Genomic DNA, 57,671 nt, shown 5'->3' on the forward strand with positions numbered 1-57,671 from the left:
AGCGCGCTTCCAAATCGCGCCGTAGCGAGCGGGACGCTCGGGTGGTCGGCCCGTTACCCCATCTACGCGCCTCACCTCCTGAACTGATCCAGGAACAGCTTCAGCGAATCGTGCGGCGTCTCCACGTCCAGGATGACCCAGCCGTCCGCCCCCTTCACCACGATGAAGTTCATCGTCACGCGCCGGCCCTGGTTGTCGAAGCTCGCCGCGACATAGGTCTTGTCGAACTGCTTGCGCAGAATCGAGATTGCCACCGGCCCGAGCTTCCAGCGCGGGCTCTGCACCAGGAAGTCGTAGGGCTCGCGCCGCGGCGCCGTCCAGGCCCGGGCGAGGCTCGGGTCGAAGAACTGCCGCGCGGCCTCGGGCGTTCGCGGCAGGCCCGCCGACAGCTCCGGCGACCCCCGGCCGTAATGCGCATAGACGTTGCGCACCAGCGATTCCGGTGTGCCGAAGCCGGCGGCGGCCGGGATGGCGCTGCCGAGCAGGATCAGGACGGAGAGCGGGGCACGCATCGGCAGCTCGCATTTCGGATGGACAGGGTTTATCTACCGCGCAAACCACGGATCCTGTGTAATCTTCCCCCGTGAGAGGGCCGGAATTCCCATGCGTGAATTGTTTGACGAAGTCGCCGGCCGGTCGCCGCTCGATCCGCAGGAATCGGCGCGCCAGGCGATGCGCGCGCCGCTGCGCAAGCGCTTCTACAAGGAGGCCGGTATTGCCGCGGCCGATGGCGGCTTCCATGTGACGCTCGACGGACGGCCGATCCGCACGCCCTCGGGCCGGCTCGTCGTCGTCCCCGTCAAGGAGCTCGCGGAAGCCGTCGCCGCGGAATGGCAGGCCCAAGGCGAGAGCATCGATCCCACCAAGATGCCGCTGACGCGGTTCGCCAACAGCGTGGTGCAGTCGGTGGTGGATCGCGTCGAGGACGTGCGCGAGGACATCGCCAAATACCTCCAGTCCGATCTGCTGTTCTATCGCGCGGCAAACCCGGAAGCGCTGGTGGCCCGCGAGGCCGAGCATTGGGACCCCGTGCTGGACTGGGTGCGCGACAATCTCGGCGCGCATTTCATTCTGTCCGAGGGCGTCATGCATGTCAGCCAGCCCGACGCTGCCGTGCAGGCGGCGCGGAGCGCGCTGCCGACGGGCCCCTGGACGGTCGCCGCTGCCCATGTGGTCACGACCTTGACCGGCTCGGCGCTGCTGGCGCTGGCGCTGGTGCACGGCGTGCGCGATGCCGGCCAGGTCTGGGCGGCCGCCCATGTCGACGAGGACTGGAACGTGGCGCAATGGGGGGCCGACGAGGAGGCGATGAGCCGCCGCGCCGCCAAGCAGATCGACTATCAGGCCGCTGTTCGCATCCTCCAGGAGCTCGGCGCGTCGCACTGAGGCCGGTTAACGCCGGGTTTAGGGCGAGCGGCTAGGCTGTGCGCGTAACCCGAGTACGCGCATGGTCCAGAGTGTCACCCCGCCGCCTTCCGTGAGCGCCGTCCGCGGCGTCGGCAATTCGCCGTCCGGAACCACGGTGGCGGGAGCGACCACGCTGCAGGCCGGTGCGCTGCTCAGTGCCAGGGTGCAGCAGGTGCTCGCCGAGAATCTGGTCCAGATCGCGATCGGAAACCTGTCGATGGAGCTCGCCAGCGAGCTGCCGCTGCAGGCCGGCCAGTCCGTGCAGGTCGCGGTGTCGCAGACCGCGCAGGGCCTGCAGCTCGCGATCGTCGGGCAGGGCAGCGGCGCCGCGACCGGCACGAGCGGCACCCCGACACCCGCTGCCACCGTCGTCGACGTCACCGGCCGCCTCGCGCCGACGCTGGCGCCGCCTCCCGATCCGCTCAGCGGTCTCGAGCGGCTCGCGGTGTCGATCGCCAGCGAGGAGGCGGCGACCCGCCAGGGCAGCCAGGGGCCGTTGTTCGCCGATCTCCAGGCCGTGGCCGACTCGCCGACTCTTCCGCCGGCGCTGCGTGCGGCCGTTGCGCAGGTGCTGGCGCAGCAGACGCTGCTGTCGCCGGAGCTGACGGCGCAGGACGTGCAGAGCGCGGTGCGCAATTCCGGCCTGTTCCTGGAATCCTCACTGGCGAGCGGCAGCGCCGGTGCCGGGGGGCCCGACCTCAAGGCGGCGCTGATCGTGCTGCGCCAGACGCTGGCGTCGGTGCTGCAGACCGTCGATCCCGGCGCCACCGGATCGACGACGCCGTCGCCCGGCGCCTCCTACGCCTCGGCGCTGTCGGAAGCCGGCCGCGCCGCCGCCGCGCAGCAACAGAATGCGGCGCCCACGCTGGTGCCGGATATCGACATCGAGCTGCCCCCGCAGCCCTGGGCCACCGGCATGGGCCGGGCCGACGTCACGTCGGCCGGCCTCACCGGCTCGGCCCTGATCGAGACCTTGACGGGCGCCAAGGCGCAGTCGCTGACCCCCGGCGCGGTGCTGGCCGTTCTGCAGGAGGCGCAGCAGCAGATCCCGCGCGCCGCCGGCCTTCTTCCCGGACGCAACACCAATGGCCGCGGCGACGCCGTCGTCCGCACCAACACGCCGCCCCCGCCATTCCGTGGCGGCGCGCCGGTGCCGCAGCACGTGGCGACGCCGACGCTCGGTTCCGACATGCCGCTGCCGGCAATCGCGCACCGGCTGCTCGACGAGACCGATCAGGCGCTGTCGCGGCAGACGCTGCTGCAGGTCGCCTCGCTCCCGGATCGCCCGGATGCCTCGACCGCGCGTGCCGATTCCACGTTGCCGCGCTGGAATTTCGAGATTCCCTTCGCCACCCCGCAGGGCACGGCGATGGCGCAGTTCGAGATCTCGCGCGACGGCGGCACGCAGGCGCCCGATGCCGCCAAGCGGGTCTGGCGCGCGCGCTTCTCGCTCGACGTCGAGCCGGCCGGTCCCGTGCATGCACTGATCTCGTTCAGCGCCGAGCGGACCTCCGTGCGGATGTGGGCCGAGCGCCCGGTCACCGCCGCGCGGCTGCGCGCGGGCCTGTCCGATCTCGGCCAGGCGCTCAGCCGCGCCGAGCTGTCGCCGGGCGATCTCGTGGTGCAGGACGGCGCGCCGCCGGCGGTGATGCCGCCGAAGGCCGGCCATTTCCTGGATCGCGCGCTATGAGCATCGACGTGAAGGCCGCCAGCAAGACCCAGCTCGCCGTCGCGCTGCATTACGACAAGGGCCAGGGCGCGCCGCGCGTCGTCGCCAAGGGCAAGGGCACGATCGGCGCCAAGATCATCGAGGTTGCCAAGGCGCACGACATCCCGATCGAGGAGAACGAGGTGCTGGCCGGCGCGCTCTCCAATGTCGAGCTCGGCGACGAGATTCCCGAGGAGCTCTACAAGGCCGTCGCCGAGGTGCTGGTGTTCGTACTCAATTTGTCGCGGCCGATGCGCTGAGCGCGCCGCATTGTGATCTCCGTCATGCCTCGATGGTCATCGCCCTGTGATAGGCAGGGGTGGAATCGACGGAGAGATGACGCGATGCCCATCATGAGCCGCCGCCATGCGCTCGGCCTGCTGGCCGGCGCAAGCCTGTTGCCCGCGCGCGCCTTCGCGCATGTGGCGCCGCCGCGCAACGAGATCCGCGGCGCGCTCGCCGAGCGCTTCACCGAGGCAGCCACCAAGGGCACGTTCCTCGCCTACAAGGTGGAGGAGTATCTCATCATCGCCAGCGACACCGAGCGCTCGGGCGAGGCGAGGCTGCCCGCCTCGACGTTCAAGATCGCCAATTCGCTGATCGCGCTTGAGACCGGCGTCGTCGCCGACCCCGACAAGGACGTGTTCAAATGGGACGGCGTCACGAGATCGATCGAGGCCTGGAATAAGGACCATACGCTGCGCAGCGCGATCGCAGTGTCGGCCGTGCCGGTCTTTCAGGAGATCGCGCGGCGCATCGGTCCTGAACGGATGCAGAAATATCTCGAGGAATTGGACTACGGCAATCACGACATCGGCGGCAGCATCGATCAGTTCTGGCTGTCCGGTGCGCTTCGCATCGATCCCGTCGAGCAGGTCGATTTCATCGACCGCCTGCGGCGCGGCGCATTGCCGGTGGCCAAGCGCAGCCAGGATCTGACGCGCGACATCATCCCCGTCACCAAGGTCGGCGACGCCGTCATCCACTACAAATCGGGATTGCTCGGCAAGGAGCAGGGCGCGCTCGGCTGGATGGTCGGCTGGGTCGACAAGGGTGACCAGCCGACCGTGTTCGCGCTCAACATGGATTGCCCCGAGCCACGTCACGTCGAAGCGCGCATGACGGTGGCCCAGGCGTGCCTGAAGGACATCGGCGCGCTTTGAACGGAGTGTCGCTTCGCTCATCCGGGCGGCGAACGTCGCGGCAACCTGAGTGCTTATCTGCGCGCCAGCTCCAGGTCGACGCCCCTGATGTCAGTGCCCGCCGGGCGAATCGACACCGTCTGCCGCTTGCCGCTGGTCGTCAGCGCCAGGCCGGCCGAGAAGGTCTGGCCGCGCGCCTGGGCCTCGATGCGGTTGCCAACGGCGCGGCCCTCGATGGTGCCCGACGCGTTGTGGCTCGCCTCGCTCCATTGGCCGGAAATCTCGCCGCCGCGATAGGCGACGTCGCTGGAGAGATCGATGTTGTAGCTGTCGCTGGCGCAGCGGATGTTGAGGCGCAACTGCTCTCCGGCACCGCCGACGTCGTAAGCCGCCCGGCAGCGCAGCCGCTCCTGGTTGCCGTCGGACAGGTTGATCACTCCGCCGCCGGTCCAGGAGCCCTCCAGCGCCCGGAACGGCGAGGCGGGCGCGCCATGGGCTGCGCCGCCCAGCGCGAGGGCGGTGAGCAAAGTGGGGATTGCAAGGCGAGAGGCGCGCATCATCGGGCTCCGTTTCATCGTCGAAAAGCGAGCGACAACGCAGCAACACACGATCCGTTCGATCCGTCACCTCAATAATTGATCCAAATCGTTCTATTTTTGCTCACGACAACTTGAGCAGCGCCCGCAGAAAATCCGTCACAGCCTGTCGCGCTGCCTCGGCGGTGGCCGGATTGCCGCCGACATGCGGGTCCAGCTCGACACAGGCATCCTGATAGGTGAACGGCTGCTGCGTGTCGGCGTTCATCAGCACACCGCCTTCGCCTTCCTTGATGCGGCAGTTGCGCACGGTCTGCGCCTTGGTTGCGACGGCAAGCATATTGGCACCGAGCAGGCCGAGATCGAAGCCGTGAGGCGAGTCCGGATATTCGGTCAGCTCGACGTCACGCCCGGCGGCCTTCAGCCGTTCGACATAGGCCTTGCACGTTCGCACCGGATTGTAGTCGTCCGGTCCGCCGTGGAAGATCCGGATCGGGCGCGCTGCGACGTCGGTATCGCCGAGATAGGTCGTTGCGCAGTCCGGATAGAACGGAATGTAGGCCGCGAACTGCACCCCCGAATGATTCCAGCGCTTGTGGAAGCGCTCGAGGCTGGCATAGAGCGCCGCTTGTCCACCGCGCGAAAAACCCATCAGCACGATCCGTTCCGGATCGACGCGCGGGTGCTTCGCAAGCACGTCGAGCGAGCGGTAGATGTCCATGATCAGGTTGAGCCGGCCGAGCTGGGCCTGGTTGGTGCTGGTGGTGGTGATGCCGCGCCCGGTGAAGCCGTCGATCGCAAAGGTCGAAATCCCCATCGCGTTGAAGGTACGGCTCCAGGCCGCGATGTTGGCGCCGACGCCGCCCGAGCCATGCATCAAGACGACCACCGGCAGCCTCCCGCTGCCCTGCGCGATCCGCAATTCGCCGACCACGGTGACCGGCTTGCCGCCGTCGTCGCCGGACAGGAATTGCCGGTCGGACAAGGTGAGCGAAGGAATAGGATACATCTCGACCCGGGCCGGCACGTCCTTCCAGATGCCCTGCGCCTGCGCGTTGCCCGTGAGCGCGACGCCGACAATCGCAAGGCCCGCTACGGCCGCAGCGGCGACCGCGCGAAGGGAGCGCCGGCCGGCACGGCGCGTTGCGCGACTGAGACCGGCGTACTCACACGCGGTCAAGACCATACGCGCCGCTTCCACGTGTCGCTTCATGATGGTCCTCCCGGCTCGCTGCTTGTTGCGCGGCGTTGGAGCCGAGTAGAACGAGTGGGCGCGAGGCTGTCAAACGAGCGCACGGGCTGCGCCAGCGGACAGCGGTGGACAACGCATCGAGCAGGCCTTTGGTGCGTCGCGAGAGGTCGGCCGGGCTCCGACGAGATCCAGGCATCCATTGCGCTGCTGCAACGCGTGGGGCTTTGGAGGAGACGGCAGCACGAGCAACGGACGAGTCCGCCGTGTCGTCGCGAGGCGCCAGCAGGGCCATCGGCGCTTGTTGCAGAATGATTTCGGGCCTTTTCGATCCGCTCGCGAGCACGAGAGGTGCGCGGCGCAAGAAGGGCGGTCAGCAATGGGCCGCGCCGTCAGTGGCGGACTGATGAGCTTCGTCGTGCCTGACATCGTAAATCATCCGTTAGCGGCTCGCTCCGATCGTGACGGTATTCGAGACCATCGAATCCCGGGGACAACCCGGCGCACTGCTGGTCGCGCTTGTTTCCAAGACAATGACGGACACCGGCATCCGAAATCATGTCGTGCAGCACTGATCCGTATTCCACCGGTGGTCGTTTCACGTTCAGGGACTATGTGTTGTTCGGATCGACAGCGTCAAAACGAAGCACGCGACAATGCGCGCAGGCGTGGTCGCATCGGCCGGGGCGAAGCATCCCTGCGTCGTTGTCGCAGTCGCCGTTTTGTTGAGGAAAGTAGGTGGCTGTGAGCTATCAACTCACCTATGTAAGCGCCGCACGAAAATTCGTCGGCTCGCGATCGTGGTATACGGCGCGCCAAGTTTGTGAGCGACGACCTGGACGGCAGGACCACGCGATCGGAGTGGTCTGACGGCCGTCGGGAAGTTACGCGCGCCGGCGACGTTATTAGATGGGCTCCATGTTGAAAGAGCAGTTGATCCGTTCCGTCGGCGCGACGATCTGCGCCGTCTCCGTCATCACGCTTGCGGCGTGCAGCGACCAAGGTGGCGCGGCTGCGCCGCATGTGTCCGGTGCTCCCGAGGTTGGTGTCGTCAACCTCGTATCCGCGCCCGTCACGCTGACGAAGGATCTGCCGGGCCGGATCACCTCGATGCGGATCGCGGAGGTACGCCCGCGCGTCAGCGGAATCGTGATCGAGCGCAGCTTTCAGCAGGGCGCCATGGTCGAAGCCGGCGCGGTGCTCTACCGGATCGATCCGGCTCCGTTCGAGGTCGAGTTGGAGAAGGCGCGCGCAGCGCTCGCCAAGGCCGAAGCTGTGCTCTACCAGGCGGACCGCCAGGAGGATCGCCTGAAGAACCTCTTGAAGGGCGAGGCGACCACCCAGGCGCAGTACGAGCTGGCCGTTGCGGCGGAGCGACAGGCCTTGGCCGACGTCGCCGCGCAGAAGGCTGCGGTGGCCCAGGCGCAGCTCAATCTCGACTGGGCGACGGTGCGGGCGCCGATCTCTGGCCGTATCGGCCGCGCTCTGGTAACCGAAGGCGCGCTGGTCAATCCCAACGAGACGACGCATCTTGCGACGATCCAGCAGCTCGATCCGGTCTATGCCGACTTCACCCAGTCCGTGGACGAGTTGAACCAGCTGCGGCGCGATCTCGCAGAAGGTCGCCTCAAGAGCGTGTCGCGCGAGGCGGCGCGGGTCCGCCTGCTGTTCGATGACGGCTCGATGTACAAGCATCCAGGACGGCTGTTGTTCTCTGACGTCAGCGTCGATCCGGGCACTGCGAAGGTCACTCTGCGCGGCGAGTTTCCCAATCCGGAGGGCGAACTGCTTCCGGGCATGTATGTCCGCGTTCAGATCGAGGAGGCGATCGATGCCGCGGGCATCGTCGTGCCCAGCCAGGCGGTGCAGCGGACGACGGCCGGCGGCAGTGCCGTCTATGTCGTCAACAATGAGGGGCGCGCCAATCTGCAGCCGGTGCGGCTCGGGCGTGCGCTCAATGGCGGCATGCTGATCGAGGACGGTCTCAAGCCGGGCTGGCGGATCGTGGTCGACGGCTTCCAGAAGTTCGGGCCCGGCAGCGCGGTCACGCCGGTGCCGTGGAAAGCCTCCGGATCCGACAAGCCGTCCGCTCCGAACTGAACGCCGCTACGGCCCGGAGACCATCCGTCATGTCACGCTTCTTCATCGCACGTCCGATCTTTGCCTGGGTCGTGGCGATCTTCATCTGTCTCGGCGGCATCCTCTCGATTCCGTTTCTGCCCGTCGCGCAATACCCGATCATCGCGCCGCCCTCGATCTCGATCTCGACCGCTTATCCCGGCGCATCGACCGAGAACCTCTATTACAGCGTCACGCGCCTGATCGAGGAGGAGCTGAACGGCGCCTCCGGAATTCTGAACTACGAATCGACCAGCGACACCACCGGCGAGGTCGAGATCATCGCCCAGTTCAAGCCGGGCACCGACATCGAGCTCGCCGCCGTCGACGTCCAGAACCGCATCAAGCGCATCGAGCCGCGCCTGCCCGAGGCGGTGCGCAAGCAGGGCATCGTCATTCTCGAGGCCTCGAGCGCCATCCTTCAATTCGTCACGCTGACCTCGACCGACGGCAGCCTCGACGAGATAGGTCTCGGCGACGTCGCGACGCGCTACGTTCTCCCGGAGCTGCGCCGGCTGCCGGGCGTCGGCCGCGCCCGCCTGTTTGCGACCGAGCGCGCGATGCGCATCTGGCTCGATCCCGACAAGCTGCTCGGGCTCGGCCTGACCGCGCAGGACGTCGACGCCGCCATCGCGGCGCAGAATTCGCAAGTCGCCTCAGGCATTCTCGGCGTGCCGCCGTCACCGTCGAGCCAGCGCACCCAGAACATGGTGCTGGTCAAGGGACAGCTGGAATCGCCGGAGGAGTTCGGCAACATCGTGCTGCGCGCCAACCTCAACGGCTCCACCGTGAAGCTGTCCGACGTGGCGAAGATCGAGGTCGGCGGCCTGACCTACGCCTTCTCGTCCTGGCTCGACGGCAAGCCGGCTGCCGCCGTTGCCGTGCAGCTGGCGCCGACCGGCAATGCGCTCGCGACCGCCAAGGCGGTCAAGACGCGGATGGCCGAGCTCGCGGGCTTCTTCCCGCCCGGAGTCAAATACGAGGTCTCCTACGACATCACCCCGGTCATCGCTGCCTCGGTCAAGAAGGTGCTGATGACCCTGGGCGAAGCGGTGATCCTCGTCTTCCTGGTGATGTTCCTGTTCCTGCAGAACATCCGCTACACGCTGATCCCGACCATTGTGGTGCCGATCGCGCTGCTCGGCACCTGCGCCGTGCTGCTCAGCCTCGGCTTCTCCATCAATGTGCTGACGATGTTCGGCATGGTGCTCGCGATCGGCATCCTGGTCGACGACGCGATCGTCGTCGTCGAGAACGTCGAGCGCATCATGGCGGAGGAGGGGCTGCCGCCTGTTGAGGCGACCGTCAAGGCGATGGAGCAGATCACCGGCGCCGTCATCGGCATCACCCTGGTGCTGATGGCGGTGTTCGTGCCGATGGCCTTTTTTCCCGGCTCGGTCGGCATCATGTATCAGCAGTTCTCCGCCTCGATGGTGGTGTCGATCGGCTTCTCCGCGTTCCTGGCGCTGTCCCTGACGCCGGCGCTGTGCGCGACCCTGCTCAAGCCGATCGAGAAGGGCCATGGCCACGCCAAGGGCGGCTTCTTCGGCTGGTTCAACCGCTGGTTCGGGCGGGTGACGGAGCGCTACACCGGCGCGACGCGCTGGGTCGTGGCGCGCGGCGGCCGCTTCATGATCATCTACGTGCTGCTGCTGGCCGGGCTCGGCTATTCGTTGTGGCGGCTGCCCGGCGGCTTCCTGCCGGTCGACGACCAGGGCTTCGTGATGGTCGACGTGCTGACGCCGGCCGACGCCAGCACCAACCGCACGCTCGATGTGATCAAGACAGTCGAGAAGAAGCTCGCCGAGACGCCCGGCATCGACACGGTATCGTTCATCGCCGGCTTCAGCTTCTATGGACAGGGCTCCAACACGGCTCAGGCCTTCGTCACCTTGAAGGACTGGTCGGAGCGCGGCCGCAACGAGAGCGCCGATGCCTTGATCGCGCGGCTCAATCCGGAGCTGGCGAAGATCAGGGATGCCGAGGTGTCGGTGCTGGCGCCGCCGCCGATCGACAATCTCGGCAACACCTCGGGCTTCAGCTTCCGTTTGCAGGATCGCTCGCAGCGCGGCTACGACGCCCTGATGGCGGCGAAGGACCAGTTGTTCGCGGCCGCCGCCGCTTCGCCGGTGCTCGGCAAGCTCAGCGTCGAAGGCTTGCCGCCGGCGCCGCTGGTTCGGCTCGAGATCGACCGCGCCAAGGCCGCCGCGCTCGGCGTGACCTTTGCCGCGATCAACGGCGCGTTGTCGACCAGCCTCGGCTCGAACTACATCAACGACTTCCTGAACCTCGGGCGCATGCAGCGCGTCATCGTTCAGGCCAATGACGACAAGCGGACCAAGCCCGAGCATCTACTCACCTATAGCGTGCGCAACAATGCCGGCGAGATGGTGCCGTTCTCGTCGTTCTCGCGCATCGCCTGGTCGGTCGGGCCGACGCAAGTGGTGGGCTTCGACGGCTATCCGTCGGTGCGCATCACCGGCAATCCGAAGCCCGGCTATACCTCGGGCGACGCGATCGCCGAGATGGAGCGGCTGATGGGCACCTTGCCGAAGGGATTCGGCTACGCCTGGACCGGGCAGTCGCTGCAGGAGAAGCTCGCCGGATCGCAAGCCGTCTTCCTGCTCGGCCTGTCGATCCTGTTCGTCTTCCTGTGCCTTGCCGCGTTGTATGAAAGCTGGGCGATCCCGTTTGCCGTGATGCTCGCGGTGCCGCTCGGACTGATCGGATCGGTCGCAGCGGCCTGGCTGCGCGGACTGCCGAACGACGTCTATTTCACGGTGGGCGTCATCACCATCATCGGCCTGTCGGCCAAGAACGCCATTCTCATCATCGAGTTCGCCAAGGACCTGAGGGCCCGTGGCACGCCGCTGATCGAGGCGACGGTGACGGCCTGCGAGCTCCGCTTCCGGCCGATCATCATGACGTCGCTGGCCTTCATCCTCGGCGTCGTGCCGCTGGTGATCGCGACCGGCGCGAGCGGCGCGAGCCAGCAGGCGCTCGGCACCGGCGTGCTCGGCGGCATGATCACGGCGACCTTCCTCGCCGTGTTCTGGGTGCCGGTGTTCTTCGTGATGGTGATCCGCTTCTTCACCCGCGACAAGGCGGCGGCCGTACCGACCGCCAAGGAGCAACTGCCCTCCGCGGCGCACTAAGGCCATCGCCGATGGAAGCCGCTTGTCCGGCAACCTCCAATGTCGTCCCGGCGAACGCCGGGACCCATAACCAAAAATCGTGGTGTGTGGCAGACTCGTAGCTTAGCGCTTCCGCTACGATGCCGGCCGGCTGGATCCCGGTCGACGCGGGCCCTTCAACGTTGACCGGCTTTCCGCCCCGCGACGCCAGATGTCGCGGTTGCGCCTAGAAACCGGCTCGAACATTACATTATGATGCTTGCTGATCACGCAGTGAGAAATCAAGGGCGTCCGATGCAACGGCGGGATCTGCTGACAGGGCTGCTCGCCGGCGCGCTGGGCGCGACCATTCCATGGAAGGCGCAAGCCGTGACACCGGACGACATTGCGCGGGAGTATCAGCGCCAGGCCATGGCGCAATTTCCGCTCAAGCTGATCGAAACCACGGGCGACAATGCACTGGCAAAATGGCAGGAGCTAAAGGCGGCCGGGCAGGGCACGCCGGTCGTGCTCGGCGGCGAGGACGAGCACCAGTCCCTGGGCAATCTGCTGATGCCGTTCGCGCCGAACGGACCCTATGTCCCGCCGCTTCGGCCGGTCGAGGACATCCTGCGCGACGCCGATTTGATCAAGTTTCCAGACGATTTCATCCAGCGCAGCAAGGACGGCAACGACGCCGCGATTAGGCAGTTCAAGGAGATGCTGGCGGCAAAGCCGGACATGCCCTTGCCGACGATGACCGAGAGCAAGGACGGACAGCTGCGCACATTGACACGGGACGAGACCATCGCCGCGATGCTCGGCTCTGGCCGCGAGCCGCCGCTCGGCGATTGGCCCGACACGACCGATGCGATGAACGGCCTGTCGGTGGTCATGGATTATCGCACCGGACAGCCGCTGCAGAAGGTCATCATCGGTCTGGCGGCGACCGACGACTGGACGACTGTTCCGGCCATTCTGCGCTGGGGCCATTGGAATGGTTGCCCGAAGCCGGAAGAGCACGTCGCCGCGTTCAGGAATTGGCGCGACCGCTACGGCGCCGAGCTCGTCGCCATCACCTCGGACGTCGTCAATCTGCGCGTCGCGCGGCGGCCGCAGACCCGCGACGAAGCGCTCGCGCTGGCGCGGGAGCACTATGTCTATTGTCCTGATAATATCGACCAGGGCGTCGGCACCTTCAACGCACTCGCCGCCGCCTTGATGAACAGCGACTGGTGGTACTTCTGGTGGGATTGAAGATTGGCTGGTCGGCGCTCGTGACCGGCATCGGGTGACGCCCCTCACGATAACTATGAGTTGTTGATCCAGGTATCTCGGCTCCTGTCCGCCCGACGGGCAATCCGCGCATCTCTGCCATGCGTCAACTGCCCGGCGTGCCAGTTTGTCGCGGACTCATCACTTGTGTCGTCGGGCAAATCACATCCACATTTCCGCGCATCCGGGCCCGCCAAGAGGGACGTTTCGCGATCGTCACGAACGTCGGGTCCGAGATGCGGTGGGCGCGTCGGTCTGCAGCCTGGTTTCGGCCGGGCGGACGAACAGAACGCTGCGACGGTGAAATCGTGTGGTCCTGGCCTCCCGGTGCCGAGGTCAAGCGGACGGGGATGATGACCCGTTCGCGATGGGGGCAATCAAGCCGGTCCCCAAGGAGAGCACGTATAAGCCGCTCAACCATCGCGCAGGGAAGGCCGGGATGTCCCAGCCGAACCTGTGGTTCCTGCCCCGTGCATTTTTCTCTGCACGGGGGCCATGGGGGCGGCAGGCTCCCGGCCTTCCCTGCGCCTCTTCCTGTCAGGAAGAGGACGAACGGATGCAAAAGCCCGGGCGTCGTCGCCGCGGGATCGCGATGGCTTGCCTTCGATGTTTGACACCGGTGAAGTTGCGTCATGAGACGGGATGCGCCGACTCGCGCCTTGCGCTAAGTCGATACGGCGCGTGCGAGGCGCGCGCAGATGGAAGGCAGCAGATTGCGATGGAGCGCGCCCGGATCGCCATTCTCGGCAGCTCGGTGCCCAGCTTCGAGCTGGCCGACGTGCTGATCGCCGCTGGCTGCACGGTTTGCGCCGTCGTGCCGCCGCGCGGGACGCTCGGCAGCGGCGTGGAGCGGCGCGCCGCCGCGCGGCAGCTGCCGCTGGTCGATGTCGGGCCGTCGATCAACGATCCCGCGACGGTGGCGAAGCTGCGAGGGCTCGGCGCCGACCTGTTCGTGAACTGGGGTCATCCCGAGCGCTTTGCCGAGGAGCTGCTCGCGCTGCCGCGGCTCGGCGCCCTCAACCTGCATCCCGGTGAGATCCCCGGCGCGCGCGGCCTCGAGCCGGTGTTCGCGGCGATCCTCGAAGGCTGGCCCGCGATCACCCAGACGGCGCATCTGATGAGCGCTGCGTTCGACGACGGGCCGATCATCCGCACCCGCCGCATCGCGATCGATGACGCGCCGTATCGCGACGTCGTCGAGGAGCGGCTGCGCGACGGCGCGGTCGGCTTCTATCAGGGCGCAGTGCAGGCGGTGCTCGCCGGCGAGCGCGGGGCGCCGGGAACGGGGCCGCGGCGCTATTTCGGGAAGCTGAAGCCGGATGACGACGTGCTGGGCTGGCAAGAGCCGCAGGAGGCCGTGCTGCGGCGTCTGCGCGCGCTGAGCCCGTTCAAGCCCGCGCGGTGTTTCGTCGCCGGCCACGATGAGCCGCTGCTGATCTGGCGGGCCGAGCCGAGCGGCCACGCCGCCGCGGATGCGCCGGCGGGGTGCGTGATGGCGGCGCATGACGGTGAACTGCTGGTCGCCGCCGCCGACGGGCTCGTTCGCATCACGGAGCATGAGCGTCCGCCGGCGCTGCCATTGGCCAGTCTGGTCGGCGCGCAGCTGACGGGTGATCAGCGCTGAGGACGCAGCCGGCTCGCCAGCCTCGAGCGCTTGCGCGCGCGCAGGATGCGATAGGACAGGCGGCCTTCGGTCATCGCGACCTGCATCTGCGAGCCGGGCCGGGCCATCACGAGGTCGAGCACGCGCGCGTCGGACTGCTCGGTGGCACCGCAGGCCTCCGCAGGCGACACGGTGCCGAAGCCCTCGAGCTGCGAGTCGCCTTCGGCCGCGCGAGCCAGCATCACATTCGGCGTGATGTCGCGATCGCTGAGCACGTCGAGCCCGCAGGCGCTCAGCTCGGCGCGCCGCGCCGTCACCTCGTCGCGGTCGAACACGTCGGTGTACAGGAACGCGCCGCCCGGCCGCAGCACGCGCGCCACCTCGGCATAGAAGCGCGCGATATGGGGGTAGCAATGCGAGCTCTCAACATTGGTGACCACGTCGAAGCTCTGGTCGGGAAACGGCAGCTGCTCGGCATCGCCTTCGAGAAAGCGGCTGCGCGGCGCGTCGACGGTGCGGCGGCAGAATGCGATGTTCTCTGGCGTGAGATCGAGGCCGGTGACCTCGCGGGGTTGGAAGTAGCTCAGCAGCGTGTGCACCGTGCCGCCGCGGCCGCAGCCGACGTCGAGCACATCGCGGCCGGCGAGCTCGGTGTCGCCGACCAGCTCCAGGATCAGCCGCACCGAGCTGGCATTGACCGCATCGGGCCGCGGCAGGATGCGGGCCTCGTCCTGGCCGGACGGCAGGTAGCCCCAGTTCATGAACAGGCTGACCTCGCCGAACGGCAGGCTGTCGACGCGCCGGTTCCAATAGCCGTAGAATCGCTGAATGCGCGACTTGAAGGCCTCGGGCGCGGCGGCCTTGTCGGGCAGGTCATAGACGTCGTCATCGGACATCGGCTCGCCTCGTTACAGCTCGATGCAGTCGGCAACCTTGCGCAGCCGCAGGATGCGATATTCGAAGCGGCCGTCCTCGATGTGATCGAAGAACTCCGAGCCTTCGGGAGCAAGGAAGTAGCTCATCAAAGCGGCGCGCGTCGGGTCGGCGGCGCCGGGTTCCTCCGCGTTGAAGGCACGCAGCTGCACCTGCGCGGCCTCGCGCCTTGCAGCCAGCACGTTGGCGGTGATGTCGCGATCAGCCTCGATCACGAAGCCGTTGGCGGCGAGGAAATCGCGGGCATGCCCGAACTGGCCAGGCTGCAGCAGGTCGGTGTAGGCGAAATGGCCGCCGTGCCTGAGCACGCGATTGACCTCGCGGTAGAAGCGGTCGATGTCCGGATAGGCGTTGGAGGATTCGATGTTGGTGACCAGATCGAAGCTGCCGTCGCCGAAGGCGAGGTCCTCGGCATCGCCCTGGAAGAAGCGCAGGCGCGGATCGCCGTGCGTCTGCTTGCAATGGGCGATGCTGCGTGGATTGAGATCGACGCCGGTGAGGCTGCGCGGCGCGCAGCGCGCGGCGAGCGTCGCCAGCGTGCCGCCGCGGCCGCAGCCGACGTCGAGCACGTCCAGTCCGTCGACGCTGATCGGCCCGAGCAGCTCCAGCACCAGCCGCACGGCATGGCGGTCGAGCATCGCTGCCGGCAGGCTGCCGCTCCAGTCGTCCGGGCGGCCCTCGACCGGCAGGTAGCCCCAGTTGAAGAACTGCACATAGCCGTCGAGGCTGCTGTCGGAGAGGTAGGTGTTGAGCCCGTTGTAGAAGTCGATCACGCGCGACTTCAATTCGGCCGGCGCCACGCCCAGCCGTTCGCCGAGACCCGGCGCGGCGTCTGGTCCGAGCTGATCGTGAGGGCTGCTCATCGCAAACTCCGCCTGCGGTCGACCAGCGCGTGGCGGCGGCGCTCGGCGCGGTCCCCGACCTCGGGACTGTCGGCCGCAATGGCCGCCTCGTGGGTGGCGAGCTTGGCCTGGTCGGCAATCGTGGTGGCGCGGAACAGGTCGATCAGCGCGAGGTCGCGGCCGAAATGGCTGTTGATGCGATGGAGCAGCCGGACCAGCAGCAGCGAATGGCCACCGGCGTCGAAGAAGTTGGTGGCGCGGTCGATGCGATCGCGTTGCAGCAGCTCCTGCCACATTCCATGAACGGCGCGCTCGGCATCGCCGGCAGGTGCAGCCGCTTCGCTCTGCTCCGGCGTGGACGCGATGGGCGGCAGCGCGCGGCGGTCGATCTTGCCGGTGCGGGCCAGCGGCATCCGCTCGAGCACCGCGATCTGGCCGGGGATCATGTAGTCCGGCAGCAGCCGGGACAGATGCAGCTTCAGCTCGGGGCCGATGCTGCGGCCGAGCGCGGTCTGCAGGGGATCGTTGGAGAGCTCGGCCCACGGCTTCGTCGTCCGCGCGGCCTCCAGCGGAGAGACGGGGCGAACGCCGCCGCGAGGATAAAGCAGCAGGTCGAACACGCCATCGCCGGCGCGCTCGGACAGCGCGAAGTCGACCGCGAAGCCGGCGGCGGCCGCGGCCTCGGCGAGCTGCTCGGGATGCGGGGCCTCGGCCGGCGGCGCGACCTCTGGGTCGATGCCGGCAAGCAGCCGCAGATCCTCGCTCAGCCGGCCATCGGGCACGCCGGTGATGCAGAGCGCGGGATGCGCCCGCGCGGCGCCGATCATCGCCGCGACCGGATCGGCGGCATCGAGGGCCGTCCAGGCGATGCTGGCTGCGGAGCCCGGATGAGGCGGGGCGGCAGTGTCGATCACCACTTCGTAGCGGTACTTGGTCAGCTCATTCACGGCCATGCCGCGCTTCGCGGCGAGCCGAACCGCGGCGCCGTGCTCGGCGGCGATGCGGGTGAAGTAGGCGGGATCGAGCACCAGCTCCTTGTCGAAGCGGATGCGGTTGGCGGCGCGCGCGAGAATGGCAGGGCCGCCGAGCGCGTGCTGCCGGGCCTCCACGGAGACCGCGAACAGGCGTTGCAGCGGCAGCGATCTGATGTCGCCGAGATAGATCCGCCCTGATGGCGCAAGGCATTCGAACGCGCCGTCGAGGACACGGCGCAGATAGTCACGACCCGGGAAGTACTGAATGATGGAGTTGAGAATGACGAGATCGAAACTGCGTGGCGGAACACCGTCGAAATTGTCGGCCTCGCGCTGCTCGATCGTGACATGGGTCCAGCCGCTTTGGCGCGCCAGCTCACGCGTGCCGGCAACGGCCGGCGGGGAGAAGTCGGTGCCGCGATAGGTCTCCACCCGATCGGCGAGGCCGCGCAGCAGCAGCCCGGTGCCGCAGCCGATCTCCAGCACGCGGCGTGGCCCCAAGGCCAGCAGCGCCTCCGTCGTCCTTGCCTGCCATTCGCGCATCTCGGCCACCGCGATCGGCCGGCCGGTGTAGCTGTCGTGCCAGCCGGCGAGATCGGCATCCGGCGCATCAGCTGCGGGGCCGTAGGTGATCTCGTACAGCTCGCGCCAGTCGGACACGAAGGCCTGCCCGTGCTGCTGGTGCTGGGCAGTCGCAACGTCGGGCTTCAAGGTGACGTAGGCGTCGAGAAACTTGTCCTCGTCCTTGGTCCGCACCACGACCGCAGCCTCAGCGACGGCGGGATGGCGCGCGAGCGCGAGCTCGATCTCCTCGATCTCGATGCGATGGCCGCGGATCTTGACCTGGTTGTCGCGCCGACCGACGAACTCGATGGTGTCGTTCGGATCGAGCCGCACGAGATCGCCGCTGCGGTAGAGCCTGACGCCGTCGAGCGCGGTGACGAAGCGGGCGTCCGTCGCGGCGGTGTCGCCGAGATAGCCCTTGGCGAGGCCGCTGCCGCCGATGCAGAGCTCGCCGGGCATGCCGGCCGGCACCGGCTTCAGATCGGCGTCGAGGATGCGGCAGATCACGCCGGGCAGCGGCCGCCCGATCGGCACCGTGGCGGCGCGATCGGTGAGCTGGCCGACCGGATGGAAGGTCGCGAAGGTCGTGGTCTCCGTCGGGCCGTAGACATGGAGCAGGCGGGCCGGCGGACCGGCCGCGAGCACGCTGCGGACATGGTCGGCATTGACGGCCTCGCCGCCGAACAGCACGAGCCGCAGCGGCGCGAAGGCGGCCGGCTTCAACTGAGCGACCTGGTTGAACAGCGCGGTGGTCAGGAACATGACCGAGACGGCGCGTGCCTGCAGATTGCACGCGAGCGCATGGGGATCGAGCAGGGTCTGCTTGTCGACCATCACGACGCAGCCGCCATTGAGCAGCGCGCCCCAGATCTCGAAGGTGGCGGCATCGAAGGACAGCGGCGCGGCCTGGGCGATGCGATCGTTCGCCGTGAGCGCCGCGTAGTCGGTGTCGAGCACGAGATTGGCGACCGCACCCTGCGGCACGAGGATGGCCTTGGGCGTGCCGGTCGATCCGGAGGTGAAGTTGACATAGGCCGGGCTGTCGGCGCCGATCAGCTGCGGCGCGGGCAGCGCTGCACGGGCATGCTCGCCCACTTCGTTCGCGACGACGATGCGGAGCGCGCCATCGATCCGCATCAGGACGTTGCACATCGGGCTGGTCGTGACGACATGGCGAACGCCGGCCTGACGCAGCATCAGTGCAAGCCGCGCCTCGGGGAGCGTGGGATCGAGCGGCAGATAGGCTCCGCCGGCGCGGATCACGGCGAGCAGCATGACGACGGCCTCGACCGAGCGCTCGGCGACAACGCCGACGATGTCGCCGTTCTGGACACCAGCGGCAACGAGCCGTTCGCCGAGCGCGCGGCTGGCCGCCTCGAGCGCGGCATGGCTCAGCGTGCGGCCGTCGATGCTCTCGATCGCGATGCGCTGACCATGCGCGGCCGCAACGGCCTCGAAGCGGGCCGCCAGACCGGTGTCGCCACCGGGCAGCGCACGCGGCCGCTCCAGGACATGCTGCTGCGTCCGCAGCTCGGAGGGCGAGGCGACGACCAGCGACGGCAAGGGTTTATCCGGCGCATCCAGCGCCGCGGTCAGCAGGGTTACGAACTGAGCTGCCAGTCGACCGGCCGTTGCCTCTGTGAACAGATCGCTGGCGTAGACCAGCAGGCCTGCGATGGCGCCGTCGCGTTCGAACAAATGCGTCTCGATGTCGAACCGCGTGGTGTGGATGTCGACGACGAACGGAGCTGCCTCGACGTCGGGAACGACGAGGCGGTCATCGGTCGCATTCTGGAGCGCGAATGCGACCTGCACCAGCGGATTGCGCGCGGGATCACGGTCGGGCTGCAGGCGTTCCACGAGCTGCTCGAACGGCAGGTCCTGGTTCTGATAGGCCTCCAGCGCGATGCTGCGCACGCGCGACACCAGCGCTTCCAGCGAAGGCGCATCGGAGAGGTCGAGCCGCAGCGCCAGCGTGTTGACGAAGAAGCCGATCAGCTCCTCGGTCTCGTGATGGTGGCGATTGGCGATCGGGCTGGCCACCGCAAAGTCATCCTGCGCGGCGGCGCGTCCGATGACGGCGCCGTAGACCGCGAGCAGCACCATGAACGGCGTGGCGTTGCAGCGCTCGGACAGCGCTTTCAGGCGCGCCGTGGTCGTCGCGTCGATCATGATCGGCACGATGTCGCCGCGATAGGACTGCCGGGCTGGACGTCGGTGGTCGAGCGGCAGGCGCAGCTCGGGCAGATCAGCGAGGCGGGCCGACCAGGTCTCGAGCTGCTCGCGTGCGCGTGTGCCGGAGAACCAGTCACGCTGCCACGCGGCGAAATCGGCGTAGCGCAGCGGCAGCGGACGCAAGGTGGCGCCGCTCATGAGCAGCGACAGCTCGCGCGCCAGCACCGTCAGCGACCAGCCGTCGCACGCGATATGGTGCATGACCAGCGCCAGCACGGCGCGGTCGGGCGCCGTCAGGATCAAGGTGGCGCGCAGCAGAGGGGGCTGTGTCAGATCGAAAGGTTCGAGCGCTGCGGCGGCGACCACAGCGCGTGCCCGTGTGAGCGCATCGGGCCGGCCGCGCAGATCCACTGTGCGCAGCGGACAGGGCATCGGCGCCAGCGGCTCCTGCCAGGACTGGCCGCCGCTTTCGCCGATGCGGCTGCGCAACGGCTCGTGGCGAGCGACGATGCGATCGAGCGCGGCCTGCAGCCTGGGGACATCGAGCGGCCCGTCGAGCTGATAGGCAACCGGCACGTTGTAGCCTGCCGTGCCTGGATCGAGCCGCTCCAGGAACCAGAGCCGCTGTTGCGCAAAGGACAGCGGCGCGGCACCCGTGCCGGCCCTGCCGGCGATGACCTCGCGGGTGTCTGGAGCAGCGGGCGTACCTTCGGCGATGGCCGCGGCAAGGAGGCGCGGCGTCGGCTGCTCGAACAGCAGCCGCAGCGGCGCGACGAGGCCGCGGCGCTGCGACAATTGCGCAAGGACGCGAGTCGCAAGCAGGGAATGGCCGCCATTCTCGAAGAAGTCGCTGTCGCGTCCGATCGGCCGCGCCAGCAGCTGCGACCAGATCGCGATGATCTCGCTTTCGAGATCGTCAGCGGAGTCGGCATGGGTATCGGGCACCGCCGCGGGCCTCATCAGCCGCAGGGCCGCGCGATCGATCTTGCCATGCTCGCTGACGGGCATGCGCCCGATCCGAGTGATCCGCGCCGGGATCATGTAATCCGGCAGCTCCTGGCGCAGCCAGCGCAGCACCGCCGAGGTTTCGTGAGCTGCGTCCGAAAGTGTGACGAAGGCTTCGAGCGACTTGTCCTCATAGTCGCCCTGGACGATCACCGCAGCCTCGGCGACGGCGGGATGGCGCGCGAGCGCGAGCTCGATCTCCTCGATCTCGATGCGATGGCCGCGGATCTTGACCTGGTTGTCGCGCCGGCCGACGAACTCGATGGTGTCGTTCGGATCGAGCCGCACGAGATCGCCGCTGCGGTACAGCCTGACGCCGTCGGGCGCGGTGACGAAGCGGGCGTCCGTCGCGGCCGGATCGCCGAGATAGCCCGTGGCGAGGCCGCTGCCGCCAATGCAGAGCTCGCCGGGCATGCCGGCCGGCACCGGCTTCAGATCGGTGTCGAGGATACGGCAGATCACGCCGGGCAGCGGCCGTCCGATCGGTACCGTGGCGGCGCGCTCGGTGAGCTGGCCGACCGGATGGAAGGTCGCGAAGGTCGTGGTCTCCGTCGGGCCGTAGACATGGAGCAGGCGGGCCGGCGGACCGGCGGCAAGCACGCGGCGGACATGGTCGGCATTGACGGCCTCGCCGCCGAACAGAACGAGCCGCAGCGGCGCGAAGGCGGCCGGCTTCAACTGAGCGACCTGGTTGAACAGCGCGGTGGTCAGGAACATGACCGAGACGGCGCGCGCCTGCAGATCGCGGGCGAGCGCATCGGGATCGAGCAGGGTCTGCTTGTCGACCATCACGACGCAGCTGCCATTGAGCAGCGCCCCCCAGATCTCGAAGGTGGCGGCATCGAAGGACAGCGGCGCGGCCTGGGCGATGCGATCGTCCGCCGTGAGCGCCGCGTAGTCGGTGTCGAGCACGAGGTTGGCGACGGCGCGCTGCGGCACCAGGATGGCCTTGGGCGTGCCGGTCGATCCGGAGGTGAAGTTGACATAGGCCGGGCTGTCGGCGCCGATCAGCTGCGGCGCGGGCAGCGCTGCACGGGCATGCTCGCCCATTTCGTTCGCGACGACGATGCGGAGCGCGCCATCGATCCGCATCAGGACGTTGCACATCGGGCTGGTCGTGACGACATGGCGAACGCCGGCCTGACGCAGCATCAGCGCAAGCCGCGCCTCGGGGAGCGTGGGATCGAGCGGCAGATAGGCGCCGCCGGCGCGGATCACGGCGAGCAGCATGACGACGGCCTCGACCGAGCGCTCGGCGACAACGCCGACGATGTCGCCGTTCTGGACACCAGCGGCAACGAGCCGTTCGCCGAGCGCGCGGCTGGCCGCCTCGAGCGCGGCATAGCTCAGCGTGCGGCCGTCGCTGCTCTCGATCGCGATGCGCTGCCCATGGGCGGCCGCAATGGTCTCGAAGCGAGCCGCAAGACCCGTGTCGCCACCGGGCGGCGCACGCGGCCGCTCCAGGACGTGCTGCTGCGTCCGCAGGTCGGAGGGCGAGTCCAGCGGCAGATCGGCGACGAGGCTGTCGGGCTCAGCAATGCACGCGTCGAGCAGGTGCACATAGCGGCGCAGCCATCGTGCCGCGCCATCGCGCGTGAAACTGTCGCTGCGCGCCGTAAGCATCAGACGCAGGCCACCGGGCTCGCCCGCATCCGCCCCGATCAGCGCGAGTTCGCTGTCCGGTGCAGGCTCCAGCAGTGCCGATGTGGCGTGGCCGGCGAGTGGCCAGACGTGCAGCTCGAGATCGAAGCGGGTGGTGCCGCGCTCGAAGCCGATGATCCGGACGTCGACATTGTCCAGCCGGAGCGGGGTGTCGGGTGTGGCCTGATAGGCGAAGCTCGTCAGCGCGGGCTCGGCGAGCAGGGCCGAGTGCGAAGGATCAGTCGACGACTCGTCGCCTGCGGCGTCGAGCGCAGCGGCGAGCCCGTCATGCACCTCGCTCAGAAGCTCAGTAAAGCGCATCGACGAGCCGCAGGACGCCGTAACCAGGAGCGTATCGACGTGGAAGCCGATCTGCTCGCCCAATTCGGGATCGCGACGGCCTGCAGCCGGCACGGCGACAATGGACGTGGAACTCGCCGACAGACGCGCGACCAGCAGAGTCTGAACCGCCAGCAGGACGGTTGCGATGCTGGTGCGGCGCTGCCGCGCGACAGCACGGACGCGCGCGTGCAGGCCTGCCGGAAGCCGCGTTGCCAGCGTATGGCCGTCGTGAGGCCGGCCCTGGGGACGAACCGCATCGTGCGGCACCGGCGCCGGGGGCGTGTCGGGGAGTGCTGGCGGCCGGCGGCCCAGCGCAATCGTCGCGGATGGCCCGGATTGTGCCTTTCGTGCCGCAGAGCGCCATGGCTGCCCAGCCAGACGCGCGCGGTAGGCGGCCGCGAGATCGCGGCAGAACAGCGCGTGCGACCAGCCATCGGTGACGATGTGGTGGATGAGGTGGATGAGCAGATGATCATCATCCGCGAAGCGGACCAGAGTGGCGCTCAACAGCGGTGGCTGGTCGAGCGCGATCGGGCGTTGCGAGAGGCGGGAGGCCAGATCGCGCGCAACAATGTCCCGCTCACCGGGCGCGATCTGCGAACGATCGAGCTGAGTGATCCGGAACGGAGATGGCGCTGCGATGAACCGCTCCGGCTCACCGTTGATCTCGCGAAAGCCGGTCCGCAGCGCGTCGTGCCCGGCGACGACGTCGCTGAACGCAGCTTCGAGCGCGCTGGCATCGAGCCGGCCCGACAGGCGGTAGGCGGCGGAGACGTTGTAAGGCGCCTCGTCCGGAGCGAGCCGGTTGGCGAACCACAGTCGTTTCTCGGCGCTCGAAAGACGCGAGACATCGCGCAGATGAGCGATGATGCCGGAGCGATCGGCTGCGATCGCGTCGCGCAGCTCCGCAGTCAGCGCGCCGGGAGCGGCCCGAAACCGCAGCTGATCGCCGTCCAGGAACAGCGCGATGCCGCGGCTCTTCAGGGTGGCGAGAAGCGAGGCTGCGGTCACAGCACGCCGGCCTCAAAGGGGGCGGCCATGTCGGCGAGGCGCCGCGCCACGCCGCGAACGGTCGCATCGGCGTAGAGATCCTGCAGTGTGCCTTCCCAGCCGAGCTGTGTGCGCAACTGCCCAAGGAGGCGCATGGCCAGCAGCGAGTCGCCGCCGAGATCGAAGAAGTCATCGTCGAGGCTTGCCGGCGCAAGCTTGAGGACGGACGTGAACAAGGCGGCGACCGCCGCCTGATCGCGATCGTCGTAGTGAGGTTCGACGCTGCCGCCTGCGGCGGCTGTCAGATGCGCGAGCAATGCATCACGATCGACCTTGCCGTTGGCTGACAGCGGAAATGACGGCACGATCACGATCCGCGCCGGCACCATCGGCGGCGGAAGCTCGGCCTGCAGCCGGGAGCGGAGCTGGGATTCGAGTCCGTTGGACTTGACCGAAGTCGTGACGAAAGCATGGAGTCTGACGTCTCCGGGCGACAGCTCCGCGGCCAGCACGACAGCGCCGCGAACGTCGTCGATGGCCTCGAGATGGCGCGCCACCGCACCTGGCTCGACGCGATGGCCGCGGATCTTGAGCTGCGCGTCGAGGCGATCAAGGAAGATCAACGAGCCGTCGCGCTGCATGCGGACGCTGTCGCCGCTGCGATACATGCGTCCTTGGGGACGGAAAGGATCCGGCCGGAAGCGTTGCTGCGTCAGCTCTGGATCGCCGAGATAGCCGGCGGCGACGGCTTCGCCGCCGATCCAGAGCTCGCCCTCCGTGCCGAGCGCAACCGGCTGCTGATCGGAATCGAGCACGTAGCAGGATGTTCCGGCAATGGGACCGCCGATCGAGAAAGGCTCAGTCGGGCGGGCGTCTGCGGTGAAGCGGGCGGCCGTCGTGTAGACCGCCGTCTCCGTCGGTCCGTAGCAATGCACGATCGCGCGGGCGCCGCCATCGAGCACCCGACACGCGGCTTCGGCGCTGCCGCGTTCGCCGCCGGTCAGGATCTCGACGCCAGCGAGTGCCTCGGGACGATCCTCGGCAATGCGGTTGAACAGGCCGGTCGTGATGAACGTCGTGGTGACGCCATGACGGCGCACCAGCTCGGCGATGCTGTCAGGGGTCGGGGGCGCATCCGGATGCAGCACGATGCGGGCGCCGGCGGCGAGGAAGGGCCAGAGGTCGAACACCGCGGCATCGAAGCTCGGTGGCGAAAGTGCCAACGCGATGCTGCTGCTGTCGATCGCGGTGTAGGCGGGCGCCACCATCAGCCGCGTGACGTTGTCGTGGCGGACCACGACGCCCTTGGGACGGCCGGTCGAGCCCGAGGTGAAGATCACATAGGCCGTATCCGATGCGCATGTGACCGGCGGCACATCAGTCTTGTCGTGAATGTCGCCGGTTCCGATCAGGCGATCGTGCCACTCGGCACCGAGCTGCAGAGGAGATCGGACATCGGCAACGATCAGCGCCGGCTGAGCTGCCGCGAGGACGGTCTCGGTGAAAGACCGGGGATAGTGCGGCGCGATCGGGACGTAGCCGCAGCCGGCATCGAGCACGCCGAGCAGCAGAGCGGGAAGATCGAGGTCGCGGCCGGAAAGCACGGCAATCAGGTCGCCGCGCCGCGCACCGCGCGCGGTCAAGGCGGCCCGGACCCGATCGGCGCGATCGATCAGCTCGGCGTAGGTCATGCAGCCTCTAGCGCCGATCAGTGCCGGTGCTCCCGGCGACCTCGCGGCTGCCGCGCGAACCAGCTCGCCAATGGAGCCACGCTCCGGCGCCGGATGGTCGTGCCGGGCCAACGACAGCTGAGGGTCCACGATCATGCGCAAGCCGCCGATCCCGGCCATGACCTACTCGACGGGAACGCGTTGCGGACGGCGCTCCTTCGGGCCGCTCTCGGCGCGCTGCTCCTCTTTCTCGACCACGGCAAGCAGGCCGCGTAGCAGCTCGGCCTCGCTGCGCAGGATATGCTTGCGCATGATCTGCACGCTCTCGGCGCGTCCGGCCAGTAGCGGCCCGAGCACCTGGTTGATGGCGGCTTGCGCATAGTGCAGCAGCGGCTGCAGGTCGATGCCCTTCAGTCCGAGGGTTGCGGCGTCGACGGTGTCGTCCTTGTCATGGGCCTCAGTCATGGTCGGTCCTTTCAAGAATCCTTGGTGGGGAAGGGGGTGGGACGGGACGGCATTGCGGTCCGCAGCTCGGTCGCCGCAGACACGGTCGGCCTGATCTGCTGGGCCAGCGTGGCCGATTCAGTGGCTGCCGCGGTCGCTGTGGCGATCGCCTGCGCGCGGCTGGTATGAACCGGGCTGATGCCGGCGGATGTGGTCGGCGACGGCGGCGAGCTGGCCGGAGCCGGGGCCGGTGTCGCCGCGGCCGCGCGCGCACGAGTCCCTGGCGGCGGCGCGGACGGCTTGTGCAACTTGCCGATCAGGTTCTCGACCACCGCGAGCTGGCCCTTGTAGAGCTCGGCCTGAGCCTTCAGGGCCTGCTCCAGCAAGGTTCGCATCGCAGAATTGTGTGTGTCGGCGACCTCGCGCAATTCATCTTTCAGGTCTTCCGACGTCTCCAGGGCCCGTTTCAGGAACGGGAAGCTTCCGCGACTGATCATGAATGCGCATCCTTTCTGAATGTGATCTCGAGTGCATCGCCGTTCATCTTTGCGCCCGCGGTCTGCATCGCTACCAGGGCGCGGGGTAGCAGGATGACGCGCTTGAACGTCCCGATCCGGATGAAGAGATCCTCGTTGTCCCTGGAGATCTCCACCTTGTCCTTCGGTGCGAACCGCAGCTGCACCGACAGCCTATGCTCATTGTCGGAGACCTTGGCGAAGCCGAACGGCGCCGTGGCCACACGCACCTCGGCCGGATCGGCATCGCCATAGAGCTGAGCGCCGAACTCCTCCAGCCGTTCGACCCCGACCACCTCGCTCCGCTGAAACGGAATGGTCGCGATCGGCACCGGATCGAAATAGCTATGCACCGTCTCGATCATTGCGGTCTGCCGCTCCACCCAGTGCGAGAAGTAGCCGTCGCCTTTCGGCAGCATGCGATTAACGACGACGGTGTCAATGGCGATCCCGTAGAGGTTGAAGTACATGTAGGCCCGCTGCGTCTCACGGACCACCATCTGGTCGGGTACGGTGACCAGCCGCAGCGAGGTGATGGTGGGGTCGTGCAGCATCGTCTCGACACCCTCGAGCTTCTCGAACAGGCTCTGCAGCGCGGCGAAATAGCCGTCCTCGGGCAGCATCATGGACTCGCCGCCGAATTTCTTGGCAATCGGTCGCAGGACGCTGGCGACGCGGCGGTCGATCTTGAGCCGCTTGCGCACATACCAATCGATCGAGCCGATGATCGAGACGAAGCGGAGCGACTCGCTGGTCGGCGGGCAGTCGACGACGATGACGTCATAGGTGCCCTCGCGGGCATATTGATTGATGTGGAGAAGGGCGATGATGTCCTCCATGCCCGGCATGATCGCAGCCTCCTCGGCGACGATGCCGTCGAGCCCGCCGCCCATCAGCAGGTAGGCGATATACTTGTAGACATCGCCCCAGTTGCGCTGCATCTCCTCCTGGACGTCGATCTCCTGGAAATCGAGGTTGTCGCGCACCTTCACGGCCTGCCCGCGCGCCGTGCTGAACAGCTCCTCGCTCATGTTGAAGCTGTCGGCGAGGCTATGCGCGAGATCGAACGACATCACGATCGTCTTGCGGCCGCTCGCGGCCAGAGCGACTGCTGTCGCCGCGGCGACGGTGGTCTTGCCGACGCCGCCCTTGCCCGAGACCATGATGATGCGCGGCTTGGCGCGCGAAGGTGCAGTCCCCGTCATGAAATGCGCAACTCCGAAGCTGTGGGACCACGCGCGCAGGATGGGTCGCGCAGTCGTTCCGCGATGGCGCGGGCGATCAACGCCACGACGGCCGGCATCGCGTGATGAATGAAGAAGTGGTTACCGTCGAACATCTCACAGGTGAGAGTCTGCGACGTCATGGCCTGCCAGCTCTGAAGCTCGGGCAGGCCGGCAATGGGATCGCTGCGGCCGCCGATGGCCAGGATCGGACAGGCGAGTGCCGGACGAGGACGCCAATCATAGGTCTCGCACAGCTTGAAATCGGCGCGCAGCGCGGGCAGCACGAGCGCCAGCAACTCCGGCTCCTCCAGCAGCACTGCGGGCAGGCCGCCAAGCTCCATGACGGCGGCCAGAAATTCCGCGTCCGCAAGATGAGAAATAACGGGAAACCGGCGCGGCAGGTTGGGCGCGCCATGGCCCGATATGATCACCAGCTCCGGTCCAGGCAGACCGCGGTGCTGCAGCGCCTGCGCAAGCTCATAGGCGAGCATCGCGCCCATACTGTGCCCGAACAGCGCATAGGGGCGGTCGAGCCAGGGCGCGATCGCGGGAACGAGCTGCGCGATCAGCGCCTGCGCATCGTCGATGGCCGGCTCCATGATGCGGCGCTCGCGGCCGGGTAGGTGCACCGGCGAGAACGCAATCGAGCCCGGCAGTCTCGCGGGCCATTCGCCGAAGCTCGCGGCATTGCCGCCGGCGAATGGCAGCGCGAACAGGCGCAGTCGGCGCGTCGTCTCGGGATCGCCGCCGATCCAGGCGCGGCCCGGCGCGCTCCGAGTGCCGGAAGTGGCTGGCATCCCGCTCACGCTCCAGGCTCCAGCGTCGTATCGGGCTGCAGCGCGGGCGTGATCACGTCGCGGCCCTCCGGGCCCGGTGGAACGTCGCCGATCCAGCCCTGGACGTGCAGCCATTGGCAGATCTCGTCGACCGCGGCCTCGACGTCGGTATGGGCAAGCGCGTCCTCGATGACCTTGCGCGTTTGGCCGACGTCGAACGGATGCGGTGCTGCATTGAAATAGGGATCGATGCGCTTGAAATTGGTGCCTAGCAGTTGAGCGCATTGATATTCGATGATGGCACCGCCGCCGCGGATGGCGAGCCGCACCAGCAGCATCGGCTCCTTCGGCGACAGCAGCCATTGGCCATAGCCCCAGTCGGCGATGCCGTCGACGATCTCAGGCTTCACCGACAGCGGCTTGCGGCCACAGCCGACGGAGAGCACGCTGACGCTCTCGACGTCGATCGGCTGACCGGCCGCCCGGCGCTGCTCGAACACGGCCGACACGGCGCACATCGACGGATTGTTGGCAACCAGCCCGCCATCGAGATAGCCGATGTCGCCGCCGGCGATGCTCGCGAAGATCGGGCTGATCACGGGAATGTTGCTGGTGCGCAGAGCGACGTCGACCACGCGCTCGTCGGGCGAATAATCGAGGATGCCGGGAATGTTGTGGAACAGCCGCGGTCGCCATTGGCGTTGCCGCTCTCCGGCGTGCTCGTGATGTAGCTGGAATGCCGGTACGACGACACGGCGCTTGAGGTCGCCCAGCCGCGTGTCGGCACCGAAATAGCTGACCAGGAAATCGATCATGCGTTGGCGGTCGTCGAACGCCTTGGCGCCGACGAAGCCGGCGACGAGGCGGGTCGGCTTGAAGGTGAAGGTGGTGTCGAGGATATGCTCCCAGAACCCGAGTGCGCCCTCGATGCCGTGATCGGGATCCTCATGGGCAGCGAGGAACAGCGCATTCAGTCCGCCGGCAGACGTGCCGGCAATGATGTCGGCGCTGTCGAGAAAATGGCCGCCATGCCGGCCGATGCGGTCCGCCGTGCGTCGCAGCACCTCGGCCGTGACATAGCCGCTGATGCCGCCGTCCATGGCGAGGATGCGCTGATGGGTCATGGCTGCACTCCATCGCGTGTGGCAAGGCCGTTCATGATCGCGTCAGCAAGGGCCGCAACTGATTTGCGTCCGAGCAAGGTCAGATGGGCCGCGCGCACGACGCGGATTTCGGGCGCTCGCGTCAAATGCGGACAGATTGTTTCGACCAGTGGATCGCCAGCAGCGATGGCGCCGTCCGTGCTGGCCCGGACGATCAGCGTCGGTCCGCCATAGGCGCCGGGTGCGTAGTCCAGCCAGGCGCGGCTGAGCGCCGCGAAGCAGGGCCAGCGTCGCATCAGCTCACGGGCGAGGCCGATCACCACCCGCGCGGTGCCGGTGTTGCGGTCGCCGGCGAGCCGCGCCAGATCGGTGATGTCGGCAGGTGATCGCGGGACGCTGCGCAGCAATTCGCGGCCGAGCCCGACGACTAGGGCGCCGATGCGCACCGGACCGCGCGTGGCGCCCCGCCATGGCAGGCCGGCATCGATCAGCACCAGTTGCACGGGCTCGCCCGCGGCCTCCAATTGCCGGGCCATCTCGAAGGCGATGGCGCCGCCGAGCGACCAGCCGCCGATGCGATAAGGACCGCGCGGCGCCACCTGGCGGACGAGCGCGACATAGCTGGCTGCGAGACGCGTGAGGTCGTGCGCCTGCTCGGCCTTCGGCGCCTCGAGGCCGAACACCGGCCAGTCCCGCGGCAACGCGTCGGCCAGCGCGCCGTAGCCCAGCGACGTGCCGATCGCCGGATGGACCAGGAACAGGGGAGCTGCGTTGCCCTCGCGCCGGAACGGCAGCATATGATCCGGCAGGCCGGGTGCATCGTCGTCCCACGCCAGCGTGCGGGCGATCTGCGCGATGCTCGATCCAGCAAACAGGGTCGCCAGAGCCAGCTCGCGGCCGGTCACGCGCTGCAACCGGTCCCGCAACGTCAACAGCAGCAGCGAGTGGCCGCCGAGCGTGAAGAAGTCGGCGTCGCGATCGAGCTCGGCGGCCTGCGCGGCATCGCGCCCGAGCACGCCGGCCACGATGCCTGCGACCTGCATCTCGACCTCGCCGGCTGGCGCCGCGCGGCGCGGCGCCGAGCCGGCTCCGGGCAGAGCCACGAGCGTCGACAGATCGAGCTTTCCGTGGCGTGTACGCGGCATCGCCGGCACGGCGACGATGCGGTCCGGAACCATGTAGCCGGGGAGGCGCTGGCGGAGAAACTCCGCAAGCTCAGCGCCATCGAGCTTTGCGGACTCACGCGGGGCGGCGAAGGCGACGAGACATCCATCACGCATCGTCACGGCGGCCTCTGTGACATCCGGATGCCGTGCGAGCGCAGCCTCGATCTCGGCCGGCTCGATGCGGTAACCGCGCAATTTCAACTGCTGGTCGGTTCGGCCAAGAAAGGCTATTTGTCCATCGAGCTGGAGACGACCGCGATCGCCGGTGAGATAGAAGCGCTCGCCGGGCGCAAGCCGCAGGTCGGTGCGGAAACGCGCCGCCGTCGCTTGGGCATCGCCGAGATAGCCGCGCGCAAGGCCGACGCCGCCGATCGCAATCTCGCCCGCAATGCCGCTCGGCAGCGCCGCGCCCTTGGCGTCGACCACCGCCACCCGATGACCGCGGATCGGCCGGCCGATCGTCGGTGCCGCATCGCTCTCGACGCGCGCGATGGTGCTCCAGACCGTCGTTTCGGTCGGGCCGTAGGCGTTGAACAGCTGCACGGCGTTCGCCCACGCGCCGAGGCCGGCAGGACAGGTCTCGCCCGCGACCACGACCGCGGCAAGGGACGGATGATCGGCGGGGCGCAGATGGCTGAGCAGCGTTGGCGGCAGCGTGACATGCGTCGCGCTGCCGTCGCGGATGCGTGCGGTGACGGAGAGCCGGTCGACCGTGTCACCCTGGTCGGGCAGCAGCAGGGTGGCGCCATGGCCCAGGGCCATCACGACCTCGAAGATGAAGGCATCGAAGCTGATTGCGGCGAACTGCAGCACGCGCGCCGTCCGGCCATCAGGGATGATGTCGTCGGCTTGCGCATCGGCGAGGTTGGAGAGACCGCCATGCTCGACCATGACACCTTTCGGGCGCCCGGTGCTACCTGAGGTGTAGATGAGATAGGCGAGCTGGTTCGTACCCGGCAGGGGCAGCGAGCGCGGCATGGCGTTCGCCAATAGCTCGGCGACGGAAGCCTGTGGCACATCGACCGCAAGCGGCTGCGCCGCCGATGCGGTCGTCAGCAGCAGCGCCGGCCGCGCATCCGCGAGCAGCTCGGCGATGCGCGCCGGCGGCAGATCGTGCGCGAGCGGAAGATAGCAGCGACCGCTGCGCCAGATCGCCAGCAGCGCAATGATCAGTGCTGGGGAGGATGGCCCGAGCACCGCGACGACCGTGCCTTCCGGTGTGCGCTCGGCAAGGGCAGCAGCGAGCGTCTCGACACGTGTCTCGAGCTCGCGATAGCCGATCTGCTCGCCGCGGCAGATCAGGGCCGGGTGACCCGGGCGCGCCGCTGCATGATGTGCGAAGCGCTCGGGGAGGCTCACATAAGGCGATGCAGGTACGCCCGTGGACTGCGCCGAGAGTGCTTCTCGCTCGGCAGACGTCGTCAGAGCGAGGTCGGCGACGGCCGTTGCCGGCCGCGTCACGGCGCTCGTCAGCAACGCGCGAAAGCGCGCCGCAAAGGCCTCCATGCTCTCGCGTGAGAACAGGCTCGCCGCGTAGGTCAGCACGCCGCGCCAGCCACCGGCGCCGTCGGGAAATAAATGCAGCTCGAGATCGAAACGCGTGGCCTTGTAGTCAGCCGACAGGATCGTGACCATGCTGTCGCCGAGCCGGCCCGTGGCCGGGAAATCCGGCTGCACCGACAGCGCCACCTGCACCAGCGGATTGCGCGAGGGATCGCGCGGCGGATTGACGGACTCGACCAGCCGGTCGAACGGCGTGAGCGCATGATCGAGCGCCGCCATCGCCGTGCGATGCGTCTGCTTGACGAGCTCGGCGAAGCTGCGCTCCGGATCGAGCCGCTGGCGCATCACCAGCGTGTTGACGAAGAAGCCGATCAAGGGCTCCAACTCGGGACGCTGGCGATTGGCGGTGACCGAGCCGATCGCGAGATCCTGCTCGCCGGTGTAGCGGTGGAGCAGGGCGGCGAAGGCGGCGAGAAACACGGCGAAGGCTGATGTGCCGTGCTGGCGCGCCAGGGCATCGACCAGCCGGCCATGCTGCGGCGGGATCGTCACCGCGACGGCATCGCCCGAGTGGCTCTGCTGCGGCGGTCGCGGCCAATCGGTCGGGAGCTCCGTGACCGGCAGGCCGGCCAGCGTCTGGCGCCACCATTCCAGCGCGCCGGCAAGGCGTTCGTCATCGCAGGCTTCGTGATAAGCGAGATCGGCGTAATCGATCGCCAGCGGCGGCAGCCTCTCGCCACGATAGAGCGCATCAAGGTCGCGCAGCAGCACGCCGACGCTCCAGCCGTCGGTAACGATGTGATGGAGATTGAGCAGCAACGCGTGGTCGCGCTCGCCGAGCTTGACGAGTTCGGCCGCGATGAGCGGCGCGCGGGTGAGATCGAACCGGTGCTGGGCGTGCCGGACCACGGCAAGGTTCAGCCGCTCCTCGCGTTCCTCAGGGCCCAGCTGCGACAGGTCGTTATGTGCGAGCCTGACATCGACGCTCGGCGAAATCAGTTGGAACGGTTCGCCGTCGCGTTCGCCGAACGAGGTTCGCAGCACCGCATGGCGGGCCACCAGCGCGCGCAGCGCAATCTCCAGGCGTTCGGTATCGAGCGGCCCGGTGAGCCGCAACGGCAGCGGCGAGTTATAGGCGTAGTCGCCCGGCGACAGTCTGTCGAGGAACCAAAGCCGGCGCTGTGCGGCCGTCAGCGGCGCGGTGCCGCCCGCCGTCGGCAGCACCTTGCCGATGGGCGCGAGCGTCGCCTCGGAGACGCGCGCAGTCGCAAGCTGCGCATTCAGCGCCGCCCGTTGTGCCGGCGAGAGCTGCCGCAGCCGCTCGGCGATCTCTGCTGCCGCGGTCATGAGGCCAGCGCCTCCGGCATGCTGCCGCCCGCGAGCTGATCCAGGCCGTCGAGCAGCCTGGTCAAGGTCGCCGTGTCGGTCGTCTCAGTCAGGGCTTGGCCCATGTGGAGCGCCATGCCTGCGACGGTCGGCGCGGCGAAGAAGGTCTTCAGCGACAGGCGGACGCCGAACTGATCGGTGACGCGCGCCAGCAGTTGCACCGCGCGCAGCGAATGACCGCCGAGATCGAAGAAGTTGTCGTCGGCGCCGACCTTGTCGATCCCGAGCAACTGGCCCCACAACGTGGCAAGGCGGCACTCGATCTCGCCCTCCGGCGCGCGGTAGGCGGTGCGGCGCTGCGCGGCGTGCGGCTGTGGCGCAGCCGCCGTCTCGGCGCTCTCACGCGCAATCCAGATCTGGCGGCGCCGCGCGAGGTCACCGCGGGTGACGACGAACTGCTCGGCGTCGCCCTGCAGGATGATGCGCAGGATCGCGGTGAGGCTTTCCGACGGGCGCATCGCGAACGCATCCATGCTGGTAGCGGCGCCTCCCGCAAGCTCATCGTCGCGGGTCAGCCAGCGGTCCCAATTGGTGCTGATCCAGTCCGTCGTGCCTTGCCGGCTGCGGAGCGCCGCGGCCGCATCCAGCACCTGGTTGGCAGCCGAGTACGCGGCGAAGCCGAGGCCGCCGAGAATGGCGGCGTTCGACGACAGCAGCACGACGAAGCGCGGCGGCGCCGTGCATGCGGCGACGGCGGCGTCGAGGCCATCCAGCCCGGCGAGCTTGGGAGAAAATTGCGCGGCCGCATCCTCCGGCGTCAGCTGGAGGATGGGGCTGATCAGAGCGGTGCCGCTGGTCACCGCGGCCGCATGGATGATCCCGGCGACCGGACCATGCGTGCGTTCGAGGGCGATCATGGCTTGCGCCATGGCTGCGGGATCGGCGACGTCGGCTGCCACGACATCGATGGAAAGGCCTTCGCTGCGCCACCGACGCAGCGTAGCGACGCGCTCGGCATGCCGGGCATCACAAGCGCTCCAGCGGCTTTCGTCCGGAAATCCGGGCCGCACGATCAGCGCGACGCGGACGCCGAACTGGCGCGCCAGATGGTCCGCGAGCAGCCGGCCGACACGGCCGAGGCCGCCCGTGATCACCACGAGATCGCCGGAAGCGATGTTGCGGATCAGCGCTGCATCGGAGCCGAGTTGCGCCGGCGTGTAGTCCCTCAGCCAGCGTCGGCGCCCGCGCAGGGCCACGACAGGCTCAGGGCGGACGGCGCTGATCTCGCGCAGCAGGCCATTGACGGCAATCTGCGGCGATCCACGGCGGTCGAGGTCGACGACGCTGACTTCGCAGCCCGGGAATTCCTGCGGCAGGACCTGGGCCACCCCGAGCAACGTCGGACGCGCTGCGATCAGTTCGTCCTGGGGGTCGACGAGCACGGCATCGCGCACGCCGATCACGATGCGCGCGGGCGGCGCATGTCCCGCGGTCGCGCAAGCCTGCATCAAGGCGACGATCGTCATGAAGCCGTTGCCGACCTCGGCGTCGGCTCCGCTATCGGCACCTGCACTCCAGAGATGAACGGCGAGTGCAGGTGCGACGCCGGCTGCGACGAGGAGCAGATTGAGGTCCTCGGCCGAGCCGGGACGAATTTGGAAACGATCCTGATCGTCGATCGCAAAGCCGTCGCCGGCGGTGACGCAAAGCACCGGATCGTGCCCGGCCTTGCGCAGCCCGGTGATCACGTCGGCAGACATGACGCTGCCGTCGTCGAACACGAGCGCCGCACCCGAGACGGCGCCGGGTCGCGGTGCCGGCGGCAGCGCCCGGCGCCAGGCAGGCAGATAGAACCACTCGTCGATCGGCTTGTCCGTTGCCGCGCCGCGGCGCTCGCCAGGTGCGGGCGCGTCGATCCACAGCCGGTTGCGTGCGAACGGATAGGTCGGCAGTGGCACGCGGACGCCGTCCGGGACGCCTGCGGTTGCGGAGAGATCGACGTCGACGCCCGCGCACCACAGCCGGGCGGCGGCGGTCAGCAGCACGGCCTTGTCATCGTCATCGACGCCGGCTTTGCGCAACGACGTCACCCGGTGGTGGTTCGCGCCGTAGGCGGGATGCTGCGCGGCCAGCATCGTGCAGGCCTCGCCCGGGCCGCATTCGATCAGGACGAGGTCAGGCTCGCGCAGCAGCACTGCCAATGCACGATCGAAGCGGACCGTGCGGCGCAGATGCGCGATCCAGTAGTCGGGCGTGAGCTCGCCTGGCCGAAGCCAATCGCCCGAAAGACTCGAGATCATCGGGCACGACGGTGCGCGCTGCGGCACCTCGGCAAAGCCGGCGGCGAAGGCGGGCATCACGCCGTCGATCGCGCGCGAGTGACCGCCGACATTGAGGACAAGGCGCTGGGTGCGAATGCCGTGCGCCTCCAGCTTGCGCTCCAACTGGCCGATGTCGGCCGCGGGGCCGGAGAGCGTGCACAAGGCCGGGCCATTGATCGCAGCAAGGTCGATCTCGGGCCCCGCCAGCGCCATCGCCGTATCGCTTGGAGCCATCACCGCCAGCATCGCGCCGGCCGCACTTGCCTCCTGGAGTGCCGAGCGCAAGGCGACGATACGGGAGGCCTCGGCCAGCGTGAACACGCCGGCGAGCGTCGCGGCAGCATATTCCCCGAGACTGTGGCCGAGCATGATGTCGGGCGTCACGCCGCGCGATTGCCACAGCCGCCCCAGCGCATAGGACACCGCGAACGTCGCGGGCAGCGCGACGCGGGCGCCGCGGTCGGCCGGGGTGTCCGCGGCGCCGCGGATCAGCGGCAGCACGTTGACGCCGGCAACGTCGAGATGCGCGGCGACATCGAGCAGCGCGTCACGGAACGCCGGCTCCTGGTCGAGCAGTCCGCGCGCCATGCCGGGATAGGCGACGCCGCCGCCCGGAAACAGGAACGCGCATTTCGGCCGCGCCAGCGCGCGGGCGCCGACGCGGCGTCCGCCTCGGCCCGATAGCGTCGCGGCGGCCTCGTCCGCATCACGCGCGATGATGGCGCTGCGCTGATCATGAGCCGTACGTCCGACCTGCTGCGTATAAGCGGCGTCGGCGAGCGTGACCTCACTGCCGGCCAGACGACCGGCGAGCGCCGCGCCCAGTCGCTCGACACCGGCCTCGTCGCGGGCGGAGAATGGCAGCACGCGCCAGCTTCCGTCTTGTCCGGCGTTTCGCGGCGCGGTGAAGCTCTCGACCACGATATGAGCGTTGGTGCCGCCGATGCCGAAGGCGCTGACACCGGCGCGACGGACTGCGTCGCTCCAGGGCTTGGAGTCCGTCGCGAGATAGAACGGGCTGGAGGCGAAGTTGATCGCCGGGTTGGGCGTGTTGATGTTGATGGTGGGCGGGATGACGCCGTCGCGCACCGCGCAGACCGCCTTGATCAATCCGGCGACGCCGGCGGCGGCGTCGAGATGGCCGACATTGCCCTTGAGGCTGCCCAGCGCGCAGAAGCCATTCCGCTGCGTGGTCTCGCGGAACGCCTGCGTCAACGCGCTGACCTCGATCGGATCGCCGAGCCGCGTTCCGGTGCCGTGCGCCTCGATCAGTCCGATCTCATCGGCGGTGATGCCGGCGAGCTGCTGCGCCAGCAGCACCGCCTCGGCCTGTCCCTCGACGCTCGGCGCGGTAAAGCTCATCTTGCGGCCGCCATCATTGTTGATGGCGCTGCCGCGGATGACGGCATGGATGACGTCGCCGTCGGCCAGCGCTTCCGAGAGCCGCTTCAGCACGACCATCGCGGCCGCATTGCCGGGCACGATGCCATCGCCCGCTGCGTCAAACGGACGGCAATGGCCGTCGCCGGAGAGCACCGACCCCTCCTGGTGCAGATAGCCGCCGGTGAGCGGCAGGCTCACGGTCACGCCGCCCGCCAGCGCGGTGTCGCATTCGAACGCGAGCAGGGCGCGGCAGGCCATGTGCACGGCGACAAGCGAGGTCGAGCATCCCGTCTGCACGTCGACAGCGGGGCCGTGCAGATCGAGCTTGAATGCCAGCCGTGTCGCAAGAAAATCCTTCTCGTTGCCGATGAAGATCTGGTCGTCGCCCTCGGCCGCGCGCGGATTGTCGGTGAGGTTCGATAGCCAGTAGCCGGCGCGGGCGGCGCCCGCGAAGACGCCGGTCCAGCCGGCGATGCCGCCCTTGCGATAGCCGGCGCTCTCGAGCGCGGCATGGCCGACCTCGAGCAGCAGCCGATGCTGCGGATCCATCAGCATGGCCTCGCGCGGCGAATAGCCGAAGAAGCCGTGATCGAAGCAGTCGGCGTCCTCGAGCACGGCCTTGGCGCGGACATAATCGGGCCGGGAGGATAGTGACGCGGGAACTCCGGCTTTAGAGAGATCCTCGTCGCTCAGTGCGCGCACCGATTCGATGCCGGCCTGCAGATTGCGCCAGAAGGTCTCGACGTCGGGCGCGCCGGGGAAGCGCCCGGCCATGCCGATGACTGCGATCGCCTCACGCTCGGTCGAAGGGCTCTCTGTCATCGCAGGCCCTCTCCACGCATGCGCTGGGCCCGACCGCGAACGCTGCTCGCGGCACCGATACCAGCCGGCTGCGCGGCGGAGTTGATATGGCGCGCCAGCGCAGCGACGGTCGGAAACTGAAACAGGTCGGCGATTGCGAGCGGCACCGCGAATTGGCTGGTCATCCTGTCGAAGGCTTCCACCACCAGCAGCGAATTGCCGCCGAGCTCGAAGAAGGTGCTGTCGCAATCGACATCGTCGCGGCGGAGCACGGTGCGCCAGATCGCGGCGATCGCCTGTTCGGTCGGGCTGCGTGGGACGGACTGGCTCTGCGCCGGCGGCGCGAATGGACGGCCGAGCACAGCCAGCGCGGCGCGATCGATCTTGCCGTTGCCGGACAGCGGCAGCATGTCGAGCCGCAGGAAGCGGGTGGGCATCATGTAATCGGGCAGCCGAGGCCGCAGCCAGTCGCGCATCGCGTGCAGCGTCAGAGAGGCCGACCGTGGGACGACATAGGCCGAGAGCTGGCCGCGGCCGGATTCATCCGGCTCGGCTGTCACGGCGCAGTCGGCGATGTCAGGATGGGCTGCCAGCACGACCTCGATCTCACCTGGCTCGACGCGGTAGCCGCGGATCTTGATCTGGTCGTCGCGCCGGCCGAGGAAGGTGAGGCGTCCGTCGCGGTTCAGCTTGACGAGATCACCGGTGCGGTACATGCGCGCCCGGTCATGCGCACTGAACGGATCGGCCACGAAGCGTCTGGCGGACGGCTCATCCGTGCCGAGATAGCCATCGGCGACCTGCATGCCGCCAATGCAGAGCTCGCCCGCCATCCCGAAGGGTTGCAGGCGGTCCTGTGCATCGAGCACGTAAAGCCGATTGCCGGGCAAGGCGCGTCCCGCCGCAGGCAAATTCGGCCAGCGGAAGGCGTCGCCGTCGAGTACCTCTTCGGTTACGACATGGGTCTCTGCGGGGCCGTATTGGTTGATCAGCCGCAGGCCGGGATGCCGGACGAACAGGGCGCGGACTTCGTCCGTCATTTGGGGCTGCTCGCCCGCGGTGATGATCTCACGGAGGCATTCCAGACGTTGGTTCGAACTCGCCGCGCCGCGCGCGAGCAGGGCGATCAGGGCAAATGGCAGGAACACCCGCTCGATCCGCTGCCGTGCGATCAGCCTTGCCAATTGCTGCGGATCACGCCGTTCTGCCGCGGTAGCCGGGATCAGCGTGCCGCCGGTCAGCAGCGTAAACAGCACCTCCTGGATCGCAACGTCGAAGCCGACAGCCGACGACTGCAGGGTCCGCATCGGCTCCGCATGTTTGGCGCGTTGTGCGGCCATCAGGTTCGCGAAGGCGCCGACGGGCATGCGGATGCCCTTTGGTACCCCGGTCGATCCTGAGGTGAAGACGATATAGAGCGGCGCATCGCTGCGCGTCGCCCGCGCCGGAATCGCCCCGGAGCCCAGGTCGGCCATCAGTTCGTCGATGGTCGCCCGTTCGGCGCCGATCTCCGCGCTGTCATCGGGCTCGTTCGCACACAACACCAGCACCGCACCAGCCAGTGTGATCTGCTGCGCCAGGCGCAAGGGCGGCAGGTCCGGATCGATGGGAGCAAAGGTGAAGCCGAAGCGGGCGCAAGCCAGCATTGCACAGACGAGATCGCGGCCGCGCGGCAGCAGCAACGCGATCACGTCTCCCGCCGCAAGACCGCGTGCATGCAGTGCTGATCCGACCCGGTCGGCACGATCGAACAGCTGATCGTAGGTGAGGTCCGGACCGGACTCATCGCGATAAGCGCATTGTCCGGCGAAGTCGACGCGCGCCTGCGTGAGCAGCGCGCCGAGATCGACTTCCGAAGCCGGGCCGCCATCGCCGGCAGCGATGATGTCGGCCTGCGCTGCCGCATCGAGCAAAGAATGGCCGGCGAGCGGCAGGTCCGGCGCGGCCATCGCGGCTGTGAGCCAGGCCTTCAGCATCGCGACCAGGCCCGTCATCGTCTCCAGGTCGAACAGGTCGCTGTTGTAGAACAGGCTGCCGGTGAGACCGGCGTCGATGTCGCGCGCGCCGGTCCAGCTCTGCCGCCCATCCCACAGATGCAACTCGATGTCGAAGCGCGCGGCGGGCAGGCGATAGGGGAACGCGGCCGTCGAAAGTCCCTCCAGCTGAAGCGGCAGCATCGGCGCGTTCTGCAGTGCGAACAGCACCTGCACCAGCGGATTGCGGCTGGTGTCGCGCGGCAGATCGAGATCGTCGACGAGCTTCTCGAACGGCAGATCCTGATGCGCCTGGGCCCGGATCATCGCTTCGCTGGTACGTCGAACGAGATCGCGGAAACTCTTTGCGTCCTCGAGGTCGAGCCTGATCGCCAGCGTGTTGACGAAGAAGCCGATCAGGTTCTCGAGCGCAGGATCGGTGCGACCGGCGACCGGCGTGCCGATCGCAAAGTCGCTCTGTCCGGCGACACGACCGAGAACGGCGCGAAACGCGGCAAGCAGCACGCAATACAGCGTCGTCGACTGCTGTCGTGCCAGCTCGCGGGCTTCCGCGATCATCGTCGCATCGAGACTGAGATCGATCGCATCACCCCGCAGCCGCGCCAACGCCGGGCGCAGATAATCGAGCGGCAGGTCGAGCGCGGGGACGCCGCCCAGCGTCGTCGTCCAGAAACCGAGCAGGTCTTGAAGCCGTGTCCCGCTGAGCTCGGCGCGCTGCGCGGAACTGAAGCTCGCATAGTCCGTCTTGAGCGGCGCGAAGCTCGGGGCTTTCCCACGCCGGCGTGCGGCATAAGCCGCAGCGAGATCGCGATTGAAGACTGCAAGCGACCAGCCGTCGGCGCAGATGTGGTGCAGCACGATGACCAGGACGTGGCGCTGCGGCGCCAGCCGGATCAGCCGGGCGCGGATCACCGACGCGCGCAGGTCGAACGGAGACGCGACTTCGGCATCGACCAGCCTGCGGGCCTCGTTCTCGTCTGCCGCATCCACGACCGGGAGCGCGACGCGCATCGCGGGGCGCACCGTCTGCATGGGGTGTCCGTCGATCTCGGCGAAGACGGTGCGCAGCGGCGCATGCCGCGCGAGCAGATCGTTCAGCGCCTCGGTCAGAGCCGTGACGTCGAGCGGCCCGGACAGATCGAACGCGCCAGGGATGTTGTAGGCCGGGCTGCCCGGATTGAGCCGGTCGAGAAACCACAGCCGCTGCTGCGCAAACGACAGAGGATAGCTGTGCGGCTGGTCGTTGCGGCGGCTGAGCAGCTGCGCCAGCAGCGCGCGCTGCTCGGCGGCCGACATCGTCGCCAGATCGGTGGCCGGCCGCGCGGCGGTCATGTCGGTTGTCCCTCCGCCAGCAGCCGTTCGAGCAGTCGATTGACCTCTTCGCCCGACATGACCTCGACCATGCGACGCGCTTCCTCGCTCACCGGCCGGGCGAGCTCGCCTTTGGTGATCGCGGGCGCGGCCGATGCTGCGGTGGCCAGGCGGTCGAGCGCGGCGGCGAGCCGGACCGGTGTCGTGTGCTCGAACAGAAGATCGGGCGTGACCGGCAACGCGAAGCGCAGCCGCAGCCGTGACACGACCTGGATCGCCTGCAGCGAGTCGCCGCCGAGATCGAAGAAGTCCCCGTCATGAGGCAGGTCTGCGCGTCCGAGCACCTCGGCGAAGATGTCGCGGATGCCGCGCGCGCGGTCGGTCGCGTCATCGACGACACCGTCGTTGGAGGCCGTGGCATTGCCGGCCAGCGATGTCCATCGTGCAAGCCGTTCGTCGAGATCGCCGCCGCACACGACGACCTGGCCGGTCAGCCCTCCGGCGACGACGCGCTCAATGGCCTCGATCGCCTGCGGCGTCGAAAGTGCGTAGCGCGCCGATGCAACGTCGCCGGCATCGAGGCCCTCGGCCCAGGCGTCCCAGCACAGCGACGCCCATCGACCGTCGCGCTCGGCATGCGCGTCGAGCCAGGCATTCGCGGCCGCATAGGATGAAAAGCCGAGGCCGCCGAGCAGCGAGGCCAGCGACGACATCAGGATGCGAACGCTCAGGTCGCGTCGTCCGAGCACCGTTTCGAGCGCCTGCAATCCTGCGACTTTCGCCGCAAGCATGCGCGCGGACACGGCGTCATCAGTCGCCGGGACCGACGCGAAGGCACGAGTCTCGGCAGCCATGTGAATGACGCCGTCGAGCGGCCCGAAGCTGGCCTCCGCACGGGCGACGACGGCGGCAAGGGCGGTCGCATCAGTCACGTCGCATGCGAATGCCTGAGCCGCGCCGCCCGTGGCGGTGACGTCTCGGAGGCGACGATCGAGGTCATCCGGCAGCGAGCGGCCGAGCAGCGACAAGCGTGCGCCATGCCGGCGCGCGAGCTCGCGTGCCACCGTCAGGCCGAGCCGGCCGAGACCGCCGGTGACGAGATAGTGCCCGTCCAGCCTCGCGTCTTCACCGATCGGGCCGACCGGGCGGAAGCCGCGTTCGAGCACGCGGCCGCCACGTAGCGCGGAGACCGCCGGGCCCGGTGCGGCGCAGGCTGCAAGCAGCGCTGCATCGGTCACGTCATGTCCGACGTCGATGACGCGCACGGTGACGTTCGGCTGCTCCTGGCCGAGCACGGTGGCGGGCCCGAGCATCAGCGCGGCCTCTGGATCGGGGCGGTCGTCGTTATCGACCGCGAACACATTGCGTGCAGCGATGGTCAGGTCGACGCGCGCAGCGATGTTGGCGGCATCGAGTGCGGCGCCCATCCGCAGCAGCGACTCGTAGCCGTGTGCCCGCGCATGACCCTCCGCTTCTTGCAGAAGTGCCAGGTGGAGGATGCGATCGGGAGCCCCTTCGCGCAGACGTGCGACCAACTGGCCACGGTCGGCGGTCGCCGGGACATGCACCAGCCGTCCACCAGCGCGAGCGACGGCCGCAACGAGGGCGTCGTCGAGCCCGCTCGTTGTCGCGCCGACGACCCAGGTCGTGCCGCCGAGCGGACGCGCCACGCGCCGTGGCCGGCGCTCCCAGGTCGGTAGCAACAGCACGTCGCGCTGCTCCGGCCGCTCGGCTATGGTCGCCTGCGGGGGCGCCGCCGCAGCGAGGTCGGCGATCATGTCGACGGCGTAGCGCGTCGCGCGGAATGGATAGGGCGGCAGCGCCACCGGCCGGCGTTTGCGGCCGGCATTGAAGGCATGCCAATCCAGCTCGCAGCCTTGCACGTAGAGCTCGGCAACCGCTGTGTAGGTCTCTCGTGCGTCGTCGATGCTCGACGACGGCTGTGGCAGCGCCGCCACGATCTCGGTGTCGGGCGTGCGGGCGGGGTGGCGACGGGCGAAGCCGGCGAGGGTGCGTCCCGGCCCGATCTCGATCAGGATGTGCGGGCCTTCCGCCAGCACCGAGCTCAATCCGTCATGGAAACGCACCGGTGACAGCGCCTGGCCGATCCAGTAGGCGGGATCGCAGGCCTCCGTCGCACCCAGCCAGCGGCCATGGACGTTCGAGGCGATCGGCAGACGCGGAGCGGCCAGTGCGGTCCGTGCCAGCGCCGCGCGGAAAGCGTCCAGCGCAGGCGCCAGCAAATGCGAATGGAAGGCGCGGGTCGCGGGCAGACGTCGGGTCTGGACCCCCATGGACGTCCAGCGCGTCTCCTGCGCGGCGACTTCTCGCGGCGTGCCGGAGACGACACATTGCGCGGCGGTGTTGACCGCTGCCAGCCGGAGATCGGGCCCGAGGTCGCCGAGGGCGGCTTCGCTCAGGGCAACCGCGAGCATCGCGCCTTCGGGGCTCGCCTGCATCGCTTCGCCGCGCGCAACGACCAGCGCGAGCGCGGCGTCTTCCGTCATCACGCCGGCGACGCAGGCGGCCGTGATCTCGCCGACGCTGTGGCCGATCAGCCGGTCGGGCATCAGCCCCCACTGCATCAGCTGCAGGGCGAGCGCATACTCGATTACGAACAGTGCCGGCTGGGTCCAGCGGGTGTCGCCGAGCACGGCAGCACCGGCAGCGCCATCGGCGATGACGTTCCGGATATCCACGCCGGTAAGACGTAGGAGCGTTGTCGCGCAGCGGTCGATGGTGTCCTTGAACGATGGCTCGGTTCGAAGCAGGCCGGCTCCCATGCCGGCGAACTCCGCGCCTTGACCGGGAAACATGAAGCACAGCGGGCGCTTCGTTGCCCCGACGCGGCTGGCGATCACCGCCCCGCTGCCCGCGCATGCATCACGCGCTTCGCCGGCCGTTGTCGCGACGATCGCGCGCCGGCGCGCGAAATGGCGGCGCCGGGTCTGCAGCGTGAAGGCGACGTCGGCGATTTCGGGCGGCTGCGGCGCCAACAGCGCTTCGCCGAGCCGGCGGACCATGGCGTCGGCGACCTCGTCGTCATGGGCCGAGAGCGGCAGGATCAACGGACGTTCGTTCGCCGCCGCCGGCAGGTCCAACACAGGTGCCTCTTGCAGCACGGCATGGGCGTTGGTGCCACCGATGCCGAACGAACTCACGGCCGCCAGTCGCGCGCCGTCCGATGTCCACGCGTGCAGACGGTCGTTGACGACAAAGCGAGTGCGACCGAGCTCCAGCTTGGGATTGGCCGCACGATAATGCAGCGTCGGCGGAATTTCCCGGTGATGCAGAGCAAGCGCCGTCTTGATCAGTCCGGCGACGCCGGCGGCAGCCTTGAGGTGTCCGACATTGCTTTTCAGCGAGCCGATCCAGCAACGCGCCGCGCCCGGCGCGCCCGGGCCGAAGGCGTCGGCGAGCGCAGCGATCTCGATCGGATCGCCCATCACCGTGCCGGTGCCGTGCGCCTCGATGAAGCTGATCTCGGCGGCATCGACACCGGCCACCTTGCGAGCGAGCGTCACGACGTCGGCCTGGCCTTGGATGCTCGGCGCGGTGAAGCCGACCTTGCGGCCGCCGTCATTGTTGATGGCGGTTCCGCGGATCAAGGCATAGATGCGGTCGCCGGCCGCGATCGCGTCCTCGACCCGCTTCAGCGCGACGACGCCGACGCCATTGGAGGGCAGGGTGCCGGCCGCGTCGGCATCGAACGGACGACAGCAGCCGTCCGGCGATTCCACCGAGCCGTGCGCGAACGTGTAGCCCTCGACATTGGGCGTGCTGATCGACACGCCGCCGGCCAGCGCCAGGTCGGATTCGAAAGTCAGGAGCGATTGGCAGGCGAGATGGACGGCGACCAGGGAGGTCGAGCACGCGGTCTGCACCGTCAGGCTCGGTCCGCGCAGGTCGAGCTTGTAGGAGACGCGGGTGGCGAGGAAGTCGGGGCTGTTGCCGAAGAAGATCGGCGTCGACCTGGCGGCTTCGACGACATCGCGTGCGCGCGCGAGCAGCGCAGCCTGGTGGCTCTGCTCGGCCTCGCCGGCGAACACGCCGATCCAACCCTTGAACGTTGCGGGATCGCAGCCGGCATCCTCGAGCGCGTGCCAGCAGCTCTGCAGAAACCAACGGTGCTGCGGGTCGAGATAGGCGGCCTCGCGCGGCGGGATGCCGAAAAAATCTGCGTCGAAGCAGTCGCCCTCGTCGATCACCCCCTTGGCGGACACATAGTCGGGATGGTCCACGAGCGAGGCGGGGAGACCGGCTGCGACCAACTCCTCCCTCGACAGACGCCGGACCCCGTCGCGGCCATCCCGCAACAGCGACCAGAACGCGGCGATGTCGGCTGCGCCCGGGAAACGCCCGGCCATGCCGACGATCGCAATGCTGCCGGGCGGCACGGACGGCGACGTCATGTGGCGGCAGCCGCACGCGCGAGGGAGTTGCCGGCGAATGCGGCGGCAAAGCCGATCAGCGCACTCACGAACATAAGACTGAAGATCGGGGCATGCTCCGTGGTTTCGACGAAGCCGGCGGCTGCCGAGATCGCCGCCGCTAGCACCGTCATCAGGAACGTGACCAGCGCCGATGAGGTCGCGATATCGCGCGTCGCCTCCGTGAGCGCCGCCGACCGGCCGACCACGACCGCCATGCCGAGGCCGAAGGTGAAGGTGCCGGCCGAGAGCAGAATGAGGATCACCGACGGTTCGAACACGCTGGTCAGCCAGCCGATCGCAGCGCCGAGAACTGCCAGGATGCAGCCGACGAGGATGTTGGCGTGCAGCGAGAGCCATTGTCGCCGCAGCGACTCTCGCACCACGATCGATCCGATGATGAAGGGGAGGAAGGCCACGAAGGCGAGAATGCCGTAGGTATGCACCGAGACCTTGAGCTGATGCATGAACAGGAACGGCGCGCCGATGAAGAAGATGGTGAGCGCGCCGGTCAGACAGCCGATCATCGTGGCGTACAGCACCAGCCGGCGCTGTCCCAAGGCGATGCGGTAGCTCTCCAATGTCACGACCATATGCGGGCGCCTCCGATCCTCCTCGGCCGGTCGTGCCAATGTCTCCGGGCTGGCAAAGGCAAAGGGGCCGAGCGCGAGCACGACGGCCGCGAGCACCGCGAACAGGCCGCGCCAGCCCAGCGTTCCGACCAGCGACGTGCCGATGATCGGCGTCAGCGCCGAGGCGAGCGCCAGCGCGGTGCCGAGGCGGGCAAGGATCATCAAGGTCGCCTGGGCATCACGGCTGTCGCGGATCATCGCCTGGCCGACCGTCGGGAGGACGCCTGCGCCGACCGACAGAATGAAGATGCCGATGAAAACGCCTGCCACGACCGGCGCCAGCGCCGCGATCACGGCGCCAAGGGCGAGCAGCGCGACGCCGCCGATGAGCACGGGGCGCCGTCCGAAACGATCCGCCAGGGGCCCCACCAGGATCTGGACGGAGGCATAGCCGGTCAGAAAAACACTCATCAGCATCTGCGAGCGGCCAGCTGAAATTTCAAAGTAACGACCGATCTCCGGCAGCGCCGGAGCAAAAACGAAATTCGATAGCTGCGACATGACGATGGCTGCACCTGCCAGCGTCGGAATGAAGCGTGTATCGAGCTTGAGAGCTGCGCTCATTTGTCCGACGGAGTTGCCGCGCACCGAATCATGAGGACAGAATATCCGATTAGAAGACGCACCCTTGTGAACTATCGCATAAGTCGCACCATATAATTTGGTGCAAAGGCGAACAAGCGCGCCCCGGTGTTGTGCACAGCCGCGCAACTAAGCGAGTTGATTCCAGTCTAAGCGTTGCGGTGCGCGATCGGCATTGATGGTCTTCTGCCTCCGGCGCGGATCGCCGCGATGATCGATCATCCCGAGATCCGCAACACGCGACGGCGGCCGACATTGAGATCGATGCTCCGTGAGATTGACGGTGCGGGAGCACCGATTGGTATGTACAATCATGGGAGTTTAGGACGGCGCGGCCTGAGGCGGTCTTTGGTCAGACAGCGTCGAGGTCATCCAGGGCCGAGGCTTTCCGCATGCAGAGTTGTTGATGACGGCGATAGCAGATCTGTTTTCCGGCCCTGTCGGCGTCGAGACTTCCGCGCTTTCGACTGCGGATGGTGAGCTGTTTCCCGAGGAGCGTGCCTTCATCCAGGCCGCAGTGCCCAAACGGAGGGCAGAGTTCGCCACAGCCAGGATTTTGGCGCGACGGTCGCTTGCAGCATTCGGCGTGCCACCGGGCCCGCTCGTCCCGGGACCCGATCGGGCGCCGGTCTGGCCATCTGGCTTCACGGGGAGCATTTCCCACTGCGCCAACTACTGCGCCGTCGTCGTGGCACGGCGCCGCGACGTGACGTCTCTTGGCCTGGACGTGGAGGATGTGCGCGAGCTGGACGCGAGCTTGCAGGACCTGGTGCTTACGCCGGCGGAGCGGCAATGGATCGCTGCGCAGCCCTGGGCAATTCGGCCGGTGCTTCCGATCCTGATCTTCAGCGCCAAGGAAGCATACTATAAGTGTCAGTATCCGATCACGCGGGGCTTCCTCGATTTCCAGGACGTCGAGCTCGGGATCGAATGGGCGTCGGGCACCTTCGCGGCGCGCGTTCTCAAAACGGGATGGCCGGCAGCGGTCGCCCGCCTGTCGGGCCGGTTCGTTGTCGATCAGGACCGCGTCGCCTGCGGTGTGGCGCTGATGCCGCGCTGAAGACCGGCGCGGCGCGCGGTTCATCGTCAGCGCCGGGTCTCAGCGAATCTCGTTCGAGTAGTAGTGGCCGGCCGTCGTGGCGCGGTGTTGGCTAAGGATCGCCAGCGCCCCGGTCTGGTCGTAGGCCTCCTCGTTGATGACCAGTACCGCGCTTGGCGCGGACAGGTTGAGAAGCTTGCGGTCCTCCTTGGTTGCGACCTCCGCGGTGACCTTTTCACGCACGGCGGCGATCCGGATGCCGTAGGTCTCGAGCAAATGGCGATAGATCAGGGCGGGGACCTTCGTCGTCTCGCGCGGGAATTCAGGCACGCGGCTTGCGACCATCGAGATGCGCGAATGCAGCACAGGCGCGCCTGCGACGCGGCGGACGCGATGAAGGTGCAGCAGCGGCTCAGCTTCGGCGGCCGCGAACAGCGCGGCTTCGGCGGGCTCGGCGGCCCGTGTCGTCACCGACAGCACATCCGCCTCCGAGTGCAACAGGCTGCCATCCGCCCCCAACAGGCGGAAATACTGAAAGAAGAAGCTGAGACCATGCTGTGACGCTCGACCTGTGACGACAGTCCCTGTCTTGCGCCTGCGCATCAGCATGCCGCCGGCGGTGAGGTCGGCCAGTGCGCGGCGAATGGTGCCGACCGCGACGCCATACTGATGGGCGAGTGCGACCTCGCCGGGCAGCACCGTGCCGGGCGCAAGCTCGCCGATCAGGATCGCCTCCGCGATCTGCCGCTTGACGTGCTCGTATAGCGGCACGGGCAGGGCGCCGCTCCCTGCACCCACTCCGTCTGCCGCTTTGCTGGCCACAGCTGCCTTCTTCATGGAATTGACAAATGCCGCGTCGTGAATTCTATTTCTATATAGAATATAGGATTTGGCTTGCGGCAAATGATTTCTCAGGACAAGGCGGATCGGGGCGGGGTCAACCTGGCTCACGGCTTGGCGGCGATCGACCGGCTGTCCGCGACCGCCGTCCATGATCTGCAGAGGATGGTGGCGGTCGACACCAGCTTTCCGCCCGGCGCAGCTACGATGACTTTGCCGACCTGATGCATCAGATCGCCGCGCCGCTCGCGCTGGAGTGCGAGCGCATCATCGTTCCGGAGGAGCTGTGGCGAGCACCCGGCGCGTGCGGGCGACGCACCAATCTGATCGCGCGCCGCCGCTCCGGCAGGCCCGTTCTCGGTCTCTATTTTCATGTCGATACCGTGCCCGCTGCTCCCGGCTGGACCACCGATCCGCTGCAACTGACGTGCGAGGGTGATCGTCTCGTCGGCCTCGGTGCGGCCGACATGAAGGGATCGATCGCAGCGGCGCTGCTGGCACTGCGCGCCGCACAGCAGACCGGCCTGTCGCTTGCTTATGATCCGATGCTGCTGTTGTGCACCGACGAAGAAGCGGGGCTTTATCCCGGCGTGCGCTATCTGGCCGAGCAGGGTCGTCTCGAAGGGCACATCCTCAACTTCAACGGCAGCGCAATGCCGCGGATCTGGGCCGGCTGCTTCGGTCTGTTCACGCTCACGGTGCGCGTTCATGGCAAGCCGGCGCATGCGGGCGAGCAGCGCAGCGCCGGCGTCAACGCGATCGAAGCGGCGCTGCCGATCCTCAATGCAGTCGCTGCCTTGAAGCCGGTGATTGCCCAGCGCACGTCGGCACTGCCGCCGGCGCCGCAGGCGAGCGGGCCGCTCGCGGCGAGTCTCGACATTTCCGCCATTCACGGCGGCCAATGCGGCGGACAGATCCCGTCGCTGGTCGAGCTTCTGCTGTGCCGCCGCTATGCGCCGGAGGAGGATTTCATTGGCGCGCGCAGCGAGATCGAAACGGCGATCAAGCAGGCCGCGGGCTCCCTCGACGTCGAGATCATCCTCAGCGGACATCTGGCGCCGACCTCCGATCCCGGCGGACCGCATTGGCCGCGCTGGCAGCAGGCGCTGTCGCTCGGATTCGGCTATGCGCCTGATGACTTCGCACGCTGGGGCGCTTCCGGCTGCTCCGATTTCGGCTGGGTGCAGCAGGCCACCGGACTTCAAGAGGTGCTGCTCACCGGACTCGGCAAGCCCGACAGCTGTATCCATGCGCCGGGCGAATCGACGACCCTGACCGATATCGTCGCATTGGCGAAATCGTTGCTTGCTTATCTTTCAGCCGAGTTCTGTCCCGAACTCTCTCCCGAAGCCATGACGCTCAAGAAGGACTTCGCCTGATGCCGTCCGTCACCCGTCGCCATTTTCTCGCCGGCACCGCAGTCGCGCTTGCCTTGCCGCGTGTCTCGCTGGCTGCCGAGGCGCCGAAGCGTGGCGGCGTGCTGCGGATCTCGGTCGATCAGGGCGCGGCGGTCATTCATCCGCTGCTCGCGCGCGTCAATCCGGAATATCTCGTCACCGAGCTGCTCTATTCCAACCTCACCCGGTTGAAGCCGGACATGGCGGTGGAGCCCGATCTCGCGCTGTCGTGGGAAGCCGGCGCCGGGCTGACGGAGTGGACGTTCAAGTTGCGTCCGAACGTCAGTTTTCATGACGGTTCGCCGCTGACGGCCGAGGACGTCGTCGCGACCTTCAAGGCGATCCTCGATCCGAAGACCGCCTCGCCTGCGCGCACGAATGTCGGCCCGATCAAGGACGTTGCAGCGATCGATGCCACGACCGTGAGGTTCACGCTGACGGTCGCCTTCGCCGATTTCCCGGTTGCGCTCGCCTACACCAATGCGCGCATCGTCCCGGCGAAGGTGATCGCCGCCGATCTCGGCAGTCTCGCCACCAAGGCCAATGGTTCGGGGCCGTTCAAGCTCGTGTCCTACGAGCCGGACCGCAAGATCGTGGTCGAGCGCAATCCGGCCTATTACGATCCGGCGCGGCCCGCGCTCGATCGCGTTGAGATCCTGGTCTATCCCGATCGCACCGCCGAAGCCTCCGCGCTGATCTCGGGGGATATCGACCTGATGCTCTCGACCACACCCGGCGAGTATGAGCGACTGGGCAAGGCCACCGGCATCAAGGCGCTGCGGATTCCGTCGGGCCAGTTCCTCAACGTCAACATGGGCTGCGACCAGAAGCCGTTCAACGACGTCCGCGTGCGCCAGGCGTTGGCGCTGACCATCGATCGTGAGGCCATGGCGGGCTTCGTCGCCGGCGGCTACGGCACGCCCGGCAACGACACGCCGCTCAGCCCGGCCTACCGCTTCTACAGCGACAGCAAGCTGAAGAGGCCGGATATCGCCAGGGCGAAGCAGCTGCTGGCCGAGGCGGGCTATCCTTCCGGCATCGATCTGACGATGGTCGCCTCCGACAAGCCGGACACCCGCACGCAGCTCGGCGTCGCGATCCGGGAAATGGCGGCGCCCGCAGGCTTCCGCATCAACGTGCAGACGATGCCGCACGCGACCTATCTCGACCAGGTCTGGAAGAAGGGCAATTTCTACGTCGGCTTCTACAACATGCAGCCCACAGCGGATGCCATCTTCAAGCTGCTCTACACCTCGGATGCCGCCTGGAACGAAACGCGCTGGAACAATGCGCGCTTCGACGAGGTCGTCAATGCCGCGCGCAGCGAGACCGACGATGCCAACCGCGCCGCGCTCTACGCGCGGGCCCAGGCGATGATGAATGAGGAGGTACCGTCGGTGATCCCAGTGTTCTTCGACATCCTGGCGGCCCAGCGCGCCTATGTCGAGGGTTACACCTTGCATCCGCGCGGATCGGTGTTCCGGCTCGATCTCGTCTCGCTCGGCCCTGGCGCGCCCAAGCGCGCCTGAGACGGGATCGGATCGGTGTCGTTAGCCTGGCTGCTGCGGCGGCTGCTCCTGATGGTCTACACCGTCGTCATCGTCAGCGTGCTGGTGTTCGCCATCACGCAGGCGCTGCCGGCCGATGCAGCGCAGACTCTCCTCGGCGAGAATGCCTCGCCGGAGGCTCTGGCCGCCGTGCGCACCCGTCTCGGGCTGGACGATCCGGTCTGGCTGCAATTCGCGCACTGGGTGACACGCGCCGCGACCGGCAATTTCGGCGTCTCCATGCGCACCGGCCTGCCGGTCGCGCCGGAGATGCTGACGGCGCTGTCGCGCTCGCTGCTGCTCGCCGCCAGTGCGCTCGTCGTGACCCTCGTGATCGCGGTCCCGCTGGGGATCTTCGCCGCGCTGCGCCAGGGCAGGGCGGCGGATACCATGACGAGCATCATTGCCTATCTCGGCGTGTCCCTGCCGGAGTTCGTCACCGCAACGGCGCTGGCGCTGCTGCTCACCGACATCCTGCCGTGGCTGCCCGCAACCGGCTACGTTTCGCCGCTGGAGGATTCCGGCCTCGCATTGCGTCACCTGGCGTTGCCGATCCTGACCGTTTCGGTCATCCTCATCGCGCACGTCATGCGCATGATGCGCTCGGAGACGCTGGACGTGCTGCAATCGGACTACGTCCGCGCGGCGCGGCTGAAGGGGCTGCCGGAGCGAACGGTGCTGGTCCGTCACGTGATGCGCAACGCGCTGCTGCCGGTCATCACCATCGTCGCGCTCGACGTCGGCTATCTGCTCGGCGGCATCATCGTGATCGAGGAAATCTTCGCCATTCCCGGCATCGGTCGCGCGCTGATGATCGCCATCACCACCCGCGATCTGCCGTCGATCCAGGCCGGCGCGATGATCATGGCGGTGACCTACGCGATCACCAACACGCTCGCGGACGTCGTCTACGCGCTGCTCGATCGGCGGATCCGCTATGACTGAGCTGCTCGGCAGGATGATCCGCAAGCCGCAAGGCGCGATCGGCATCGTTCTGCTGGTCGTGCTCGGAGCCATCTGCCTCCTCGGACCGTGGCTGGCACCATACGGACCGGAGAAGATGGACTTCCTCGGCCGTTTCCGCGCGCCGGGCTGGCAGAACCTGTTCGGCGCCGACCAGTTCGGCCGCGACGTGCTCAGCCGCCTGTTGTCCGGGGCGCGTGCGACAGTCCCGATGGCGCTTACAGCGACCTTGGCGGGCAGCGCGATGGGCGCCGTCATCGGCGTCGCATCCGCCTATCTGGGCGGCAAGACCGACGAACTCATCATGCGGACCAACGATGCGGTCATGGCCATTCCCGGTCTCCTGATGGCCTTGCTGCTGGTCAGCACGCTCGGTAACGGCGCGGGCAATGCCGTCGTCGCGATTGCCATCGCCTTTGCGCCGGGCATGGCACGGGTGACGCGCTCGGTCGCGCTCGCCGTGCGGAACCAGGATTTTGTCAAGGCCGCGGTCGCGCGCGGGGAGGGCGCCGCGCAGATCATCCTCCGCGAGATGCTTCCCAACGTGATGGGGCCGATCGTGATCGAGGCGACGATCCGCGTCTCCTTCGCGGTGATGCTGTTCGCGACCCTCAGCTTTCTCGGCCTCGGCGCGCAGCCACCCGCGTCGGAATGGGGCTTGATGGTCGCCGATGCCCGGCAATACATGCACCGCGCACCGTGGATCCTGATCGCGCCGTCGGCTGCGATCGCGCTGTCGGCCATTGCGTTCAATCTCGTCGGTGATGCCCTGCGCGACGCTCTCAATCCCCGGGACGATCGATGACGGCCGCACTCACGATCACCAACTACGGTTTGGACTATGCGACCGCGGCCGGCGCCGTGGCGGTGCTGCGTGACATCTCGCTGGAGATTGCGCCAGGCGAGGTGCTCGGCCTCGTGGGTGAATCCGGCTCGGGCAAGAGCTCGCTGGCCTGGGCGCTGATGCGGCATCTGCCGGCCAATGCGCGCGAGGTGTCGGGCGCGCTGCGGCTCGGTGACGTCGACCTGCAGGCGCTCGGTCCGAAGCAGCTGAGCACCTTGCGAGGCCGACGTATCGGCATGGTGTTCCAGGATCCGTCGACGGCGCTGAATCCGACGTTGACCATCGGTCGCCAGATCACCGAGGCCCTGATGCGCCACCGCGAACTGAATGCGCGGGCCGCCAGGGATCTCGCGGTCGAGTTGCTCGGCCATGTCGATCTGCGCAATCCGGCCGCCATCTTGCGGCGCTATCCGCACGAGATCTCCGGCGGCGAGAAGCAGCGCGTGATCATCGCCACCGCGTTCGGCTGCCGGCCTGATGTGATCCTGTTCGACGAGCCGACGACGGCACTCGACGTCATCACCGGAGCAAGGATCATCGAGCTCTTTGCCCGCCTGCGCGCCGAGACGGGTGTGGCAGCGCTCTACATCTCCCATGACCTGGGGATGATGACCCGCGTCGCGGATCGCGTCGCAGTGATCCGGCACGGCCGGGTGGTCGAGCAGGCGAAGGCGTTCGAGATCTTTCGTCGTCCGCAGCACGACTACACGAGGTCCCTGATCGCGGCGGTGCCGCGGCCGGAGCGGCGGCTCGTGCACGACAGACCCGGTGAGGCCGTGCTGCTCGAGGCGCGGGGCATTGACGTCCATTACGGGAGGGCGGGGCTGTTCCACGCAGCACCGCCGCCGGCGACCAAGGCCGTCGACATCGACATCCGCGCCGGCGAGATTGTGGGCCTGGTCGGCGAGTCCGGCTCGGGCAAATCGTCGGTTGCGCGTGCGCTGACCGGGCTCGCGCGCTTTGATGGTGCGATACGCTTCGATGGCCGAACATTGCATGGGGCCGGCGACATGAGCCCGGCCTATCGCCGCGATGTGCAGATCGTGTTTCAGCACCCGGATTCCTCGCTCAATCCGCGTCATCGCATCGGTGAGATCCTGTCGCGGCCGCTGAAGCTCTATGGCGGCGACGTCGCTTCGGTGCCGCGGCTGCTGGAGCAGGTCCGGCTGCCGGCGTCCTATGCGACGCGCTGGCCGCACCAATTGTCGGGCGGCGAGAAGCAGCGCGTCGCGATCGCGCGCGCCTTCGCGGCGCGCCCGCGGCTCGTCATCTGCGACGAGATCACCGCGCCGCTCGACGTCTCCGTGCAGGCCCAGATCATCGCGCTTCTGCTGAGGCTCCGCGCCGAGACCGGCGCGGCTTATCTGTTCATCACCCACGATCTCAATCTGATCCGGCAGATCGCCCATCGGATCGTCGTGATGCGCCAGGGCCAGCTGGTCGACAGCCGTGCCGTCGATGCCTTCGGCGCAGAGGACGTTCACCCCTATACAAGCGAGCTGATGGCGGCTTCGCCCGTGCCGGTCAGCTGACCGCAAGGATTGCAACCCATGGACCGCGACGACCTGCTCGCCCGCATCGACGTTCCCTCAGCGCTCGCGCTGCTGTCACGCATGGTGCAGCACAAGAGCTATTCGAAGACGGAAGGAGAGAAGCAGCTCGCGAATTTCATGGCCGAGCGCATGCGCGAGATCGGGCTGGATGCCGCCGTCGCGGCGTTCGGCGACGAGGGGCGTGTGAATGCCGTCGGGCGTTGGAAGGGTACGGGTGGCGGCAAGAGCCTGCTGTTCAACGGTCACGTCGATACCAACCCGGTGACGGAGGGCTGGACCGTCGATCCCTGGGCGGGGAAGGTCGATGACGAGTTCATCTATGGCATCGGCGTTTCCAACATGAAGGCGGGCGACGCCGCTTACTTCTGCGCGGTCAAGACACTGATCGAGGCCGGCGTGAAGCTCAGAGGCGATGTGATCCTCACCTACGTTGTGGGCGAGCTGCAGGGCGGCGTCGGCACTTACTCCCTGATCGAGCAGGGGTTGCGCGCGGACTATTTCATCAATTCCGAGCCGACCGATCTCAAGGCGATGACCATGCACGCGGCAGCATTCATGTTCATCATCGAGCTCGTCGGCAATACCCGCCACCTGTCCAAGCGCGAGGAGGCGGTTGATGCCATCAGCGCCGCCTGCGATCTCATCCCGCGCCTCAACGCGATGAAGTTCTCCGGCACTCGGTCGCCGGCGCATGAGGCGATCAACCGGGTGCATGTCGGCGTCGTCCATGGCGCGCTCGGCCGCGAGCTGCACGAGTGGCGGACGCCGCAGGTGGCGGATTTCGTCCGCATCAAGGGCTCCGGCCGCTACGCGCCCGGCCAGACGGAGCAGGGCGCCCTGGCTGACATGCGGCGCGAACTCGATGCGTTGGAGGCGCGGTTTCCCGGCCTCAAGGCGCATCTGATGTCGGAGGACCGCGCCGGCGTCCCGACCATGCCGTCATTCGAAGTTGCGCCGGACAGTCCGATCGTTCGCGCCGTCAACGACGCCTATCGATTCGTGCGCGGCGAGACGCAGCCGACCGGGCCGGTTGCGCCGAGCTGCTTCTATGGCACCGACGCCGGCCATCTCTATGCCTCAGGCGGCATGGAAGGCATCGTCTGCGGGCCGGGTGGTCGCTACAACACGATGCCGGACGAGCGCGTCGACATTCCCGACTATCTCGACATGATCCGGATCTACATGCTCGCCATTCTCGACATCTGTGGCTGACCGCGGCTCAGGCGGCGGCCGCCTGCTGCTGGAATTGCTCGAAGGCGGCGATCGCATCGGCCGCGTACATCAGCGACGGCCCGCCGCCCATGTAGATGGCCATGCCAAGCGTCTCCTCGACCTCCTGGCGTGTCGCGCCGAGGCGGACCAGCGCCTCCGCATGAAAGCCGATGCAGCCATCGCAGCGGACGGCGACGCCGATCGCCAGCGCAATCAGCTCCTTGGTCTTCTTGTCGAGCGCGCCGTCCGCGCCGGCCGCCCGCGCCAGCGCGGAGAAGCCCTGCATCACGTCGGGGATGTCCTTGCGCAAGGTCTTCAGATTGCCGGACAGATCCTTGCAGATCTCGCTGTACAGCTTGGTCATCATCATCTCCTAGGACATCTTCGTGGTGGGTTTTCCGGGCTCGCGCAGCGCGATGTAGATCGCGGGGATGACGAGCACGGTGAGCAGGGTGGAGGAGGCGAGGCCGAACAGCAGCGAGATCGCCAGGCCCTGGAAGATCGGATCGAGCAGGATCGTCGCCGCGCCGATCATGGCCGCCAGCGCCGTCAGCAGGATCGGCTTGAAGCGCACGGCACCGGCCTCCAGCACGACGTCGCGCAGGGTCTTGCCCTCGCCGCCGCTGTGCCGGATGAAGTCGACCAGCAGGATCGAGTTGCGCACGATGATGCCGGCGAGCGCGATGAAGCCAATCATGGAGGTCGCGGTGAACGGCGCACCGAGCAGCCAGTGGCCGAGCAGGATGCCGATCAGGGTGAGCGGGATCGGCGTCAGGATCACCAGCGGCAGCCGGAAGCTCTTGAATTGCGCCACCACCAGCACGTAGATGCCGAGGATGGCTGCGCCGAACGCCGCACCCATGTCGCGGAAGGTCACATAGGTGATCTCCCATTCGCCATCCCATAGCAAGGTCGGGCGCGACTCGTCCTTAGGCTGGCCATGGAAGCCGATCACCGGTTTCGGCAGCTTGCCCCAGTCATGCGCGTCGATCCGGTCGGCGACCGCGAGCATGCCATACAGCGGCGCCTCGAAGCGGCCGGCGAGCTCGGCCATCACCATGTCGGCAAAGCGGCCGTCGCGGCGGAAGATCATCGGCGATCCCTCTTCCATCGTCGCCTTCACGACCTGGCCGAGCTCTACGACGGTCTTGCTGCCGGGCAGAGTGTTGGCCGGCACCGGCGTCGAGGCCAGAGCCTGGCTCCAGCTCTTGGTGCGCTTCGGCAGCTTCACCGCGATCTCGATCGGATTGCGGTCCTCGCCGCGATGCGAGTAGCCGACGGAGACACCGCCGAACAAGGTCTGGATGGTGTCGTAGACGTCGCGCTGCTCGACACCGAAGAATTCCAGACTGTCCTGGTCGATCGACAGCCGCAGCCGCGGCCGGCGCTGGCCAATGGAGTCGTCGATGTCGACGATGAACGGGACGTCGGCGAACACCTTCTTCAGCTCGGTGGTGACGGCCCGCCTGGTCGCAGCATCCGGGCCGTAGATCTCGGCGAGCAAGGTCGCCAACACCGGCGGGCCGGGCGGCACCT

The 57,671-nt window shown here is 67.9% G+C and carries 34 protein-coding genes and 1 pseudogene (1 of these 35 running past the window's edge); 15 read left to right on the forward strand and 20 right to left on the reverse strand.

Annotated features, from left to right (window positions below; all coding sequences use genetic code 11):
• Positions 1 to 71 precede the first annotated feature (71 nt).
• A complete protein-coding gene (locus tag HL666_RS22515; RefSeq protein WP_172183704.1) occupies positions 72 to 512 on the reverse strand; it encodes a hypothetical protein in 441 nt (146 codons plus the stop codon).
• Between the two features lie 91 nt (positions 513 to 603).
• Here HL666_RS22515 and HL666_RS22520 point away from each other — a divergent pair, with 91 nt between their 5' ends.
• From HL666_RS22520 to blaOXA, 4 genes are all read left to right on the forward strand, one after another.
• Positions 604 to 1,386, forward strand: a complete 783-nt coding sequence (locus tag HL666_RS22520; protein WP_172183705.1) for an ATP12 family chaperone protein — start codon at positions 604 to 606, stop codon at positions 1,384 to 1,386.
• A 61-nt stretch (positions 1,387 to 1,447) separates the two neighbouring features.
• Positions 1,448 to 3,097 (forward strand): flagellar hook-length control protein FliK, encoded by a 1,650-nt coding sequence (fliK, locus tag HL666_RS22525; protein ID WP_172183707.1) that lies wholly within the window; start codon positions 1,448 to 1,450, stop codon positions 3,095 to 3,097.
• Positions 3,094 to 3,375, forward strand: a complete 282-nt coding sequence (locus tag HL666_RS22530; protein ID WP_172115570.1) for an EscU/YscU/HrcU family type III secretion system export apparatus switch protein — start codon at positions 3,094 to 3,096, stop codon at positions 3,373 to 3,375. Before fliK ends, HL666_RS22530 begins: the two co-directional genes overlap by 4 nt.
• Positions 3,376 to 3,459: 84 nt before the next feature.
• Entirely contained in the window at positions 3,460 to 4,278 is an 819-nt protein-coding gene (gene blaOXA / locus HL666_RS22535) for an OXA-1091 family oxacillin-hydrolyzing class D beta-lactamase (RefSeq protein WP_172183708.1), read from the forward strand.
• Between the two features lie 53 nt (positions 4,279 to 4,331).
• Here blaOXA and HL666_RS22540 read toward each other — a convergent pair whose 3' ends face one another.
• Both HL666_RS22540 and HL666_RS22545 read right to left on the reverse strand, forming a co-directional pair.
• A complete protein-coding gene (locus HL666_RS22540; RefSeq protein ID WP_172115566.1) occupies positions 4,332 to 4,817 on the reverse strand; it encodes a hypothetical protein in 486 nt (161 codons plus the stop codon).
• A 100-nt stretch (positions 4,818 to 4,917) separates the two neighbouring features.
• Positions 4,918 to 6,006 (reverse strand): dienelactone hydrolase family protein, encoded by a 1,089-nt coding sequence (locus tag HL666_RS22545; protein ID WP_246741608.1) that lies wholly within the window; start codon positions 6,004 to 6,006, stop codon positions 4,918 to 4,920.
• An 894-nt stretch (positions 6,007 to 6,900) separates the two neighbouring features.
• Between HL666_RS22545 and HL666_RS22550 the strand changes: the two genes are divergently transcribed.
• From HL666_RS22550 to HL666_RS22565, 4 genes are all read left to right on the forward strand, one after another.
• Entirely contained in the window at positions 6,901 to 8,082 is a 1,182-nt protein-coding gene (locus HL666_RS22550) for an efflux RND transporter periplasmic adaptor subunit (protein ID WP_172115564.1), read from the forward strand.
• Positions 8,083 to 8,111: 29 nt separating this feature from the next.
• Positions 8,112 to 11,255 (forward strand): multidrug efflux RND transporter permease subunit, encoded by a 3,144-nt coding sequence (locus HL666_RS22555; RefSeq protein WP_172134732.1) that lies wholly within the window; start codon positions 8,112 to 8,114, stop codon positions 11,253 to 11,255.
• A 273-nt stretch (positions 11,256 to 11,528) separates the two neighbouring features.
• Complete coding sequence (locus HL666_RS22560) at positions 11,529 to 12,470, forward strand: DUF4253 domain-containing protein (RefSeq protein ID WP_210262041.1); 942 nt, start codon at positions 11,529 to 11,531, stop codon at positions 12,468 to 12,470.
• A 736-nt stretch (positions 12,471 to 13,206) separates the two neighbouring features.
• A complete protein-coding gene (locus tag HL666_RS22565) occupies positions 13,207 to 14,112 on the forward strand; it encodes a methionyl-tRNA formyltransferase (protein ID WP_172183711.1) in 906 nt (301 codons plus the stop codon).
• Here the strand turns inward: HL666_RS22565 and HL666_RS22570 are convergent.
• Genes HL666_RS22570 through HL666_RS22635 form a run of 14 tightly spaced genes read right to left on the reverse strand, consistent with a single transcriptional unit; the run spans position 14,103 to position 46,869 of the window.
• Entirely contained in the window at positions 14,103 to 14,987 is an 885-nt protein-coding gene (locus HL666_RS22570) for a class I SAM-dependent methyltransferase (RefSeq protein ID WP_172134728.1), read from the reverse strand. The genes HL666_RS22565 and HL666_RS22570 overlap by 10 nt on opposite strands.
• 12 nt (positions 14,988 to 14,999) lie before the next feature.
• Positions 15,000 to 15,887, reverse strand: a complete 888-nt coding sequence (locus tag HL666_RS22575) for a class I SAM-dependent methyltransferase (RefSeq protein ID WP_172183713.1) — start codon at positions 15,885 to 15,887, stop codon at positions 15,000 to 15,002.
• The gene (locus tag HL666_RS22580) at positions 15,884 to 23,578 is read right to left on the reverse strand and encodes a non-ribosomal peptide synthetase (RefSeq protein ID WP_172183714.1); all 7,695 of its coding nucleotides are present in this window, start codon (positions 23,576 to 23,578) and stop codon (positions 15,884 to 15,886) included. The genes HL666_RS22575 and HL666_RS22580 overlap by 4 nt, the downstream gene beginning before the upstream one ends.
• Complete coding sequence (locus tag HL666_RS22585) at positions 23,575 to 25,407, reverse strand: amino acid adenylation domain-containing protein (protein WP_311976179.1); 1,833 nt, start codon at positions 25,405 to 25,407, stop codon at positions 23,575 to 23,577. The genes HL666_RS22580 and HL666_RS22585 overlap by 4 nt, the downstream gene beginning before the upstream one ends.
• 3 nt (positions 25,408 to 25,410) lie before the next feature.
• On the reverse strand, positions 25,411 to 25,692 hold the full coding sequence (locus HL666_RS22590) for a hypothetical protein (RefSeq protein ID WP_172115205.1): 282 nt from the start codon (positions 25,690 to 25,692) through the stop codon (positions 25,411 to 25,413).
• Positions 25,693 to 25,703: 11 nt separating this feature from the next.
• A complete protein-coding gene (locus tag HL666_RS22595; protein ID WP_172115207.1) occupies positions 25,704 to 26,168 on the reverse strand; it encodes a hypothetical protein in 465 nt (154 codons plus the stop codon).
• Positions 26,165 to 27,391: an ArsA family ATPase gene (locus HL666_RS22600; RefSeq protein WP_172183717.1), complete on the reverse strand. Its 1,227-nt coding sequence runs from the start codon at positions 27,389 to 27,391 to the stop codon at positions 26,165 to 26,167. The genes HL666_RS22595 and HL666_RS22600 overlap by 4 nt, the downstream gene beginning before the upstream one ends.
• A complete protein-coding gene (locus tag HL666_RS22605; protein ID WP_172183719.1) occupies positions 27,388 to 28,209 on the reverse strand; it encodes a thioesterase II family protein in 822 nt (273 codons plus the stop codon). The genes HL666_RS22600 and HL666_RS22605 overlap by 4 nt, the downstream gene beginning before the upstream one ends.
• Before the next feature lie 5 nt (positions 28,210 to 28,214).
• On the reverse strand, positions 28,215 to 29,312 hold the full coding sequence (locus tag HL666_RS22610; protein WP_172183721.1) for a patatin-like phospholipase family protein: 1,098 nt from the start codon (positions 29,310 to 29,312) through the stop codon (positions 28,215 to 28,217).
• Positions 29,309 to 33,307 (reverse strand): non-ribosomal peptide synthetase, encoded by a 3,999-nt coding sequence (locus HL666_RS22615; RefSeq protein ID WP_172183723.1) that lies wholly within the window; start codon positions 33,305 to 33,307, stop codon positions 29,309 to 29,311. Before HL666_RS22615 ends, HL666_RS22610 begins: the two co-directional genes overlap by 4 nt.
• Positions 33,304 to 37,812: a type I polyketide synthase gene (locus HL666_RS22620; protein ID WP_172183725.1), complete on the reverse strand. Its 4,509-nt coding sequence runs from the start codon at positions 37,810 to 37,812 to the stop codon at positions 33,304 to 33,306. The genes HL666_RS22615 and HL666_RS22620 overlap by 4 nt, the downstream gene beginning before the upstream one ends.
• On the reverse strand, positions 37,809 to 41,117 hold the full coding sequence (locus tag HL666_RS22625) for a non-ribosomal peptide synthetase (protein WP_172183727.1): 3,309 nt from the start codon (positions 41,115 to 41,117) through the stop codon (positions 37,809 to 37,811). The genes HL666_RS22620 and HL666_RS22625 overlap by 4 nt, the downstream gene beginning before the upstream one ends.
• Positions 41,114 to 45,508, reverse strand: a complete 4,395-nt coding sequence (locus HL666_RS22630) for a type I polyketide synthase (RefSeq protein ID WP_172183729.1) — start codon at positions 45,506 to 45,508, stop codon at positions 41,114 to 41,116. Before HL666_RS22630 ends, HL666_RS22625 begins: the two co-directional genes overlap by 4 nt.
• Positions 45,505 to 46,869 (reverse strand): MFS transporter, encoded by a 1,365-nt coding sequence (locus tag HL666_RS22635; RefSeq protein WP_246741609.1) that lies wholly within the window; start codon positions 46,867 to 46,869, stop codon positions 45,505 to 45,507. The genes HL666_RS22630 and HL666_RS22635 overlap by 4 nt, the downstream gene beginning before the upstream one ends.
• Before the next feature lie 277 nt (positions 46,870 to 47,146).
• Between HL666_RS22635 and HL666_RS22640 the strand changes: the two genes are divergently transcribed.
• Positions 47,147 to 47,800: a 4'-phosphopantetheinyl transferase family protein gene (locus tag HL666_RS22640; protein ID WP_172115254.1), complete on the forward strand. Its 654-nt coding sequence runs from the start codon at positions 47,147 to 47,149 to the stop codon at positions 47,798 to 47,800.
• Positions 47,801 to 47,839: 39 nt separating this feature from the next.
• On the opposite strand, the gene HL666_RS22645 is transcribed toward HL666_RS22640, so the two are convergent.
• Positions 47,840 to 48,616 carry a GntR family transcriptional regulator gene (locus HL666_RS22645; RefSeq protein WP_172183954.1) on the reverse strand — a complete coding sequence of 259 codons (777 nt, stop codon included), beginning with the start codon at positions 48,614 to 48,616 and terminating at the stop codon, positions 47,840 to 47,842.
• A gap of 66 nt (positions 48,617 to 48,682) precedes the next feature.
• On the opposite strand from HL666_RS22645, the pseudogene HL666_RS22650 reads away from it, so the two are divergent.
• The 6 genes and pseudogenes from HL666_RS22650 (at position 48,683) to HL666_RS22675 (ending at position 56,135) form a co-directional block, all read left to right on the forward strand.
• Positions 48,683 to 49,998 (forward strand): annotated as a pseudogene (locus HL666_RS22650) (M20 family metallopeptidase).
• Complete coding sequence (locus HL666_RS22655; RefSeq protein ID WP_172183731.1) at positions 49,998 to 51,545, forward strand: ABC transporter substrate-binding protein; 1,548 nt, start codon at positions 49,998 to 50,000, stop codon at positions 51,543 to 51,545. Before HL666_RS22650 ends, HL666_RS22655 begins: the two are co-directional and overlap by 1 nt.
• 15 nt (positions 51,546 to 51,560) lie before the next feature.
• Complete coding sequence (locus HL666_RS22660) at positions 51,561 to 52,508, forward strand: ABC transporter permease (protein WP_172183733.1); 948 nt, start codon at positions 51,561 to 51,563, stop codon at positions 52,506 to 52,508.
• Entirely contained in the window at positions 52,501 to 53,331 is an 831-nt protein-coding gene (locus HL666_RS22665; protein ID WP_172183735.1) for an ABC transporter permease, read from the forward strand. The genes HL666_RS22660 and HL666_RS22665 overlap by 8 nt, the downstream gene beginning before the upstream one ends.
• Positions 53,328 to 54,902, forward strand: a complete 1,575-nt coding sequence (nikE, locus tag HL666_RS22670; protein WP_172115231.1) for a nickel ABC transporter ATP-binding protein NikE — start codon at positions 53,328 to 53,330, stop codon at positions 54,900 to 54,902. The genes HL666_RS22665 and nikE overlap by 4 nt, the downstream gene beginning before the upstream one ends.
• A gap of 18 nt (positions 54,903 to 54,920) precedes the next feature.
• Positions 54,921 to 56,135 (forward strand): M20 family metallopeptidase, encoded by a 1,215-nt coding sequence (locus tag HL666_RS22675; RefSeq protein WP_172115233.1) that lies wholly within the window; start codon positions 54,921 to 54,923, stop codon positions 56,133 to 56,135.
• Between the two features lie 7 nt (positions 56,136 to 56,142).
• Here HL666_RS22675 and HL666_RS22680 read toward each other — a convergent pair whose 3' ends face one another.
• Together HL666_RS22680 and HL666_RS22685 are read right to left on the reverse strand one after the other, a co-directional pair.
• Positions 56,143 to 56,499 carry a carboxymuconolactone decarboxylase family protein gene (locus tag HL666_RS22680; protein ID WP_172115235.1) on the reverse strand — a complete coding sequence of 119 codons (357 nt, stop codon included), beginning with the start codon at positions 56,497 to 56,499 and terminating at the stop codon, positions 56,143 to 56,145.
• Positions 56,500 to 56,508: 9 nt separating this feature from the next.
• A protein-coding gene (locus tag HL666_RS22685; RefSeq protein WP_172115237.1) for an efflux RND transporter permease subunit crosses the window boundary here: on the reverse strand, positions 56,509 to 57,671 show its final stretch. The gene runs 2,074 nt beyond the window's last position; 1,163 of the gene's 3,237 nt are visible here — the last part of the coding sequence; the start codon falls outside the window, past its right edge; the stop codon is at positions 56,509 to 56,511.

The organism is Bradyrhizobium aeschynomenes (genome assembly GCF_013178945.1).
GTDB lineage: Bacteria > Pseudomonadota > Alphaproteobacteria > Rhizobiales > Xanthobacteraceae > Bradyrhizobium > Bradyrhizobium aeschynomenes.

Coding starts and splice junctions, on each gene's coding strand:
- HL666_RS22515 (WP_172183704.1), bottom strand. CDS start 512: ATGCGTGCCCCGCTCTCCGTCCTGATCCTGCTCGGCAGCGCCATCCCG.
- HL666_RS22520 (WP_172183705.1), top strand. CDS start 604: ATGCGTGAATTGTTTGACGAAGTCGCCGGCCGGTCGCCGCTCGATCCG.
- fliK (WP_172183707.1), top strand. CDS start 1,448: ATGGTCCAGAGTGTCACCCCGCCGCCTTCCGTGAGCGCCGTCCGCGGC.
- HL666_RS22530 (WP_172115570.1), top strand. CDS start 3,094: ATGAGCATCGACGTGAAGGCCGCCAGCAAGACCCAGCTCGCCGTCGCG.
- blaOXA (WP_172183708.1), top strand. CDS start 3,460: ATGCCCATCATGAGCCGCCGCCATGCGCTCGGCCTGCTGGCCGGCGCA.
- HL666_RS22540 (WP_172115566.1), bottom strand. CDS start 4,817: ATGATGCGCGCCTCTCGCCTTGCAATCCCCACTTTGCTCACCGCCCTC.
- HL666_RS22545 (WP_246741608.1), bottom strand. CDS start 6,006: ATGAAGCGACACGTGGAAGCGGCGCGTATGGTCTTGACCGCGTGTGAG.
- HL666_RS22550 (WP_172115564.1), top strand. CDS start 6,901: ATGTTGAAAGAGCAGTTGATCCGTTCCGTCGGCGCGACGATCTGCGCC.
- HL666_RS22555 (WP_172134732.1), top strand. CDS start 8,112: ATGTCACGCTTCTTCATCGCACGTCCGATCTTTGCCTGGGTCGTGGCG.
- HL666_RS22560 (WP_210262041.1), top strand. CDS start 11,529: ATGCAACGGCGGGATCTGCTGACAGGGCTGCTCGCCGGCGCGCTGGGC.
- HL666_RS22565 (WP_172183711.1), top strand. CDS start 13,207: ATGGAGCGCGCCCGGATCGCCATTCTCGGCAGCTCGGTGCCCAGCTTC.
- HL666_RS22570 (WP_172134728.1), bottom strand. CDS start 14,987: ATGTCCGATGACGACGTCTATGACCTGCCCGACAAGGCCGCCGCGCCC.
- HL666_RS22575 (WP_172183713.1), bottom strand. CDS start 15,887: ATGAGCAGCCCTCACGATCAGCTCGGACCAGACGCCGCGCCGGGTCTC.
- HL666_RS22585 (WP_311976179.1), bottom strand. CDS start 25,407: ATGGCCGGGATCGGCGGCTTGCGCATGATCGTGGACCCTCAGCTGTCG.
- HL666_RS22590 (WP_172115205.1), bottom strand. CDS start 25,692: ATGACTGAGGCCCATGACAAGGACGACACCGTCGACGCCGCAACCCTC.
- HL666_RS22595 (WP_172115207.1), bottom strand. CDS start 26,168: ATGATCAGTCGCGGAAGCTTCCCGTTCCTGAAACGGGCCCTGGAGACG.
- HL666_RS22600 (WP_172183717.1), bottom strand. CDS start 27,391: ATGACGGGGACTGCACCTTCGCGCGCCAAGCCGCGCATCATCATGGTC.
- HL666_RS22605 (WP_172183719.1), bottom strand. CDS start 28,209: ATGCCAGCCACTTCCGGCACTCGGAGCGCGCCGGGCCGCGCCTGGATC.
- HL666_RS22610 (WP_172183721.1), bottom strand. CDS start 29,312: ATGACCCATCAGCGCATCCTCGCCATGGACGGCGGCATCAGCGGCTAT.
- HL666_RS22615 (WP_172183723.1), bottom strand. CDS start 33,307: ATGACCGCGGCAGCAGAGATCGCCGAGCGGCTGCGGCAGCTCTCGCCG.
- HL666_RS22620 (WP_172183725.1), bottom strand. CDS start 37,812: ATGACAGAGAGCCCTTCGACCGAGCGTGAGGCGATCGCAGTCATCGGC.
- HL666_RS22625 (WP_172183727.1), bottom strand. CDS start 41,117: ATGACCGCCGCGCGGCCGGCCACCGATCTGGCGACGATGTCGGCCGCC.
- HL666_RS22630 (WP_172183729.1), bottom strand. CDS start 45,508: ATGACGTCGCCGTCCGTGCCGCCCGGCAGCATTGCGATCGTCGGCATG.
- HL666_RS22640 (WP_172115254.1), top strand. CDS start 47,147: ATGACGGCGATAGCAGATCTGTTTTCCGGCCCTGTCGGCGTCGAGACT.
- HL666_RS22645 (WP_172183954.1), bottom strand. CDS start 48,616: ATGAAGAAGGCAGCTGTGGCCAGCAAAGCGGCAGACGGAGTGGGTGCA.
- HL666_RS22655 (WP_172183731.1), top strand. CDS start 49,998: ATGCCGTCCGTCACCCGTCGCCATTTTCTCGCCGGCACCGCAGTCGCG.
- HL666_RS22665 (WP_172183735.1), top strand. CDS start 52,501: ATGACTGAGCTGCTCGGCAGGATGATCCGCAAGCCGCAAGGCGCGATC.
- nikE (WP_172115231.1), top strand. CDS start 53,328: ATGACGGCCGCACTCACGATCACCAACTACGGTTTGGACTATGCGACC.
- HL666_RS22675 (WP_172115233.1), top strand. CDS start 54,921: ATGGACCGCGACGACCTGCTCGCCCGCATCGACGTTCCCTCAGCGCTC.
- HL666_RS22680 (WP_172115235.1), bottom strand. CDS start 56,499: ATGACCAAGCTGTACAGCGAGATCTGCAAGGATCTGTCCGGCAATCTG.